Origin of the sequence: Novosphingobium rhizosphaerae (genome assembly GCF_050920675.1) — a bacterium.
Classification (GTDB): domain Bacteria; phylum Pseudomonadota; class Alphaproteobacteria; order Sphingomonadales; family Sphingomonadaceae; genus Novosphingobium; species Novosphingobium rhizosphaerae.
Window position 1 is genome coordinate 4,281,894 of sequence record NZ_CP137861.1, and the last position, 54,291, is coordinate 4,336,184.

Sequence of the window (54,291 nt, forward strand, 5' to 3'; positions counted from 1 at the left end):
GGTGGCGGCAAAGGCGCGCGGGCGCGCAAGCCCCTGACCGAGGAACAGATCCGCTTGGCCGAGGAAATCGTGCTGGAACAGGATCGCGCCGCGATCGTGATCAACAAGCCGCCGGGCCTTGCCACCCAGGGCGGCAGCGGCACGTTCGAGCATGTCGATGGCCTGCTCGATGCCTATGTGGCCGACAACGCGCCGCGCCCGCGCCTGGTTCACCGGCTGGACAAGGATACCTCCGGCGTCCTGCTCGTTGCGCGCACGCCGGGCAGCGCGGCGTTCTTTTCCAAGCGCTTTTCCGGCCGCACCGCGCGCAAGATCTATTGGGCGCTGGTGATGGGCGTGCCCGACATTCATGACGGCATGATCGAACTGCCCCTTGCCAAGCAGCCCGGCACCGGCGGCGAGAAGATGATGGTCGATGAAAGCGAGCACGGCCTGCCCTCGCGCACGCGCTATCGCGTGATCGATCGCGCCGGCAACCGCGCCGCCTGGGTGGAACTGCAGCCCTTCACCGGCCGCACCCACCAGCTGCGCGTGCACATGGCCGCGATCGGCCACCCCATCGTGGGCGATGGCAAGTATGGCGGCCAGGCTGCGTTCCTTTCGGGCAGCATCAGCCGCAAGCTGCACCTCCACGCCCGCCGCCTGCGGATCGAGCATCCCGAGGGCGACTTGCTCGACGTGACCGCGCCGCTGCCGGAACACTTTGCCAAGAGCCTGGAACAACTCGGCTTTACCGAAAGCGAAGGCGACCTGCCGCTCGAAGCGCCGGTGCTGGTCGATCCCAAGACGCAGGAAAAGCGCGTGGCCAAGGCCCATGCCAAGCAATATCGCAAGGAACGCCGCGGCGAACGCCGCAAGCGCGCCGATGGCCCTGACGCCGGCGGCGGGCGCCGTCCCACCGGCCAGCGCGCCAAGGTGCCTGGCAAGCCCGGCGCAAAGCCTGCGGGCAAGCCGGGCGCAAAGGCCGTTGCCAAGCCTGGGGCCAGGCCCGCGACCAAGCCTGCTGGCAAGGCGCCGGCCAAGGCCCCCACCAAGGCCCCTTCACGTCGCCCCGCCCCGAAAGGCCCCGCCGCACGATGACACTGCGCCTGGCCATCTTCGATTGCGATGGCACCCTGGTCGATAGCCAGGCCGATATCGGCGCGGCGATGGACGGGGCCTTTCACGCCATGGGCCTGGTACCACCGCCACGCAGCGAAACCCGCCGCATCGTCGGGCTGTCGCTGGTGGAGGCCATGCGCCGCCTCCATCCGGAGGGCGAGGCGGAGACGCACGACATGCTGGCCCAAGCCTACAAGGATGCGTTCCGCGCCCGGCGCGAGGCGGGCATGGTGGGCGAGCCGCTCTACGATGGCATCGCCGCCCTGGTGGAAGACCTGGTGCATCGCGGCTGGCTTTTGGGCGTGGCCACCGGCAAGAGCGACCGTGGCCTGGCACATTGCCTGGCCACGCACGGTCTTTCCCGCCACTTCGTCACGCTGCAGACCGCCGATCGCCATCCGTCCAAGCCGCACCCCAGCATGATCGAGGCCTGCCTCGATGCCACCGGGGCCGAGGCGGCGCTGACCGTGATGATCGGCGATACCGCCTTCGACATGGCCATGGCGCGCAACGCCGGGGTCCGCGCGATCGGCGTGGACTGGGGCTATCACGAACGGGCAGAGCTGTTTGCCGCCGGGGCCCATGCCGTGGCCGGCACGGTGGCCGAACTGGCCGAACTGCTCCAGGCGGTGGGCTGAAACATGGCCGATCCCGCCCTCGGCCGCTTCGCCCTGCTTCAGGCCGTGCGCCTTTCGGGCACGCTGATCGTGATGATCGGCGCCATGGCCGCTTCGGGCAACGTGCCGTGGCTGGCGGCCGTGCCGCCGTGGGGCGCCATGGCTCTCGCCCTTGTTGGCCTGACCCTGTTCTTTGGCGCGCCGCGCTTGCTGGTGCGGCGCTGGAAACGGCATTCTTGAAGAGATTTCTCCGGCATGAAGCGCTTCTATAAAGACGTCACCGTCTCATCCGAAGACGGCGGCTTTCGTGTCTGCCTGGATGGGCGCGGCATCCGAACGCAAGGTGGCAATCCCCAGATCGTGCCCAGCGCTGCCCTTGCCCAGGCCATGGCTGCCGAATGGGCCGATCAGGGCGAAACGCTCGACACCGCGCGCTTCGCCTTTCGCGACATGGCGGACTATGCGATCGACGTGGTGGCCCCTGCCCCCGATACCGCCCGCGCCGATCTCATGCCTTATGCCGAGACGGACACGCTGTGCTATCGCGCCGAGCCGGACGAGCCGCTCGCCGCGCGGCAGCGCCTGCTGTGGGAACCGCTGGTGACCATGGCCGAAGCACGGCATGGCGTTCCTTTCACCCGCGTTTCGGGCGTGATGCACAAGCCCCAACCCGAAGCGACGCTCTCGGCCCTGCGCGCCGCGCTCGATCCGCTCTCGCCCTTTGCCTTGGCCGCACTGCGCAACACCACCAGCCTGGCAGCCTCGCTGATCATCGGCCTGGCTGCACTCGATCCCGAAGCCGATCTCGTCGCGCTATGGGATGCAGCCTGCGTGGAGGAAGACTGGCAGGCAGAGTTGTGGGGCAAGGACGAACAGGCCCAGGCCCACCGCGCGCGGCGCGGCCAAGCCTTCGCCACCGCCGCCAGGTTTGCCCGCCTTTTGTGAATTAGGTCGTGAACTCATAAATGGCGCCCCACCGATCACCGTGATCGAATCCCTCGCCTTGCGACTCCGCGCCGCAACGCCTATCTTGCCGGCATGGCTATCCGCGAAATCCTTGAAGTTCCCGATCCGCGCCTCAAGCAGGTCTCGGCTCCGGTGGAAAAGTTCGACGACGAACTGCGCACGCTCGTGTCCGACATGTTCGACACGATGTACGATGCCCCCGGCATCGGCCTTGCCGCCATCCAGGTGGGCGTGCCCCTGCGCGTGCTGGTGATCGATCTCCAGCCCGAGGACGAAGACGCCGAGCCGGAACATTGCCACGACCACGGCTGTGGCCATGCCCACCTGCCCGTGCGCCGCGAACCGCGGGTGTTCATCAACCCCGAAATTCTCGATCCTTCCGAAGAACATGCGATCTATCGCGAAGGCTGCCTCTCGGTGCCGGAAATCTACGCCGAAGTGGAACGGCCCGCCAGCATCCGCGCCCGCTGGCAGGATCTGGATGGCCAGACGCACGAGGAAGCAATCGACGGCCTCCTGGCCACCTGCCTCCAGCACGAGATGGACCATCTCGAAGGCATCCTGTTCATCGACCACCTCTCGCGCCTCAAGCGCCAGATGGCGCTCAAGAAGCTGGACAAGCTGCGCAAGGTGGCCTGAGCGGCCCTTGCAATTGAGGATAAAGCGGCCCGGCACATTGCGTTGCCGGGCCGCTTCGTTTACGTTCCCGCTCTGTTCTTGACTGGAGAGTGAACGTGGCGGTGGCTTTCGTGATCGTGGCGCTGGTGATCGGCCTGGCCTTGGGCTGGTTCTTCGGCTCGCGCCCCCTGGCCGAGGCACAGGGCCGCGCCGCCGCGCGCGAGGGCGAAGCGCGCGAGGCGCAGGCGCAGATCAAGGCCATGGCGGTGGATCTGGCCACGATGGCCGAGCGCGCGCGGCAAGTGGAGCAGGTTGCGGCGGAGCGCGATGCCTTGCGGGCCGAGCGCGATGGCCTCTCATCCCGCCTGGCTGCCGCCAGCGAGCGCGCCGCCGAGGCCGATGGCCTGCGCGATGCCCTGCACGAAGCCCGCCAGGCACGCGAGGACCTGCGTGCCGAACTGGCGCGGATGAAGGCGGATGCCGCCAACTTTGCCGAGCAGAAGCGCCTGCTGATCGAAGCACAGGAAGCCTTGCGCCGCGAGTTCGAGAATGCCGGCAACAAGGTGCTGGAACGCGCGCAGGAAGCCTTCATGGCCCGCGCGCAGGAACGCTTTGCCCAGAGCGAGGAAAAGGCCGCGCAATCGCTGCGCGCGCTGCTCGCCCCGGTGGACCAGCGCTTGAAAAGCTACGAAGAACAGGTCGGCAAGCTGGAGCGCGAGCGGGTGGATGCCTTCGGCAATCTCACCGGGCTGATCCAGGCCATGCGCGAAGGGCAGGAGCAGGTCCGCGCCGAGGCCGCGCGGCTGGGCAATTCGCTGCGCAATGCCCCCAAGGCGCGCGGCCGCTGGGGCGAACAGCAATTGCGCAACGTGCTGGAACAGTGCGGCCTGGCCGAACACACCGATTTCGTGACAGAGCATTCGATCGACACCGACGAAGGCCGCTTGCGCCCCGACGCCATCGTGCGCATTCCCGGCAACAAGCTGCTGGTGATCGATGCCAAGGTCTCGCTCAACGCCTATCAGGATGCGTTCGAAGCGGCGGACGACACCGCGCGCGGCGTGGCCCTGGCCGCGCATGTGCAGTCCATGCGCAACCACATCCAGACGCTGGGCGCCAAATCCTATCAAAGCCAGTTCGAGGAAGCGCCCGACTATGTGCTGATGTTCGTGCCGGGCGAACACTTCATCGCCGCCGCGCTCGAACGCGATCCGCAACTGTGGGATTTCGCGTTTGACCGCCGCGTCCTGCTCGCCTCGCCCACCAACCTCGTCGCCATCTGCCGCACGGTGGCCCAGGTCTGGCGCCAGGATGGCCTGGCGCGCGAGGCACGCGAGATCGGGCGCATGGGCGGTGAGCTTTACGATCGCCTGGCCGTGGCCGCCGATCACTTGAAGCGCGTGGGTTCCGGCCTGGAAAGCGCCGTGGTGAACTACAACAAGTTCGTCGGCAGCTTTGAACGCAATGTCCTGTCGGCCGGGCGGCGCCTGCGCGAAAAGCACATCGAGATCGGCAAGCGCGAGGTTGAGGAAGTGGCTCTGGTGGAAACCGCCCCGCGCTATGTCGCGGCAGACACGGTGGCGGAACTGGCCGCGCCTGCTGGCGTTGCGGTAGACGGGGAACCGGCTGCGGGGTAAACGTACAAGCGATGGCGAACGAGCGGAAACCATGGGCGCGCAAGGCAGGCGTGGCGCTGCTCTCTCTCGGCCTGGCGCTCGCCGCGTGTCAACGGCAGCCAACGCCGCAAGAGAGCGATAGCCCCTCTGCCACCCCGAGCGCGCAACCCACACCCGAACCGGCGCCCAGCGTGCCGGAGCCAAGCCCCAGCCCGACGCTGGCGTTCCCGGTCAAGCCTACGCCCGAAGCGCCGATGACACCGGCCGATACGGCAGCAGCCCTGCCCGCGATGGCTCTCCCCCCGCGCGACGATTGCGCCGCACTGCCCGGCTGGAGCGCCTTTGCCGCGCGGCTCGCCGCTGCGGTCAAAGCCCGCGACGCTGCAGCCCTGGCCGCATTGTCCTCGCCCGACGTCACGCTCGATTATGGCGGCGGCCATGGTCCGGCCGAATTGCAAAAGCGCCTGTCCGCGCCCAGCGGCCAGGCCGTCTGGACCGATCTGGCGCGCATCCTGCCCTTGGGCTGCGCCGTGCAAGGCGATCTCGTGGTCCTGCCGTGGTTCTTCTGGAACGTGCCCGATGAAGTCGATCCGGGCATGACCATGTTGGTAACCGGCCAAGGCGTGCCGCTGCGCGCAAAGCCCAGCGACACGGCTGAAGAAGTGGACAAGCTGGACTGGTCGCTCGTCACCATCGCCACAACGCCGGCTTACAACCCGGCGGCGCGCTATACCGCCGTCATCACCGGCAAGCCGCAGCGCAAGGGCTATATCGAAACCGCCCGCCTACGCAGCCTCCTCGCCCGCCGCATCATCGCCGAACGCAAGGGCGAGGACTGGCGGATCAGCGCCTTGGTGGCGGGGGACTGAGGCCTCGCGCCGGGGACATCGACAAGCTCAGCCTGAACGGGGATGGAGCGGTGGTTAGCTGCCGCTTGTGGAGAACGCTGCGCCCATTTGCCAGGCAACTTCCGTCGCCTCTTCGGGCATAGCAGTAAAAGTAGCCAACAATCTCAACGCGGCTGCATGTCCCGCGCTTCGGCGGGCACGCGCACTTCCAGGCCGTCGAGCGCGTCGTCCAGCACGATCTGGCAGGCGAGGCGGCTGGTGCGGGTGACGCCGGCAGCCAGGTCGAGCATGTCTTCCTCGTCTTCTGAGGCATCGGTCAGGCGTTCGAACCACTGCGCCGCCACGATCACGTGGCAGGTGGAACAGGCCATCTGGCCTTCGCAGGTACCTTCTAGCGGCATCCCGGCATTCTGGCCCAGTTCCAGCAGGCGTTGTCCCGCCTCGCCCTGGGCGACGACGCTCTGGCCATCGGCGGTGAGGAAGGTGACGCGAACCATAAGCACTAGACTCCCTGCGCATGCGCTGCCGCATTCAGTACGGCAGCAGCCTCCTCCAGTTCCTCTGCCCTCGTATAACGTCCGAAACCGATGCGGATCGCGGTTTTGGTATCCCTGTCCGAAAGTCCCAGGGCGCGCAAGACATGGCTGGGCCTGCCAGAGCCGCTGGCACAGGCCGATCCTGCAGAAAATGCCACAGTGCGGCATTCCGACAACAGCCGGCCAACGTCTAAACCGGGCCGGCGCAGGTTCAGGTTGCCGTGCCAGCGCTGCGTCGCACTGCCGTTCAACGTCCAGCCTTCGAACAGGCCAAGGGCTTGTTTCCACAGGTCGTCGACATGTTCCCCATCGCTTTTCCACAGGCTGGTGCACAGGGCAGCAGCCACGCCGAAGCCGGCACAAAGCGCTGGGCTGAGCGTGCCCGAGCGCAGGCCGCTTTCCTGCCCGCCACCATGAACCAGGGGCGCCAGATCAAGGCCATCGCGCACCCACAGCGCGCCGATGCCTTTGGGGCCATGCAGCTTGTGGGCCGAAATCGCCACCAGATCGGCGCCTTCGGGCGCCGCGAGCTTGCCCGCCCCCTGCACGGCATCGCACAGGAACAGCGCGCCCATGGCATGCGCGCGCGCGGCAAGATCGGCCACCGGCTGCACCGTGCCGATTTCGTTGTTGACCTGCATCACCGCGACAAGGCCCGTCCCCGGCGGGATCGGCACATCGGGATCGACCAGCCCGTCTGCCCCCACGGGCAGCACGGTGAGCGCAGGATCGTGAAAGCGGGCGGTATCGAGCACGGCGGCATGTTCGATCGCCGAAACCGCCAGGCGTCGTTGCCCCAGGCCGGCAACGGCCAGGTTGAGCGCCTCGGTGGCGCCAGAGGTGAAGATCACGCGCCCACCGGGCGGAAGCAGCGCGGCGACGCGGGCGCGCGCCGCTTCCACCGCCGTTGCCGCCCCACGGCCCGGACGATGCGGGCTATGCGGATTGGCATAGCCGGCGCGCGGGTCTTCCGGCCCGGCGAGCCAGGGCAGCATGGCGGCACGCGCCTCGGGCGCCAGGGGCGTGGTCGCCTGGTAATCGAGATAGATCATGCCAGCCCCGCAATCGTGCGCCAGGCGGCCACGAAGCGGTCGACCGCCTCGGCCGTGGTTTCCCGCCCGAGCGAGACGCGAATCACTTCGTTCGGCTGCGCCACGCCCATGGCATCGAGCACGTGGCTGGTGCGCAGCGAACCAGAGGAGCAGGCGCTCCCCGCCGAAACCGCCATGCCCATGCCGTCAAACCGGATCAGCTGCGCCGTCGCCGATTTGCCCGGCATGCGATAGGCCCCGATCGCAGCCAGGCGCGGAGCATCGGCGGCAATGACGTTTGCGCCGCTTGCCACCAGCGCCGCTTCCAGCCGCGCGCGCAGGGCCTGCACGCCGTCGAGCCAGGCATTGCCCGCTTCCAGGGCCGCGGCCATGGCCAGGGCGCCCGGCAGGTTTTCCGTGCCGGGGCGATAGCCGCGCTCTTGCCCGCCGGTGGGATGCAGCAAGGCCCAATCGCGCACCAGCAGCGCACCAATGCCGATCGGCCCGCCGAACTTGTGTGCGGAAATGGCAATCAGGTCAGCCTCGGGCAGCGCCAGCTTGCCCGCGCCCTGCGCCGCATCGGCCAGCAGCACGCCACCCGCGCCGCGCACGGCCTGGGCTACCTCGGCCAGCGGCTGGATCACCCCGGTTTCGTTGTTCACCTGCTGCACCGCCACCAGGCCGCGCAGCGCGCAGTCTGCCGGATCGACTTGCCCCAGCCCATCTGTCGCCAGGCGCGCGGCGCTGCCGGCAAGGCGCAGCACCGCCTCGTGCTCCACGGCCGAAACCGCCAGCAACGGGGCCTTGGCCCGGCCAATCGCCAGCGCCAGGGCTTCGCTCGCCCCGCTGGTCAGCACCACTTCGCCGCTCCAGCCCAGCGCCGCCTTGATCCGGGCCCGCGCATCCTCCAGCGCAGCGCGCGCAGCACGGCCCGCCCCGTGCGGGCTGGACGGATTGGCCCAGCGCTCCAGCCCCTCCAGCAGCGCCGCGCGGGCCTGGGGCAGCAGCGGCGTGGTGGCCGCATGATCGAAATAAAGCGAGACCGACAACGAGAAATCCCGGAAAAGTTGCGTTTGTAGGGTTCGTTTCTATATAGCGACCAGTTCCATGCCCAGCCCCGACCGCGCACTGCCCTGAAAACAGGGCCTTGCACAGTGGGTCTCGGGCCAGCCAACAGGTTCATCAGGTCAACGATGCCCGCAGTCATCTTCCCCGGTCCCGAAGGCCGCCTCGAAGGCCGCTTTCAACCCGCCACGCGCAGCCGTGCGCCCGTCGCCATGATCCTGCACCCCCACCCGCAGGCGGGGGGCACGATGAACGACCGCGTCACCCAGGCGCTGTACAAGACATTCGTGGCGCGCGGCTTTGCCACGCTGCGCTTCAACTTCCGCGGCGTGGGGCGCAGCCAGGGCAGCTTCGACAACGGCGTGGGCGAACTGTCCGATGCCGCCGCCGCGCTCGATTGGGTGCAGTCGATCCATCCCGAAGCCTCGGCCACGTGGATTGCCGGCTATTCGTTCGGCGCGCTGATCGGCATGCAATTGCTGATGCGCCGGCCCGAGATCCGCGGCTTTATCTCGGTCTCGCCGCCGGCCAACATGTATGACTTCAGCTTCCTGGCGCCCTGCCCGGCCTCGGGCATCATCGTGCAGGGTTCGGCCGATACGGTGGTGACGCCCAACGCCGTGCAGAAGCTGGTCGACAAGCTGCGCACGCAAAAGCACATCACCATCCATCACGACGAAATCCCGCGCGCCAACCACTTCTATGAAAACGAGTTGGACGAGATGATGAAGTCGGTCGACAACTACCTAGACTTCCGCCTTTCGCCGGACTGTCCGATCCGCTGATCGGCACCCGTCAGGGCTAATGTGCAAGAGGCCCCGGCAGCGCGATCTGCCGGGGCCTTTTCGTTGGCCTATTGCGGGTTGTCCGCGCGCGGATCGTGGATCGGTGCCGGGCCGGGGTGTAGATCGCGCCTTGCCCATATGAAAAAGGTGCGGTCGAAGGTGGGCACGCGATCCACCAAGACATAGTCGCGGGCCAGCGCGGCGCGAACCAAAGCCTGCGTTCCGGGTGCAACATGGGGAACTACAGGGCGGCTTGCCGTGACAATGGCGCCGGGCCGCGCGGCAAGGACGCGTTGCTCTTCCACCACGGGATCCACGCCCAGTGCCATCGCCTCGACCGGATTGTTGAGATGATCGGGATAGATATAGCGTGTCGGCGCCTGCGCCTTGGTCAGCAAATAGAGCACAGCCGGTCCGTCGTAGACATACAAGGGATGTCCGACAACATAAGGCTGGATCCTCGCCACCATCCGCGCTGTGGCATGCTGATAATGGCCACGCAGAAAGTAATAGGCTGGCGTTCCAAGCGCTGGCCACAACAGCAGCAGGCAAGCCGCCGCAAACCCGTGCGGTCCGCGTCGAACCGCACCGGCCGAAGCAAGTGCCAGCGGCAAGGCAACAGTGATGAAATAGAAATCGAAGAAATCGCCGAGCAGTGCGAACCCGGCAAAGGCGCTGGCGACCCAGCCGGCCAGCAGCCAGAAATCAGAGCGCGCCGTATCGTGCAGCCGTTTCCGGCCTTGCCATAGGCCCCACAGGCCGGTGGCAATCAGGCCCCCGGCCATGGCGATGATCGTCATCGCCTGATCATGGCGAACTTGCGCCGAGAACGGCAAACGACGAAAAATCGAAACGAAGTTTGCGTAGATGTAGTCGTCGAGATGGCCGTTGGCCACGTAGCAGCCGATCGCGAGTGCAGTAGGCGCCAAAGCGGCCAACACCATGGCCGTTGCCAGCGCGACGACCCGCGTCGGTGCTACGCCCAAGCGCCAAAAGCGCCAAAGGAACCAGCAGCCTAGGAACATCCCTTCGATCACGGGCGTGTATTTGAACTGGATTGCGATGCCCATCGCCAGCATCGCAGCAAGGGCCTGGCGCGCCACCGCCACCGCACGCTCCTCGTCATTCGCGTTGAATGCGCACCACACCGCAAACGCGGTGAGCGCATTATAGATCACCGCGGCTTGGCCACCGGCGCCGTGAAGCACGTTGAGCGTCAGCACATAGGCAATCGCAACGACAACAGCCGCAGTTTCCGAGGCGTGGCGCCGCGCCATGGCGCGGATCAAGCAGGCCGTGATTGCAACGCAAGCTCCGGCGACCAACTGATATTGAACAATGCCATCGCCACCCAGCAGGCGGATGGCAGCATAGAATGCAAACAGGCCAAGTGGCTTGCGGTCCCACATGTCGACGTAAGGCAATTGGCCATGCCACATGCCATCGCCCACCAGCAGATAGAGTTGCTCGTCGAAATCGAGAATCGGGTTACCGATGGTCGGCAGCCGGATCAGCAGCGTGACCAAAGCGATAAGCGCATAGGGCCACCAACGCGGCAGGCGTGATGCCGCCCGTCGCCAAGGCGCCCCCCGATCACTGGCCACACCTGCTTCCATTGCTGCCGTTGCCACGCATTGCCCCGTACGATTGCCCGGGCAGACCATGGCGCACACACGGTAAGAGCATGGTTAACGCGCCGACAAAGAGGGGCCGTCGAAACACAAAACCCCCGGTGTGCCAGGGCACACCGGGGGCAATGCAGGCGCCACGTGGGCAGCGCGAAGGATCAGGCCGAGACGGGCGCTGCCTTGCGGACGCTTTCGTCCACGTGCTCCACGAACTGTTCGAAGTTGTCGATGAACTTCTTGACCAGTTCCTGCGCGGTCTTGTCGTATTCGCCGGCATCGGCCCAGGCGCCGCGCGGATCGAGCAGGCGCGTGTCGACGCCCGGCACTTCCACCGGCACTTCGAAGCCGAAGTTGGGATCTTCGCGGAATTCAGCGCTGTTCAGGCTGCCATCGAGCGCGGCGTTGAGCAGGGCACGGGTGGCCTTGATCGGCATGCGCTTGATGCCTTCCTGCGTGGCCTTGCCGCCCGACCAGCCGGTGTTGACCAGCCAGCACTTCACCCCGCCCTTGGCAATGCGTTCCTTGAGCAGGTTGCCGTAGACCGACGGGTGGCGCGGCATGAACGGCGCGCCAAAGCAGGTGGAGAACGTGGCTTCCGGTTCGGTCACGCCGATTTCGGTGCCTGCCACGCGCGCGGTGTAGCCCGAGAGGAAGTGGTACATCGCCTGGTCGGGCGTCAGACGCGCGATCGGGGGCAACACGCCATAGGCGTCAGCGGTCAGGAAAATGAGGTTCTGCGGCACCGGGCCGAGGTTTTCTTCCGAAGCGTTGGGAATGAAATCGATGGGATAGGAGCCACGGCTGTTTTCAGCCAGGCTGGCATCGTCGAGGTCGATCTCACGCGTGACCGGATCGATCACCACGTTTTCCAGCACCGTGCCGAAACGCTTGGTGGTGGCAAAGATTTCCGGCTCGGCTTCGGCCGAAAGGCGGATCATCTTGGCATAGCAACCGCCTTCGAAGTTGAAGACCGCCGTATCGGACCAGCCGTGTTCGTCATCCCCGATCAGGGTGCGGCTGGCATCGGCCGAAAGCGTGGTCTTGCCGGTGCCCGACAGACCGAAGAACACCGCCGTGTCGCCATTGGGGCCGATGTTGGCCGAGCAATGCATCGGCATCACGCCCTTGGCCGGCAGCAGATAGTTGAGAATGCCAAAGACCGACTTCTTCATTTCGCCGGCATAAGCGGTGCCGCCGATGAGGATCAGCTTTTCGGTGAAGTTCACCGCGATCACGGTTTCGGTGCGGCAGCCATGGCGGGCCGGATCGGCACGGAAGCTGGGCAGATCGATGATGGTGTATTCGGGCACGAAGCCGGCGAGTTCATCGTTGGTCGGGCGCACCAGCAGCGTGCGGATGAACAGGTTGTGCCAGGCAAATTCGTTGATCACGCGCACGTTGACGCGGTTTTCCGCCTGCGAGCCACCGAACAGGTCCGCCACATAGAGCTTGTCCTTGGTGCCCAGCGCGGCAATGAAATCTTCCTTGAGCGCGGCGAAATGGGCCGGGGTCATCCCCACGTTGGTCTTGCCCCACCATACGGTGTTTTCGGTTTCGGCATCACGGACGATGAACTTGTCCTTGGCCGAGCGGCCGGTGTGCTTGCCGGTGGCGACCACGAAGGGGCCATCCTTGGCCAGGACGCCTTCGCCGTTCTTCACCGCATGTTCCACCAAGGGGGCGGTGCCGAGGTTGGCAAACAGCTCGGCAGGTTCAGGAAAACCCTGCGCGGACAAGGAAATGTTCAGGCTGTTGGCGGACATCACAAGCCTCCCATAGGTGGGCCATGCCGCGCCGTCAGGCCCCGTGGGGCGATCGGATGGCGCGCGGGCCGTTGATTGCAAAAGCGCGGTATCAAGCGTTGTCGCGCGTCCGTCTTGCGGCTTTGCATACGAATGCCGAATACGAATGCGCGACTCTATGTTCGGATAGTTGACCGCTTCCCCTACGTCAAACCGGAAGCGCCCAAGATTTTTGCGCAGCAAGTTGCACAATTTTCAACTGCGGGAGGCGGCGGGAGGGCAAGGCCCCATGCGCAGAACCGCGCTTTCTTGCCAGTTGGCGCGCCCGGGCCTAGTCTGCGCAGCCACGCCAGCAGGATCGCCGCCACGCCCATGCAAAACGCTTCTGCCCCGCATTCCGCTGCCCAGCCGGCCGGGCAGCCTGTTGCGCAGGACCAGCCGCGGCGCACGATCGCGCTGGTCGATGACGACCGCAACATCCTTACCACGGTATCGATCGCGCTGCAGACCGAAGGCTTTGCTACGCGCCTCTACACCGACGGCGACAACGCGCTCAAAGCGCTGCTCGACAATCCGCCCGACCTGGCGGTGTGCGACATCAAGATGCCGCGCATGGATGGACTGGAATTGCTGCGCCGCCTGCGCGAACAAAGCGACCTGCCGGTGATCTTCCTCACCAGCAAGGACGACGAGGCGGACGAAGCCCTGGGCCTGGCCATGGGCGCCGACGATTACATCGCCAAACCGTTCAGCCAGCGCCTGCTGCTGGCCCGCATCCGCGCCATCCTGCGACGCAGCGAGATCGTGCGCCGCGATATCGTGGCCGCCGATGCCGAAGCGCCCGAAGCCCTGCCCGATCCGATCCGCCGCGGGCGGCTGGTGATGGACCCTGCCCGCCATGTGGTGACCTGGAACGGCAAGCTGGTCTCGCTGACCGTCACCGAATTCCTGATCCTGGAAGCGCTGGCAGTGCGCCCCGGCGTGGTGCGCACGCGCGACCAGCTGATGAACGCGGCCTATCACGATGACGTGTTCGTCGATGATCGGACCATCGACAGCCACATCAAGCGCCTGCGCCGCAAGTTCCGTGCCGTCGATTCGCAGTTTTCCGCGATCGAGACGCTCTACGGCGCTGGCTACAGCTATAGCGAAGAATGACAGCCCCGCCGGGCCAGCCCGCCGATCGCCCGACGCGCGCGCTTGTGCCCCGCGCGTTGCGGCCGCGCGGCGTTTCGCTCACCACGCGCATTCTCGCCGTCAACGTCATTGCCCTGGCGCTGCTGGCGGGCAGCTTCTTCTATCTCGACAGCTATCGCACGCAGTTGCTGGGGGAGCGCTTCAAGCTGGCGCGGGCCGAAGCGGAAATCGCCGCCGATGCGCTCGATGGCGGCAATGCGGCGCAGCAAAAGGCGCTGCTGGTGCGGATCGGGCGCGAACAGCGGTTACGGCTGCGCCTGTTCGACCGGCATGGCCGCCTGGAGGCAGACAGCTTTGCCCTGGCGCCGCCCAGCTTTGCGCTCGTCGATCCAGCCGGAGAGGCATGGTACCAGCACGCCGCGCGCCTGCTCGACCGCGGCGTGGATTTCATCGTCGGCGCGCCGCCGGTGGAGCGCTATGCCGAACCGCCCACGTCCGACGCGGCCAACTGGCCCGAAGTGGTGCGCGCCCAGGCGGCCGGTTCCACCCAGGTCTACTTGCGCTATGCACCCGATCGCACCCCGGTGCTGACCGCCGCCACGCCGGTGGGGCCACCGGGCGGCCAGATGCTGCTGGCGATGCGCAACGCGGTGGATATCACCCAGGCGGTGCGCGATGCGCGCCAGACGCTGGTGATCATCATTGGCCTGGCCCTGATGCTCTCGGTGCAGCTCTCGCTGTTCCTGGCGCGCACCATCGTGCAGCCGCTGCGCGCGCTGGTGCGGGCAGCGGTGCGCGTGCGGCTGGGGCGCGATCGCGAAGTGGTGGTGCCGCGCCTGCCCGAACGCGGCGACGAGATCGGCATGCTCGCCCGCGCCTTTTCCGACATGACCATGGCGCTGCGCCATCGCATCGACGCAGTGGAAAGCTTTGCCGCCGACGTCGCCCACGAATTGAAGAACCCGCTCGCCAGCCTGGCCAGCGCCATCGAATCGCTCGACCGGGTGGAGGATCCCGCCCTGCGCCGGCAGTTGACCGCCATCGCCACCCATGACGTGCAGCGCATCGACCGGCTGATTACCGAGATTGCCGATGCCAGCCGGATCGACGCGGAATTGAGCCGCGCTACGTTCGTGCGGCTCGATCTGGGCGGTCTGGCCGCGCAAGTGGTGGGCGCGCGCGGCGCGCGCGACACGCGCGGGGGCGCGGTCATCCGGCTGGACCAACCGCTCGATTCGCCCCTGGCGCCGATGGTGGTGGGCGATGCCATGCGGCTGGAACGGGTGCTGGAAAACCTGCTGGACAATGCCGTGTCGTTTTCTCCGCCCGGCGGCACGGTGGACGTGACGGTGTGGACCGAATGGGGCAGCGAGGGCGAGGATTCGCGCGTGCTGCTGAGCGTTACGGACCAGGGCCCCGGCATTCCCGCCAGCGAGCGCGACAAGGTGTTCGAGCGCTTCCATTCGGTGCGCCCGGCCGAAGAGGCTTTTGGCGCGCATAGCGGCCTGGGCCTCGCCATCGCCCGCACCATTGCCGAGGCGCACGATGGCCGCCTGACCATCATCGACCGCCCCGATGGCGCGCCCGGTGCCTGCCTGGTGCTGGCGCTTCCCCATGCCGGGCACGCCCTGGCATGAGCGGCAAAGGCACTGTTCACCAGGCCACCGCAGTGGCGATCGGCGGGCGCGCGGTGATGATCGAGGGCCCGCCGGGCAGCGGCAAATCCAGCCTGGCGCTTGCCCTGATCGACCGCGGCGCCGTGCTGGTGGGCGATGACGGACTGGTCTTGCTGCCCGGCGGGCCAGGCCAAGGGTTGATCGCGCAGCCCCATCCCAACACCGCCGGCTTGCTCGAAGTGCGCAACCTCGGCCTGCTGCCGTTTCACCACGTGAAACAGGCGCCGGTGGCACTGGTGCTGCAGCTCGACACGCAGGCGCCGCGTTTCGTGGAGGCGGCCGAGACCGTGGTGCGCGCCGGCGTTGCCCTGCCCATGCTGCGGCTTTGGCCCGAGACACCGATGCTGGCACTGCGCGCCATGCTGGCACTGGAACGCTATGGCCTGACGCCGGAAAACGGCACCGGTGCGTCTGGTTGCTGAAACCTTTGGGCCAGACCGTCGCGTAACCGCACTTTTCTTTGCCGCCCATTGCGCGCAAAAGGTCCGCCATGGTCGCCCAGGAAATGTCTTCCCCGCCCCTTGTGGATTCGCCGCAGCACATTCCGCCCCAGCGCGTCCTGCTCGTTACCGGCCTGCTGGGCGCGGGCAAAACCACCGCGCTGCGCACGCTGGAAGACTTGGGCTGGGAAGCGATCGATAATTTTCCGATCCGCCTGCTCGATCGCCTCTTGGAAACCGAGCCAGGCCAGGCGCGCGCCGAGAGCGGCGTCGATAACGGCACGCAGCTGGCGATCGGGTTCGACACGCGCACGCGCGGGTTCGATCCGCAGGCGATCATCGAACGGGTCAAGGCCTTGAGCGCACGGCCCAATCTTTCCGTAACGACGCTGTTCCTCGATTGCGGCGGGGCCGAACTGGAGCGGCGCTACAACGAAACGCGCCGTCGCCACCCGATGAGCGAGGACAAGCCTGCCGCCAGCGGCATCGCGGCCGAGCGCGACCTGCTCGCCCCGCTGCGCCGCTGGGCCGACGTGGTCATATCCACCACCGATTTCACCACCAACGATCTGCAGCAGGCTATCCGCCAGCAGTTCGGTGCGATCTCACCGAGTCGCACCACGCTCACGATCAGCAGCTTCGGCTTCTCGCGCGGCACGCCCCCGCTTGCCGACCTGGTGTTCGACATGCGCTTCCTCAACAATCCGCATTGGGACGAAACACTGCGCCCGATGACCGGCAAGGATGCCCCAGTGGGCGACTACATCCGCCAGGATCCCGCCTTTGCCGAGGCTTTCGAGCGGATTCTGGGCCTCCTCCTCCTTCTCCTGCCGCGCTTTGCCGCGCAGGGGAAAGCCTATGTCAACATCGCCTTCGGTTGCACCGGCGGGCGCCACCGCTCGGTGTTCATGGCCGAAGAAATCGCACAAGGCTTGCGCAATGCGGGTTTTTCACCCACATTGTTGCACCGCAACCTTGCCGCGCGGGGGGCCAACCTGTTGGAAGGCGCACAAGCGGTGCAGGTGTGACAGTGATGCCAGTGACTAAGACACCAAAGACAACGACAATGCAGGCGAGCAACGCCCTGCGCCTGAGGGATGGGACCGGTCTGAAAGTCATGCCTTGTGAATGCCAGCATTCTGGCAGCCCGCAGGTGCTCGCCAAGGCTCTGTTAAGCCTGGCCGTGGCATCGTGTAAGGCTGCATTTCGGAGCCCGTTCCCTTCATGATCGGTCTGATTCTCGTCACCCATGGTGCCCTTGCCGACGAATTCATCCACGCGATGGAACATGTCGTGGGCCGACAACAGGACGTCATCGGCGTCTGTATCGGCCCCAACGACGACATGGAGCGACGCCGCAAGGAGATCGCCGATGCCATCCGCCGCGTCGATAGCGGCGAAGGCGTCATCATCCTGACCGACCTGTTCGGGGGCACCCCTTCGAACCTGGCCATCTCGCTGATGCAGGCGGGGCGGGTCGAAGTGATCGCGGGCATCAACCTGCCCATGCTGATCCGGCTTGCCAAGGCGCGCGGATGCATGAATGTTCGCGATGCCACCGCCGCCGCGCGCGACGCTGGCCGCAACTATATAACGATCGCGTCGGAATTCCTGGGCCAGGACGCCTGATTTTTCCAGCCGCGACACACGCCATCAGGGACGGGCAGGGAAGAGGAAACGCCGATGTCGAGCCAAAGCTACGTTGCCCGAGAGACGATCACCATCGTCAACCAGCGCGGCCTGCATGCCCGCGCGAGTGCCAAGTTCGTCAACGCCGTGGCCAAGCTGCCGTCGGGCGTCGACGTCAAGGTGTTCAAGGACGGCACCGAGGCGGCCGGTGGCTCGATCCTGGGCCTGATGATGCTTGGCGCGGCCAAGGGCGACTCGATCGACGTGGAGGTCTCCGGCCCCGAGGAAGAGGCCGAGCAGGTGCTGCTCAAGCTGGCCGGCCTCGTCAAGGACGGGTTCGGGGAAGACTGAACCCTTGCCCATCGCTGCGTGCTGACGCATGGGCAATGCCATGTCCCGCCGCGTCATCACTGGGTTTTCCAACCCCACCGTCAAGTTCGTGCGCAGCCTGCGCGACAAGAAGCACCGCAAGCGCGAGCAGCGCTTTCTGGCCGAAGGCCTGCGCCTGCTGACCGACGCCCGCGCGGGCGGGCGCCTTCCGGAAATCCTGCTGATGGCGCAAGGGCGCGAGGCGCACCCCCTGCTGGCCGATCTGGAACAGGCCGTGGCAGCAGCCGGCGGCGACGTGATCGAACTGCCGGTCGATATCCTCGCCAAGGTGACCGGCAAGGACAATCCCCAGGCCGTGGCCGGCGTCTTTGCCGAATGGGACACCGGGCTTGACCAGATCGATCGCAGCGCCGCGCCGCTGTGGCTGGTGGCACAGGCCATGCGCGATCCGGGCAACCTCGGCACCATGCTGCGCACCGCCGACGCAGTTGGCGCAGGCGGACTGATCCTGCTCGACGATTGCGTCGATCCCTTTTCGGTCGAAGCCGTGCGCGCCAGCATGGGCGCGATTTTCACGCAATCCCTGGCCCAGGCCCGCTGGGACGAATTCCTGCCCTGGCTGCGCGCCGGGTCAGGCCAACTCGTCGCCGCCTCGCTGCGCGAGGCCGTGCCCTATCGCGGGGCGCCTTATGCCGGCCCCTGCTTCATCATGGTGGGCAACGAATCGCGGGGATTGCCCGAAGACTATGAACTGGCCTGCGACTTGCGCGTGACCATGCCGATGAAAGGCCGCGCCGACAGCCTCAACGCCGCCGTGGCAGGGGCCGTGCTGGCCTATGAGGTCTTGGCCGGGCTGGAGGGATAAGTCTGGCGCAGGGGCTTCGACAAGCTCAGCCCGAACGGCATTCACGGAAAAATCCCCCGCCCCCGTTCGCCCTGAGCCTGTCGAAGGGCATGTCCTGAGCCTGTCGAAGGGCCTGGCGCAACGCCCGACAGCCCACCTAAACCGGCCGCCGCGCCCGCAAGGCCTGGGCCAGCGTGCCTTCGTCCATATAATCCAGTTCCCCACCGACCGGCAGGCCATGGGCCAGCTGCGTCACCCGCACCGGCAGGTCTTCCAGTCGCTCGGCGATGTAGTGCGCGGTGGTCTGCCCTTCCAGCGTGGCGTTCATGGCGAGCACCACCTCGTCGATCCCCCCGGCTCGAACACGTTCGAGCAATCGACCGATCGTCAGGTCTTCCGGCCGCACCCCTTCCAGCGCGGAAAGCCGCCCGCCGAGCACATGATAGCGCCCGGTGAACAGCCGCGCGCGGTCGAGCGCCCACAGGTCCGCGACATCCTCCACCACGCACAGTGCGCGCGCATCGCGGCGCGGATCGGCGCAGATGCCGCAAGGATTGCTGGTATCGACATTGCCGCACACACTGCATTCCACCAGCCCTGCCCGCACGTGTTCGAGCGCGACCAGCAGCTGCGGCAGCGCGCTTTCCCGCCGCTTGATCAGCCACAGCACGGCCCGCCGCGCAGAGCGGGGGCCAAGGCCGGGTAGACGGGCCAGTGCGCTCGCCAGCGCCTCGATCTCTTGCGATGCCATGGCGCGACAGATAGGGCCGCGCGCAGGATAGGAAAAGGACCCTTTGCCCGATGCGTGTTGTCTTTATGGGCACACCCGAATTTGCCGTGCCCACGCTCGATGCGCTGGTGGCCGCCGGACACGAGGTGGTGGCGGTCTATAGCCAGCCGCCGCGCCCGGCCGGCCGGGGCAAGAAATTGCAGCCCAGCCCCGTTCACCTGGCGGCGGAACGGCACGGTTTGCCGGTGTTCACGCCGGTGAGCCTCAAGGGCGCCGAGGAACAGGCCGCCTTTGCCGCGCATCATGCCGATGTGGCGGTCGTCGCGGCCTATGGCCTGATCCTGCCCCAGGCGATCCTGTCCGCGCCCGCGCAAGGCTGCCTCAACGTCCACGGCTCGCTGCTGCCGCGCTGGCGCGGCGCCGCGCCGGTGCAGCGCGCGATCCTGGCAGGTGACGTACACACCGGCATCACGATCATGCAGATGGAGCGCGGCCTCGATACCGGGCCGATGCTGGCCACCGTGGCCACGCCTGTAACCGGCAAGACCGCCGGAGACCTCACCGCCGAACTCGCGGCGCTGGGCGCAGACCTGATGGTGCGCGTGCTGGCAGACCTGCCCGCGTTCGAACCGGAAGTGCAGCCCGAGGCCGGCGTGACTTATGCCGCCAAGGTCGACAAGGCAGAAAGCCGCCTCGATTTCACCGCCCCAGCCGATCAGGTGGAACGCCAGGTGCGTGCCTTCGCCCCGGCGCCGGGTGCGTTTTTCGAACTGGAGGGCGAACGCTATCGCGTGCTGGCCGCCCAGGTAGTAGATGGTGAAGGCACGCCCGGCACGGTGCTGGACGATGCCCTGACCATCGCCTGCGGCCAGGCCGCCCTGCGCCCGTTGACTGTACAGCGTGCCGGCCGCCCGGCAATGGACACCGCCGCCCTGCTGCGCGGCCGTGCCATTCCCGCCGGCACGGTGCTAGCCTGATGCCGCGTTACGCTCTCACGCTGGAATTCGATGGCGGCCCGTTCATGGGGCTGCAGCGCCAATCCCACGGGCCTTCGGTGCAGCAATCGGTGGAAGAAGCGGCGGAATCGGTCGTGGGCCATCCGGTCACGCTCCACGCCGCCGGGCGCACCGACACCGGCGTCCATGCGCTGGCCATGCGCGCGCACATCGACGTAGCACGCGCGTTCGATCCGTTCCGCCTGTCCGAAGCGCTCAACGCGCGGTTGAAGCCCGATCCCATCGCCGTGCTCGATTGCCAGGTCGTGCCCGATGACTGGCACGCCCGCTTTTCGTGCCTGGGCCGCGCCTATGAATACCGGATTGCCAACCGCCGCGCGCCGCTGACGCTCGATGCGGGGCGCGCCTGGCGCATTGCCCGCCCGCTCGATGCGACAGCCATGCACGATGCGGCGCAGGAACTGGTGGGCAACCACGATTTCACCACGTTCCGCTCGGTCCATTGCCAGGCGGCAAGTCCCGTCAAGACGCTCGACCGGCTCGATGTGCGGCGCGAGGGCGACATGGTGATCATCGAAGCGGCCGCGCGCAGCTTTCTCCATCACCAGGTGCGTTCGATGGTGGGATGCCTGGGCCTGATCGGCCAGGGCCACTGGACGCGCGCCGATCTGGTGGCAGCGCTCCACGCGCGCGACCGGCAAAGGCTGGGCCACAATGCCCCGCCGGAGGGACTCTATTTCGTGAAAGCGGTCTATCCGGGCGAGGATTGAGCGCGGTCGAAGCGGGCTTCGACGAGCTCAGGGCGAACGGCATAGGCGGTTCCCTCCCCCTCCTCTGAAGAGGAGGGGAGAGGTGACACCTCAATGCTCAAGCCTTGTGCGCGACGCTCTCCGGCAGGTCCTTGGCGAACACGCGCTGATAGTATTCGGCCACCAGCACGCGCTCGGCCTCGTCGCACTTGTTGAGGAACGAGAGGCGGAAGGCAAAACCCACGTCGTTGAAGATCTGGCTGTTCTGCGCCCAACTGATCACCGTGCGCGGGCTCATCACCGTGGAAATGTCGCCGGCCATGAAGCCCTTGCGCGTCAGGTCCGCCACGCGGACCATCTGCGCGATGACCTGCGCGTCAAGGCCCTGGACCTTCTTGGTGACCACGTCGATCTCGGTCTCGGCGGGCAGGTAGTTCAGCGCCACCACCAGGTTCCAGCGGTCCATCTGGCCCTGGTTGATCGCCTGGGTGCCGTGATAGAGGCCCGAGGTATCGCCCAGGCCCACGGTGTTGGCCGTGGCAAACAGGCGGAAGAACGGATTGGGGCGAATCACCCGGTTCTGGTCGAGCAGCGTCAGCTTGCCTTCGGTTTCCAGCACGCGCTGGATCACGAACATCACGTCGGGGCGGCCGGCGTCGTATTCGTCGAACACCAGCGCCGTCGGCGTCTGCAGCGCCCAGGGCAGCAGGCCTTCGCGGAATTCGGTCACCTGCAGGCCATCGCGCAGCACGATCGCGTCGCGGCCGATCAGGTCGATACGGCTGATGTGCGCGTCCAGGTTGATGCGCACGCAGGGCCACTTCAGGCGCGCGGCCACCTGCTCGATATGGGTGGATTTGCCGGTGCCGTGATAGCCCTGCACCATGACGCGGCGGTTGAAGGCAAAGCCGGCCAGGATCGCAAGCGTCGTGTCGGGATCGAAGACATAGTTGTCATCGGTATCGGGCACGCGCTCGTCGGCCACGGAAAAGGCAGGCACCATCATGTCGATATCGATGCCAAACACCTCGCGCACCGAAACCTGGGTATCGGGCGCGGGCAGGACGGTGGTGGCGCCAGGCTGGGCCACGAGATTGGAAGTGTCGCTCATCAATTCCCTGCCTATCCGCGCGCGCGCCGCGCCGCAACATGCTTTGCAGGACTCTTTGGGGCAGGACTCTTTTGAGCATGCCTGGCTGGCCCGGCTTGCTTTTCGCGCACCCTGCCCCGGCCACGGTATGCCCCAACGCCAGCCGTGATAGGATGGCGCACCGAATGCGAACGAATCGCCATTCCCGTTGCGGTGGAGAGAGGTTGCCATGCCCCAGGGCCTGTTCGTGTGGTACGAAGTGATGACCGATGCGCCGGAAGCGGTGCAGGCGTTCTACCAGGGCGTGATCGGCTGGACGATCGACGATCCCGCCCCCGATCACGAAACCGCGCCTATCGATTATCGCCATATCCGGCGCGCCGACGGCGCCAACCAGGGCGGTATGCTGGTGTTGCGCCCGGCGATGATCGAAGCAGGGGCCCGCCCCCGCTGGCTGCCTTATCTGATGGTCGATAGCGTTCCGGCCACCGTGGCGGCGATTACCGCCGATGGCGGCCATGTGCTGATGCCGCCGCAGACGATTGCCGAAGGCACGTTTGCCATGGTGGCCGATCCGTGGGGCGCGGCGTTTTACCTTATCGATCCCACGCCCCCGGCAGGACAGACGACACCCCCGCCCCCCGTCTATGCGATGGACGTGGTCCAGGCGGTCACCTGGAACGAGCTGTTCACGGCAGACCTGGCCGCGGCGCGCGAATTCTACGCCCGCCATTTCGGCTTCACCTATCCCGATGCCATGCCGATGGGGCCGCTGGGCGATTACCAGTTCATCGCCCATCCACTGCAGGGTGCAGTGGGCGCGATGATGAAACGGCCGTCCGACGATGCGCCGATCGGCTGGCGCACCTATTTTCGCGTCGACGATGTGCACGCTGCCGCCCAGGCGGTGACCGCGCTGGGCGGCACGCTGGAGGGCGACGTGCACGAGGTGCCCGGAAACGACCTGATGCTTCAGGCACGCGATCCGGCCGGGGCGTTCCTCGGCCTCGTTTCGCGCAAGCCGGCTGACGGGGAGGCTTGAGCCATGAGCAAGGCGACGCTGTGCCTGTGGTACGACGGGACGGCACTGGACGCAGCGACGTTTTACGCCGCCACGTTTCCCGACAGCGAAGTGGGCACCATCTATCGCGCGCCGGGCAATTTCCCAGGTGGACGCGCCGGCCAGGTCCTCACTGTCGAATTCACCGTGCTGGGCCTGTCCTGCTTCGGCCTCAACGGGGGGCCGCAGTTCAAGCATAGCGAGGCATTCTCCATCCAGGTCCACACGGAAACCCAGGAGGAAACAGATCGCTATTGGCAGGCCATCATCGACAACGGTGGGCAGGCAAGCGCCTGTGGATGGTGCAAGGACCGCTGGGGCCTGTCCTGGCAGATCACGCCGCGCGCGCTGACCGACGGCATGGCCGATCCCGATCCCGCGGTGCGGGAACGCGTGTTTGCCGCGATGATGACCATGGGCAAGATCGACATCGCCGCGATTGAGGCTGCCCGCCGTGGTTGAAGGAGAACCGCCCGTGCATGCGCTTTCGATCAGCCGGCATATTGCCGCGCCGCCTGCCGTGGTCTGGAACGTGATGGCCAACCGCCAGGAGGAATGGTGGTGCCCGCGCCCCTGGCGGGCCGAAGTGGTGGTGCAGGAACGGCGCCCCGGCGGCCGCGCGGCCATCACCATGTACGGCCCCGATGGCGAAGTCATGCCCCATGAAGGTCTGTTCCTGGCCTGGGATGAAGGGACGCGCTTCGTCGTCACCGACGCCGTAACCGAAGGCTTCATCCCCGCAGGCCCCTTCATGATCGGCATCTGGGAAATCGCGCCGGATGGTGCGGGCACGCGCTATACCGCCACGGCGCGCCACTGGACGGCCGAAGCGATGGAGCAGCACGCCGCCATGGGCTTTGAAAGCGGCTGGAATGCCTGCGCCGATCAGCTTCAGGCGCTATGCGAAGCGCCGGCATGAGGGCTGGCGGAATCGGCCAGTGACCGCAACGGACCAGGTACGCGGCTTGCCCCGTCCTGCTCCGCGTGCACCCGCGTTGGCCGCTGCATGGCCGGCTTTCGATCGCTTTACCGCCAGGCCCGATGCAGCCCTTATCCATGCGAAGCGAGGGCCTGCCCGCTTGGCTGCAAGTGCACCAAGGCGAGTATTACAAAGCATTGGGCGAAAAAGATATTTCGTTCCGCACCGCACAATACGGTTTACCCTAAGTAGTATTCCGTATGAGTCCTTGCCGTGCATTTGGTTAATCATGCGTTAGTCACGATCGCGCATGCCCTGCCCAGACGGTGCACTGCGATATCGCGGCGCAACGAAACGGGCAGTCACGCTGCCGGCTTGTGCCGGCGGCAAAGGGGCACTTGGCGCATGAACACCGCAAGGAGGCAGGCCGGACACGGCGGGCGCTACGCCCTGCTCGACGAAATGCGCGGGATTGCCGCACTGGCAGTCTGCCTGTTTCACATCGGCACGCGCGCCGGGGGTGTCCAGCTGTTTCCCAACGGCTATCTGGCGGTCGATTTCTTCTTCATGCTCAGCGGCTTTGTCTTGGCAGAGGCTTATGAGGCGCGGCTGGGCGGCGCCGGCCATGCGGCCGCCGGCGCAATGGACTGGGGTGGCTTTGCCCGGCGGCGGATGGTGCGCATGGCCCCGGTTGCCGTGCTGGGCGCTGGCGTAGGCGGGCTCTACCTGGTGGCCCGCTGCCTGGCGGCGCCCGATCGATCCGATCCGCTGGACCAGGTTCTGCTGGGCAATGCACTGAACCTGCTCGTGCTGCCCAAGCTTTGGCATGGCGTGGCCACAGGGTGGGAGCTGTTCCCCGCCAACGGCCCTTTGTGGTCCCTGTTCTTCGAAATCCTGGCGAACCTGGCCTGGGCCGCGTTCCTGGTGCGGCGCAGCACGGCGATCCTGGCCTTGGGCGTCGCCGTTTCGGGCGCGCTTCTGGTGCTCTGCGCCATGCGCCACGGCACGCTCGATCTGGGCTGGCAGGCATCCTCGCTCGATGGCGGATTGGCGCGCGTGTGCTTTGGCTTTGGCTGCGGGCTGCTGTTGCATCGGCTGCGCGCGTCGCTGCCGTCGATGGTCGCACTCGCCGCGCCGGTTGCCGCACTCGCGCTGGTCTATGCCATGGCGCTGCCGGTGCAGCGCCTGCCCTGGACGCTGTTCCTTGCCATGGTGTTCCTGCCTTGCGTGCTGGTCGTGGCGGTGGCTGCCGGGCGACACCGCGCGGTGCCCGGCGGCGCCTGGCTGGGCCGGGTTTCCTATCCGCTCTACGGCATCCACGTGCCGCTGCTGGCGATCGCGTCCGGCGCAGCCAAGCGGGCGATGCATGGGGCGCCGCTGGGCGCCTCGGGGCTGCTGCTGGTGCCACCGCTGCTGCTGGCGGCCTGGCTGGTGCTGACGCGCCTGGACGAACCCTGCCGTACCGCGCTTGGCCGCTGGTTCGATCGCATGGCCCTGGCCCGTGCCACGCGGCAACCGGCGGCCATGCGCCATGGCTGAAGCAGAGGTGCAGATCATCCAAACTTGCTCCAGTTTGAACCTGTCTTGGCATGGTTACGGCATGAAAGCGCCAATATGAACGGGAAACACAGGCACGCCGCATGGCAATAATGCGTTATGGTTTTGGCAAGGATGGCGTCGAGTCACACCTTGCACATCAAGGTGATTTCCGAATTACCCAATAAGACAAGTCTGGTCGCAACAGTGACTTGCGTGGCCGAGGAACAGGTCTGTTCTTCCCGACCACAAGGTATCCTCGAAAAATACTTGTGGTTCAACTTTCCGTCTGACGACGGGATGAAGGAGAATGAACATGGCAGTTATCACTGGCACCAGCGGCGCCGACACCATCGCCGCGCCAAAGGGCAACAACATCATCAACGCCGGCGGCGGTGACGACGTGGTTACCGGCGGTTCGGGCAAGAACATCATCGACGGCGGCGCCGGCAACGACGTGCTCTATGGCGGCGGCGGCAACGACGCCATCTATGGCGGCGATGGCAACGATATCCTCAAGGGCGGCGGCGGCAAGGATGCGCTGACCGGCGGCACCGGCGCGGACCAGTTCGTGTTCCGCTCGGGCGAAGGATTTTCCGCGCTGGCCTTCACCGGCGGCCATGGCGTTTCGACCGTGTACCAGTGGGTGACGGTGGAAGACCTCAACTTTTCCGATCACGACGTCGTGCGCATCACCGGCTTCGATACGATCTTCAATGCCCTGGGCCTGACGGTGAAGGGCACGGGATCGGCCTTTCTCGATTCGCAGGACGACGTGAATCGCCTGGCTGCGTATCTCAAGGCGAACCCCACGCTGGGCAGCTACTTCGTCAACACCAGCGGCTTTGACGGCACCACCTTCATTCTCAACGATGGCCTGGGCCACCAGCAAGCGCTCACACTCAGCCACATCATCGCCGACGATACCGTCACGATCTGATCGCCCCGCACCTGGGCGCAATGCCCCGGCTGCGACAACCTTGCCCGCCCCGCCGTTAACCACGGCGGGGCGTTTTTTGTGGCACCAGGCAGCCCTCGCGCGCTATCACCGGGCAAGGCGCGCCACACCGGCGCGCCCGCACAAGGGGATCAATGCCATGAGCGTGTTCGACAGCATCCTGGGCCAGGTGAGCAGCGCGGTTGACGTGAAGAACCTGGCGGCCAAGCTGGGCATCGATCCCACCCAGGCCGAAACCGCGATTGCCGCGCTGGCGGCCGGCCACCAGGCCAAGGGCGACACGATCGAGACGGCCGCCGCCAACACTGGCCTCGACGCGGGCCTGCTGCAACAGATCGTGGGCCACATCGGCGGCGAAGGCGCACTGTCGCAATTCGCCTCCATCCTCGGCCAGCATCCCGATGCCCTGGGCCAGGTCAGCCAGTTCCTCGACAAGGATGGCGATGGCAACCCGATCAACGATTTGGCCGGTCTGGCCAAGGGCCTGTTCAGCTAAATCCCATGATGGACACGGTTCTTTCGCTACTGGTGCTGACCACCGTGGCCTTGATCGGCGGCGCGGTGTTTTTCTGGCGCCGGGGCGAGCGCAAGCGCGCCGGACTGATGCTGGTCATGGCCGCCCTGATCGCGGCCGACCTGGCGGTGTGGCTTACCCCCGTCTCGGGCGGCCCATCGATGATCGAAGTGGCGCACCAGGCGCCGGATTGACGCCGAGATCCTCCCCTGGCGGGGGAGGTGGCAGGCCGCCGGCCTGACGGAGGGGGACGCGCCTTGCCCGCCCTATCGAAACGCAGCCGATTGCCGCAGGTGGTCATAGGCGGCGACCACGCGTTGCAGCTTGTCTTCCAGGCTGCGGTCGCCGCCGTTGTGATCGGGGTGATAGCGGCGGACCAGATCGGCATAGCGGCGGCGCAGGGCATGGCGATCGGCGTCGAGCGACAGGTTGAGCGTTTCGAACGCAGCGCGATCTTGCGCATTGAAACCGCGCCGGGCGGCTTCCTGGGCGGCCTGGTGATCGGCCTTGCGGGCACGGGCGCGTTGCGCGATCGCCTCCAGGGGATCGGCGAAATCGGCCCAGCGCGGCGCCTGGTCGATCCCCGCGTCGGGCCGGAACGCACGGCTGTGGGTGTCCCACCCGGCCAGCGGCGATTGCGCGGCCAGGATTTCATCCATGCTCATCCCGGCAAAGAAATCGTAGCCGGCGTTGAACGCGCGAATATGGTCCAAACAGAACCAGCGATAGTCGCCGGGCCCATCGAAACCGGGCGGGCGCACGCCGGGCGCGCGGAATTCCCCCGATGCGTTGCATCCCGGGGCACTGCACAAGCGCCCGGTATCCGTGACGCGGCCATGGAACTTGTCATGCTTCACGCCATTGCACATGGTGCCTCATCGCCCGAAAGGAAAGACATGACCGGCCCGCTCGCCCAGGAAATCGAACGCAAACTTGTGGACGCCCTTGCCCCCACGCATCTGGTGGTCACCAACGATTCGGCCCATCACGCCGGCCATATGGGCGACGACGGCACGGGTGAATCGCATTTCACCGTGGAGATCGAAAGCGCGGCCTTTGCCGGCGTTTCCCGGCTTGGCCGCCAGCGCCTGGTCAACCGCGCCCTGGGCGACCTGCCGGGGCAACGCGTTCATGCGCTTGCCATTCACGCGCGCGCGCCGGGCGAATGAGCGAGAAAGCCAGGCAAGAGGCCGAGGCGATCGCCGAGGCCGGCAAGCCCGCGCCCAAAGCCGAAACCGACGGCGTGCCCGCGCCATCGTCGCTCTTGCGCGATCACAAGGGCGGCCATGCCCCGGTCAGCTATCTCGAGCTGTTTTTCGACCTGGTCTATGTCTTTGCGATAACCCAGCTTTCCCACAACGTGCTGCATCACATGACCCCGGCCGGCCTGGCCGAGGCGCTGGTCCTGTTCCTGGCCGTGTGGTGGGCATGGATGTTCACCACCTGGGCGGCGAACTGGACCAACCCGGAACGCGGACCGGTACGGATCATGCTGCTGTTTGCCATGTTGGCCAGCCTGGGCATGGCCGTGGCCATGCCGCGCGCCTTTGCCGGGGGCAGCACCGGCGACGCGGTGCTGTTTGCCGCATGCTACATCGCGGTGCAGATCGGGCGCAGCGGCTTTGTCGCCTGGGCCATGGCGAAAAGCGGCGGCACCCAAGGGCACAGCGGGGGCTGGCGCAGCAGTGGCGCGCGCAACATGGCGCGGATCACGCTGTGGTTCGTGGCGTCGGCACCGTTGTGGCTGGCCGGGGCGCTGGTCGATGCGCCGATGGCCCGCCTGGGCTGGTGGGCAGCCGCGCTCGCAGTTGATTACGGCGGCCCGTTCATGGGCTTTTTCGTGCCGGGCCTGGGCCGTTCCACACCGGAAGACTGGGATATTTCCGGCAGCCACCTGGCCGAGCGCTGCGCCCTGTTCATCATCATCGCCCTGGGCGAAGGCATCGTGGTGACCGGCACCAGCTTTGCCCAGGAAACCGCCGATCCCGCGCGCTCGCTGGCATTCGTGCTGGCCTTTATCGGATCGGCGCTGATGTGGTGGATCTATTTCGACCTCGGCGCCGAACGCGGTGCCCGCCACATTGCCGAACATGCCCAGCCCGGCCGCCTGGCGCGCAGCGTCTATACTTATCTGCACATGCCGATCGTGGGCGGCATCGTCATCACCGCAGTGGCCGATGCCCTTCTCCTCGAACAGCCGCTGGCACCCGCTTCACTGCCGCTGGTGGCCACCCAGGCCGGCGGCCTGCTGGTCTTCCTGGCCGGCACCGGCCTGTTCAAGCGGCCGTCCAGCCCGCACGGCAATTTCCCGCTGTCGCACTGGGTGGGCGGCGGCGTGCTGATCGCGCTGGCGGGCCTGGCGCTGCTGACCCGCCTGCCCTCACCCGCGTTCGTGGGCAGCACCGTGCTGGCACTCCTGCTCGTGGCGGTGTGGGAATGGATATCCTATCACCGCCGCGGCCCGGCCGCGCTGGAAGCTCAGGGCTGAAGCCACTCGACCCAGGCGCCGTGGGCGTGCGCTGCAGCCAGGCACACCGGCGCGCCCTGGTCGGGCCAGAGGCGTAGCGTCAATTCGTGGCGGAAGGTGGCGCGGTTGGTTTCCAGCGCCAGCCACGCCAGCCGCCGCGACGGGGTGGCGCGCGCGCCAGCGGCCGCGATGGCGGCTGCAATCCGCTCTTGGGTGGCGGGCGGCAGGTACTGCCAGACGATCGAATGATAGATCACCCGCGTGCTGTCTTCGGGCTGTGGCGCGGCCAGCACCTGGTCCACATAATCGGCCGCGTCCATCGCCACCACATCGGGTCGCTGCACCCGCGCCAGGGCGATGGCCGCGTCCAGCCGCGCCAGCCGCTCGGTCACTTCGGCCCAGACATAGCTTTTGAGCCGCAGCGCCTGCTCGGGATCGGTCAGGTCGATCGGGGCGCGGTCGCACCCGGAAATCGCCAGCACATCTACCGCCGCTTCGGGCGGCCGGCCCGCGCCGCGCCATTCCGGGGCCAGGCGCAGCGGCGAATCGGCCGGGCCGGTGCGGGTGCCGCCCAGATCGAACGCAAAGCGATCCATCATCGTGTTGACCCCCGCGCTTGCGCCCAGCTCGTGCAGCACGAAACGCGGCCCCACCCGCGCTGAAAGCCACAACAGCCCAGCCATGATCGAGGCAGACCGCCCCGCCTCGTTGGTCTGCGGCGGGCCGTCAAGCCAGGGCAGCAGCCGGGTTTCGAACCGGCGGGCCAGATCGCCCACAAGGGCATCGATCGCGTCCTGGTCGGTCTCTTCGCCGCGATAGACGGCGGCCAGGCGCGTGTCCGCGCCGGTCAGCACCAGGTTGTGCAACCCGCCGGTCAGCCGCAGGGGCAGTGCATCTTCCAATGGCTTGCCCGGCCAGGCCGCCATGCGCGCGCCCACCGCGCTGCCATCGGTGAGCAGCGGCAGTTGCGCCCGCACCACCCGGCCGGTCGCCGGCGCGCCGTTCTTGGTGGCGTGGTCTGCCTGCCAGGCAATGGCCTGTTCGACCGAAGCGATATCCATGATCGAAGCCATGAGGTTGCCCTTTTCTCGCGCTTGCCATAGGGGCGATGGCGTCATGACCACCACCACCCCGCTCGTTTTCGCCCTGCCCAAGGGCCGCATCCTCGATGAAGCGCTGCCCTTGCTGGAACAGGCAGGCGTGGTGCCCGAGGCTGCGTTCTTCGACAAGTCCTCGCGCGCATTGTCTTTTGCCACCAGCCGGCCCGATGTCACGCTGATCCGCGTGCGCGCGTTCGACGTGGCCACCTTCGTGGCCCATGGCGCGGCCCAGGCCGGCATCGTGGGTTCGGACGTGATCGACGAGTTCGACTATGCCGATCTCTATGCCCCGGTGGACCTGGATATCGGCCATTGCCGCCTTTCCGTGGCTGAGCCGGTCGGCGGCCTGGCCCAGGGCAGTATTGCCCGCGAAAGCCATGCCCGCGTCGCGACCAAGTATCCCAACCTCACCCGCCGCCATTTCGAGCGGATGGGCGTGCAGGCCGAAGTGGTGAAGCTCAACGGCGCGATGGAACTGGCGCCGTCGCTGGGCCTAGCCAGCCGCATCGTCGATCTCGTGTCGTCGGGCCGCACGCTGAAAGAGAACGGCCTGGTCGAAACCAGCCAGATCATGCAGATTTCGGCACGGCTGATCGTCAACCGCGCCGCGCTCAAGACCGACAGCGCCCGCCTGGGCGCGTTGGTCGATGCGTTCCGCACGCAAGTTGCCGCACGAAAGGCCGCCGCCTGATGCTTCGCCTCAAGACGACCGATGCCGATTTCGCCACGCGCTTTGCCCGCCTGGTGAAGGATCGCCGCGAAAGCGACGAAAACGTGGCCCGCGATGTGCAGACCATCATCGAGGACGTGCGCCTGCGCGGGGACGAGGCGCTGGCCGAATATACCCAGCGCTTCGACGGGCACCTGCCGCAGGGCGACGGGTGGACAATCGACGCCGCCACTTGCCGCGAGGCGTTCGATGCGCTGGCCCCCGATCTGCGTGCCGCGCTGGAACTGGCGGCGCAGCGCATTCGCACCTATCACGAAGCGCAATTGCCGCAGGACCGCGACTATACCGACGCGGCCGGTGTGCGCCTGGGCGCGAAGTGGCGCGCGGTGGATGGCGCCGGGCTCTATGTGCCGGGCGGCCGCGCGGCCTATCCCTCTTCGCTGTTGATGAACGCCATTCCCGCCAAGGTGGCAGGGGTGGAGCGCCTGGTGGTGACGACGCCAACGCCCAAGGGGGAAATCAACCCGCTGGTGCTGGCCGCCGCGCACCTCGCCGGCGTTGACGAAGTGTGGCGCGTGGGCGGCGCGCAGGCCGTGGCCGCGCTCGCCTATGGCACCAAGACGATCCGCCCGGTGGACGTGATCACCGGCCCCGGCAACGCCTGGGTGGCCGAAGCCAAGCGCCAGCTTTACGGCGTGGTGGGGATCGACATGGTGGCCGGCCCCTCGGAAATCCTGGTGATTGCCGATGCCAAGAACGACCCGCAGTGGATCGCCGCCGACCTGCTGAGCCAGGCCGAGCACGATCCCGCTGCGCAGGCGATCCTGATCACCGACGATGCCGCCTTTGCCGATCAGGTGGTGGACATGGTGGGCGTGGAAATCGCCATGCTGCCCACTGCGCGCGTGGCCAAGGCCAGCTGGGAAACCCATGGGACGGTGATCGTGGTGCAATCGCTGGACGAAGCCCCGGCCCTCGCCAATGCCCTGGCGGCAGAGCACGTGGAAATCGCCACCGACGATCCCGACGCGCTGTTTGCGCAAATCCGCCATGCCGGCTCGGTCTTCCTGGGCCGCATGACGCCCGAGGCGATCGGCGATTACGTTGCCGGCCCCAACCACGTGCTGCCCACCGGGCGCCGTGCGCGGTTTTCCTCGGGGCTTTCCGTGCTCGACTTCATGAAGCGCACCAGCTTCATTGCAGTGAGCGATGCTTCCATCGGCGCGGTCGGCCCTGCGGCCATCGCGCTGGCCGATGCGGAGGGGCTTTCCGCCCACGCCCGCTCGATCGAACTGAGATTGGGAATATGACGAACATCAAGGGCCAGGCCCGCTCTGCCGCGCGGCTTGCCGCCGTCCAGGCGCTCTACCAGGTTGACATGGAAGGCACCGAGTTGCGCTTCCTGCTCGATGAATTCCACCAGCACCGGCTGGGCGCGGAAATCGAGGACGTGGAATATGCCGCCGCCGACGTCGAATTCTTCGACGACGTGGTCAAGGGCGTGATCGCCCGGCGCGAGGAAATCGACGGGCTGATCCAGGCCCGGCTGGCGCAAGGCTGGTCGCTGTCGCGGCTGGACAAGACGATGCTGCAGATCCTGCGCTGTGGCGCCTACGAACTGGCCGCCCGGACCGACATTGCCGTGGGCACGGTGATCAGCGAATATCTCGATGTGGCCCACGCCTTTTTCGACGCGCGCGAAGCGAAATTCGCCAATGGCGTGCTCGATACCGTGGCCAAGGACGTGCGCAAGGGCTGAAATTCATCTATCCGAACTTTTCGGATAGATGAAAAACAAAGACCCGGCGGTTGCCTGAACCGCCGGGTCTTTGTTTTCATGCGTGCGCGTGCGCCCGATCAGAACGGAATATCGTCGTCCAGGTCGTCGGTGAAGCCGCCGCCGCCACCCTGGTTCCAGGTGCTGCCGCCGCCCGAGGCCGCGCCGCCGCTGCTGCCGCGCGAACCGCCGCCAAAGCCGCCGCCGCCCGACGAGCCGCCTTCGTTCCAGCCGCCGCCCGAACGCTGGCCGCCGCCACCGCCACCAGCGCCGCCGCCCTGCGGGCCATCCAGCATGGTCAGCGCGCCGCCGATGCCGGCCACGACCACTTCGGTGCTGTAGCGGTCATTGCCGCTCTGGTCCTGCCACTTGCGGGTGCGCAGCTGGCCTTCGATATAGACCTTGCTGCCCTTGCGCAGGAAGCGTTCGACCACGCCGATCAGGCCATCGCCGTTGATGACGACGCTGTGCCACTCGGTCCGCTCCTTGCGTTCGCCGGTGTTGCGGTCCTTCCAGTTTTCCGACGTGGCAATGCGCAGGTTCGCAATCTTGCCGCCGTTCTGGAACGACTTGATCTCCGGGTCGGCCCCCAGGTTGCCGATCAGAATGACTTTGTTGACGCTGCCTGCCATCGAATCTCGTCCCTATGGAATTCAGACAAAGGTGTTAGCGCATCGCTTGCCGCCTGCGCGAGTCTGCCTGGCAATAATTGTGGGGAGATCATCCCAAGCCAAATGCCAAGGCCGTCCAATAGGTGATCCCGGCAAAGACATAGGCCAGGGCGAACAGGTAGGCGAGCATGAAGCCCGGCCATTTCCAGCCATTGGTTTCGCGCCGCGTCACCGCAATGGTCGACATGCACTGCGGCGCGAACACGAACCAGGCCAGAAACGCCAGCGCGGTGGCCAGCGTCCAGTGGTGCTTGAGCTGGTCGCCCAGCGCGATGTCCTGGGCCTCTTCATCCTTGGAATCGACCGCGTAGCTGGTGGCAAGCGAACTGACCGCCACTTCGCGCGCGGCCATCGACGGGATCAGCGCCAGGGCAATGTCACGGTTGAAGCCGATCGGCTCGACCACCACGGCCAGGCCATTGGCAATGTGCCCGGCGATCGAGGCATCGACCTGGCTTTGGCCGGGTTCGGCGCGGGGGAAATTGAGCAGCAGCCACAGCACCACGGTGACCGTGAAGATCATCGTACCGGCCCGGCGCAGAAACACCCAGGCGCGCTGCCACAAGCCCAGCGCCAGGTCCTTGATCGTGGGTAGCTGGTATTTGGGCAATTCCATGATGAAGCCCGATGCCGCGCCCTTGGTGACCGAGCGACGCAGGATCAGGGCCACCGCCATGGCCCCGACGATGCCGGCAACATAGAGCGCGAATAGCACCAGCCCCTGCAGGCCCACACCCGGCAGCACGCGGGTGTTGGGAATGAACGCGGCGATGATCACGGCATAGACCGGCAGACGCGCCGAACAGGTCATCAGCGGCGCGATCAGGATCGTGGTCAGGCGGTCCTTGGGATCGGTGATGCTGCGCGTGGCCATGATGCCGGGAATGGCACAGGCAAAGCTGGACAGCAGCGGGATGAAACTGCGGCCGGAAAGCCCCACGCCGGCCATCATGCGGTCCATCAGGAACGCGGCGCGTGCCATGTAGCCGGTCGCTTCCATCACCAGGATGAAGAAGAACAGGATCAGGATCTGCGGCAGGAACACGATGACCGCGCCCACGCCGCCGATGATCCCTTCGGTCAGCAGGTCGCGCAGCAGCGAGGCGGGCAGTTCCGTCCGCGCCAGGTTTTGAAACGCCGTGGCCAGGCCTTCCAGCGCATCCTGGAACGGCGCCGCCCAGGAAAACACCGCCTGGAACACCACGAACAGCAGGGCAAACAGGATCGGCGGCCCTGCCCAGGGATGCAGCAGCAGCTTGTCCATCTGCGCGTGCACGCGATGGCGCGCGGTTTCCGAAAGCGTGGCCCCTTGCGCCATCTGGCGGGCCAGCAGGCGGCGTTCGGGCAAGGTGACGTGCACGCGCGGCGCGGGTGCGTTGTCACGCGCAGCCGTGTCGCGCGCAGTGGCAATGGCGGTGGCAAGCTCGGCCAGCCCCTTGCGCCGCACGGCCACGGTTTCGATCACCGGCACGCCCAGTTCGGCAGCGAGCGCGGCGGCGTCGATCGTCAACCCGTCGCGCGCGGCCAGATCGACCATGTTGAGCGCCACCACCGTGGGGCGGCCCAGTTCCAGCACTTCCTGGGCAAAGACCAGATGCTGTTCCAGGTTCGACGCATCGAGCACGATCACCAGCACATCGGGGCGAACCTGCCCCGCCTGCTCGCCCATGATGACCTTGCGGGTCACTTCCTCGTCGGGACTCGTCGCGGCAAAGCCATAGGAGCCGGGCAGGTCGACCAGCTCCACCGGCTCTCCGCTGGGCAGCAGCAGGCGGCCGGCCTTGCGCTCCACGGTGACGCCGGGATAGTTGGCGATCTTCTGGCGGGCGCCGGTCAGGGCATTGAAGAGCGCGCTCTTGCCGGCGTTGGGATTGCCGACGAGCGCAGCGACGAACGGGCCCCGGCTCATGCCGCCAGATCTTCCACATGCATGGCGCGGGCATGGATGCGGCGCAGGGCCACGGTCATCCGCCCGATCTCGATCGCCAGGGGATCGCGCCCCAGGAACACCCCGCGATAGGCCAGGCGCACTTGCGCGCCTTCGTCAAAGCCCAGGGCGCGCAGGCGCTGCGCCTCTTCGGGCACAAGCGCGGCCCAATCGACCGAAGCGATTCGGGCATCGTGGCCCAGCGGTAGTTCATCGAGCGTCACACCAGCCCCGCTGCCATAGGCCAGCCGCTTATGCAAGTCGTTCGCAAATAGATTGATCGGGGGGAGCGGGCCGGTGCCGCAAAACCCGCGCCAGCGGGTTCAAACTGTCAGCGCGCCGGATAGCGCAGGCGACCGAGCAGGCGCACCGGGCTGAAGCGTTCGCCCTCGCGCTTGAACAGCCCGGCCTTGAGCTTTTCAAAGCGCATCACGCCTTCGATCCGGCGATCCAGGAACGCGCGGGTTTCGGCATGGTCTTCGCTGCGATCCTCGGCAAAGACGGCAAGCGTGGCGGCATAGAGCGCGGCAAGCGTAGCGCGCTTGCTGTAATGGTTGAGATCGGTGGCGGTGTCCCCGGCCAGGCGCCACATGGCATCCGCACTGTGCCAGCCCAGCTTGAGGCTTTGGCCAGAGTTGCGCGGGCGGGCCATCTCGATCAAGGCGCGGCGCAACGCCTCTTCCATCCCGGCCAAGGCATCGAGGCGGAACTGCACCAGGCGGCGAATACGCTCGCGAATCGGCAGCTTGGCCAAGTCCTGCGCCGGCAGGGCGCGCGCCATGTCGGCATCGATCCGCGCGATCCAGGCCGCAATCATGGTCATCGCCGACCCGCTTTCCCCCACGCCATAGGCCAGGCGCGCAACCGCAGGGTCAAGGCCCACGGCCTGGGCCGCGCTGTCCACCGCCGCGCCGGTCCACCCGTCGAACATCGCCGCTTCGGCCACCAGCGGCGCCAGTTCCACGCGCAACTGATCGAGATCGAGGGCTTCAAGCGTGGCAAGATCGGGGGTAGCGATCATAGCGGGTCTCCTGGCGGGATCAGCGTTCAGAACGTGGGGCCATATGTCTGTGCGGCCTTGCCGCTCTGCCGCTTCTTGGCCGCGGACTCAAGCTCGTCGGAAATCGATTGGGAATGATCGAGCGCGGCATAATCGCGCGCCGAACGGCCGGAATTGTCGGGCCGGTCGGGGTTGGCGCCGGCCTTCAGGAGCGCGCGCACCAGGGCCATGTTGTGGCCATGCACGGCGGTGATCAGCGGCGTTTCCCCGGTGTTGTTGGGATCGTCCACCCGCGCACCCACGGAAATCAGGAAATCCACCCCTTCCAGGAAGGCCAGGTTGGTGGCGATCACCAGCGGCGTGGTGCCCTTGTTGTCGCGCGCGTTCACATTGGCGCCCTTGCCCACCAGGAACTGCATCCACAGCAGGTCGCGCCGCTGCGTCACGATGTGCAGCGCGGTTTCACCGGTGGAGACGTCCTTGGTGTTGACGATCTGGCTGGCGGGGTTTTGCAGCGCCTCGTTGACCTTGTCGCCGTCCTTCTTGCGCACGGCATCGAGGAACTTGTAGCTTTCCGAAAATTGGGCCAGCGCCGGGGCGGCGGGCAAGAACGCCACGGCCGGGGCCGCGATGCACGCCGCGATATACGGGGCAAGAGCGATGCGGCGCGAATTGGCCCACTTGAACGTCACGGCTGCTTTCCTCCTCATGGCCTGGCCTCCTTGTGGCCTGGCCACCATGCAGGTGGCCCTTGCAAGCGCGCTGTTAGCAGAGCATGAACCGCCACGCCATGGATCACCCTTCGTTCTTGCCGATTGTTGCCCGCAAGTGCCTGTCACGGCTCGCGCTGGCGCTCGCTCTCACGCTGCCGCTCGGCGCTTGCGGCGGGGGAACGCCCACCAGCGAGGCGCCCCTGGCCGGGGCCCAGCTCGGCGGCGATTTCACGTTGGTCGACCAGGCTGGCAAGACCGTGCGCGCCGCCGATTTCGCGGGCAAGTACACCGTGTTCTATTTCGGGTATACGTATTGCCCCGATGTCTGCCCGCTCGACACGGCCAACCTGATGCAGGGCTATCACGCCTTTGCCAAGGCGCACCCGGACCAGGCCGCCCGGCTGGTGCCGGTGTTCGTCTCGATCGATCCGGCGCGCGATACGCCCCAGGTCCTGGCCCAGTTCACCGGCAATTTCGGCAAGGAACTGGTGGGCCTGACCGGCACGCCCGAACAGATTGCCGCCGTCGCCAAGGAATTTGCGGTCTATTACGAGAAGCGCGCCGCCCCCAAGGGTTCGCCGCCGCAAGCCTATCTGATGGACCACAGCCGCGCCGCCTACCTGATGGGGCCCGATGGCAAGCCGATCGCCCTGCTGCCGGTGGAGCAGAACGGCGCCGCCGTTGCGGCCGAACTTGCGCGCTGGGTGCACTGACCATGGCCGAGACCGAACGCTTCTGGGACAAGCCGATCGAGGCGCTGAGCCGCGACGAATGGGAAGCGCTGTGCGATGGCTGCGGCAAGTGCTGCCTGCACAAGCTGGAAGACGAGGACACTGGCGAAGTCTATCATACCAACGTGGCCTGCCGCCTGCTCGATACCAAGACCGCACGCTGTTCCGATTACCGCCATCGCCGCGCCATGGTGCCCGATTGCCTGCGCCTGACGCCCCGGCTGGTGGCGCAGGTTGCCTGGCTGCCGGCGACGTGCGCCTATCGCCTGCGCGCGGCCGGAGAGCCATTGCCCGCCTGGCACTATCTGGAAAGCGGGGATCGCGATGCGGTGCACCGCGCCGGGGTTTCCGTGGTGGGCAAGGCGATCAGCGAAGTGGTGGCCGGCCCGCTGGAAAACCACATCGTCAGCGATGTGGAATGGGACGATGCAGACCGGGACAGGGGCACCCCGGAAAGCCCACGCGCGCCGATGGGCTTCCGTCTGCCGTGATCGACTGGCTGCGCCGCCTGCCCGAACCGCCCCCCAAACCGGCCTTGCCCCAGCCGCACACGGTGAAGGTTGCCGGGCGCAACCTGCCGGTGGAAATCCGCCGTCTGCCCCAGGCCCGGCGGATGACCTTGCGCCTTGCCCACGATGGCAGCGCCGCGCGCATTTCCATTCCCACCTGGGCGCGCACCGCCGATGCCGTGGCCTTTGTGCGCGACCGGGCCGATTGGCTCGCCGCACAACTCGAACGCCTGCCGCCGCCGGCACAGCTGGCGCCGGGCACCGCCCTGCCCTTTCGCGGCGACGTGCTGACCGTGGCGTGGGACGCGCGCCACCCGCGACGGCCGGTGGTGGATGACGGGCAATTGCTGGTGGGCGGCCCGGCCGAACAACTGGCTGGGCGCGTGGAGCGCTGGCTCGCCGCCGAAGCGCTGCGGCTCTGCGCGGCAGACCTGGCGCACTATTGCGCCCGTGCCGGCCTGCCGGTGCCGCGCCTGGCCTTGTCCAACGCCAAGCGCCGCTGGGGCAGTTGCGCATCGGATGGCTCGATCCGCATCAACTGGCGCCTGATCATGGCGCCAGACGCCGTGCGCCGTTCGGTGGTCGCGCACGAAGTGGCGCACCTTGTGCATTTCGATCACAGCCCCGCGTTCCATGCCCTGCTGGGCCAATTGTTCGAAGGCAGCGTGGCGGCGGCCAATCGCTGGCTCAAGGCCGAAGGGCGCGGGCTCTACCGGCTGTTCGCGTGAAAGACGCGGCGGTCCCCTCCCCGCCTTTGGCAGGGAGGATCGAACAAGTCCTCCCCATGCAATGGGGAGGGGGACCAGCCACAGGCTGGTGGAGGGGCATTTCCCGCCACGCCAAGAGACTCATTTGCGTTCCGCCCGCACCATCCCTATCTGAGGCGCGATGAAAGCCTTCTTCCGCAACGTCTCGCCGCGCCGCGCGGTGCTCGATTTCTGGAACGTGCTTGGCGCGCCCAGCGAATATCGCACGCGCGCGCTGATCATGGCCGGGCTGGTCACGGGCGGGATCTTTTACCTGATGACGCAGCAGGAAGGGCGCGGCCTGCCCAAGCCGCCCACGATCATCTATTTCGAATCCTGGCGCGCCGACCGCAGCGATGCGGAAATTCTTAAGGGCAACATCGAAGCCCAGAAGAAGGCCGATGCCGAGGCTGCCGCCGAAGATCAGCGCGCCGAAGACATCCGCAAGATGTACAAGGCCGTGGGTGCGGCCACCGGCATCGACACCCAAAAGATGTACGACGACGGCACCAAGGAGCGTGCTGCCGAAAAGAAGGCAGAGGCGGAAAAGAACGCCTCGCTCTATCGCCAGATCACCGGCAAGGCCGTACCCGCCGCGCCCACGCCCACCGCCGATGACGGCAAGCCCTGACGCAGACCGGCGCTGGCTGGCTGCGGCCGCCGCGCTGTCTGCGCGTGGCCGGCCGCTCAGCGCGCCCAATCCGGCTGTCGGTTGCGTGATCGTGCGCCAGGGCCGCGTGATCGCGCGCGGCTGGACCCAGCCCGGCGGGCGGCCCCATGCCGAAGCCATGGCCCTGGCGGGCGTGTCGGGTGATCTTGCCGGTGCCACCGTCTACGTCAGCCTCGAACCTTGCGCCCATGCCTCGGTCCGGGGGCCATCTTGCGCCGATCTGCTGGTCGCTGCCCGCCCGGCGCGCGTGGTCGTGGGGCATGGCGATCCCGATCCGCGCACGGCCGGCGCGGGCCTGGCGCGGCTGCGCGCGGCGGGCATTGCCACCGATCTGCTCCCCTCCCCCGCGTGCGCCGCGGCCCTGGCCGGTTTCCTGCTGCGCACCACGGCCGCACGGCCTCATGTCACGCTCAAGCTGGCACTTACGCTTGATGGCGCGATTGCGCTGGCCAATGGGCAAAGCCGCTGGATCACCGGGCCAGAGGCGCGCGCCCATTGCCATGCAGAGCGGGCACGGGCCGATGCCATCCTGGTGGGTGGCGGCACGCTGCGCGCCGATGCCCCCCGGCTCGATGTGCGCCTGCCCGGCCTGGAACCGCGCAGCCCGCAGCGCTGGGTGTTGACGCGGGGGTCCGCGCCCGATGGCTGGCACGCCGTGGCCGATGTAACCGCACCCCGCGCGTTTGGCGATGTCCAATGGCTGTTCGTGGAAGGCGGCGCGGGCGCTGCGGCCACGTTCCTGCGGGCCGACTTGGTCGATCGCCTGCTGCTTTATCGCGCCCCGATTCTCGTCGGACCGGGGCTTGGCGCGGTTGGTGACCTGGGGCTGGAAACGCTCGCCAGCGCCCATGGCCGATGGGGCATCGCCAGCCAGTGCCAGCTTGGCAGCGACACCCTCACCGTCTACGACCGCTGCCGCTGAACGCACAAGGAAAGCAAGCACCATGTTTACCGGGATCGTCACCGAAGTGGGCAACGTGATTGCCATTGCCGACAAGGGCGACAAGCGCGTGACCATCTCCTGCGCCATGGACCCGGCGCGCATCGCCATCGGCGCCTCGATCGCGTGCTCGGGCGTGTGCCTGACGGTGGTGGAAAAGGGCGGCGTGGCTGGTGAAGCCTGGTTTGCCGTGGACGTCTCGGGCGAGACCATCAGCCGCACCGCCCCGGCGCAGTGGCAGGCCGGCGCTCCGGTGAACCTGGAGCCTGCCCTGCGCCTGGGCGATGAACTGGGCGGCCATATCGTGACCGGCCATGTCGATGCACTGGGCGAAGTGGTGGGCATCTGCCCCGAAGGGGGCAGCTTGCGCGTCGGCATTGCGGCACCGCCCGAACTGGCACCCTATATCGCGGCCAAAGGTTCGATCACCGTGGATGGCGTTTCGCTGACCGTGAACGAAGTGGCCGACCAGGCCGATGGTTCGTGCCAGTTCGCGCTCAACATCATTCCCCACACCGCGCAGATCACCACGCTCGGCCAGTTGGCTCCGGGCCGCCGGGTAAACCTGGAGATCGACGTGCTCGCCCGCTACCTGCAACGCATGCAGAGCCTGTCGCGTCAGGCTTGAGCGAGTTCGCGCGCCAGCTGCTCCACCAGCGCAGCAGCGGGCATCGCGCGGGCCCGCGCCGCGCCGGCGCCGGCCCATTGCGCGCCAAAGCCATCCTCGCCCTGCGCCAGGGCCGCGGCATCGAGTGCCTTGCCGGCCGCATAGGCGCGCGGATAATCCGGTATGGCTGGCAGATTTTGCAGCCTGGTGAAGCGATTGACCAGGCAGCGGGCGGGCCGACCGGAAATGGCGCTGGTCATCGCGGTCTCACGGCCCTGTAGCAAGGCAGCGCGATAGCCAACGCGTGCCGCGCTTTCCGGGCAGGCGACAAAGGCGGTGCCCAATTGCGCGGCCACGGCCCCGGCGCCCAGCGCGGCGCGTATGTCATGCCCGGTCATGATACCGCCCGCCGCAACCACCGGCAGCGCGGTTTCCCTACATAGCGCCCGCACCAGATCCAGCATGGGCAGGCGCTCGTCGTGCGCGGCGGGATCGAACATGCCGCGATGGCCGCCCGCTTCCCACCCTTGCGCCACGATGAGGTCCAGCCCTGCCGCCGCAATCGCGCGCGCTTCGGCCAGGTTCGTGGCCGTGGCCGCCAGCACGCAGCCGGCCGCGCGCAGGGCGGCCAGCACGCCGGCATCGGGCAGGCCGAAATGAAAGCTGACCATGGGCGGCGCCAGTTCGACCAGCAGCGCCTGCATCGCCGCGTCATCGGCAAAGCTGCGATAGATGGTGGCGAGCGCTTCGGGCGGCTGCACGCCAAAGGCGGCGAATTGCTGCGCCAGCGCAGCAAGCCATGCCGCTTCACGCGGCGGATCGACACGCGGGGTGGCATGCACGAAGACGTTGACGTTGAATGCGTGGGGCGTGGCGGCGCGCACAGCGGCAATCATCGCGCGTGCGCCTGCCACATCGGTCGCGCCCACCGCAATCGAACCCAGGCCGCCGGCATTCGATACCGCCGCTGCCATGGCCGGGGTGGAAACCCCCGCCATCGGCGCCTGGATCAACGGCAGGCGCAGGCCGAGACGCTGCATCAGGGAAGCGGCAGCGTCTCGGCCCGGGATCATGGCATCAGGCCGTGGCGATATCGCGCAGGGCTTCGATGAACTGGTCGATATTGCCGTTGGTAAGGCCGGCAATGTTGATGCGGCCGGTGCCAGCCATATAGACCCCGTGGCGCTCGCGGATGGCCAGGATCTGCTCGCTCGACAGCGGCAGCATCGAGAACAGCCCGTTTTGCGTACCCAGCGGTGCCATGGCGATGGGGCCGACCTGCTGCGCCTGCGCCAGGCGGTCACGCACCCAGCGCATGCGATCGCGCATTTCGTCCAGTTCGGCCAGCCACAGCGCGGTCAGTTCCGCATCGGCCAGCACCAGGCGCACGGCCGCCGCGCCGTGATCGGGCGGCATCGACCACGAAGCGCGGGCGATGGTGGCGCCGTTGGACATCGCCTTGGCCAGCGCTTCCTTGTCCGCCGTCACGGCATAGAACGCACCGACGCGATCGCGATAGAGGCCGAAGTTCTTGTCGCACGAATAGGCAACCAGCGCCTCGGGCACCGCGGCAAGCACCTTGCGCAGGCCATAGGCATCGGCGTCCATGCCTTCACCCAGGCCCTGGTAGGCCAGGTCGATCAGCGGCAGCACGCCCTTGGCGGCGAGCAGCGGGGCGATCTCGTCCCACTGCGCCGGGGTATAATCGACACCGGTGGGGTTGTGGCAGCAGCCGTGCAGAAGCACCAGATCGGTGGGTTCGGCGTCTTCAAGCGCGGCCTTGAGCGCGGGCAGATCTGCCGTGCCATCAGCGGCGGTGTGCTTGAACGTCCTGAGTTCCAGGCCCGAAGCGGCGACGATCTGGGCATGGTTGGGCCAAGAAGGGGTGCCCATCCACACGCGCTTGATGCCAGCGCGCTTGGCCACTTCGATCGCCAGGCGCACGGCGCCGGTGCCGCCCGGCGCCTGCATGCCATCCACCTTGGCAGTGTCGAAATCGGCCCCGAACACATAGGGAATCAGCGCGTTGACAAAGCCCATGTCGCCTTCGGGGCCAAGGTAGGCCTTGGAATCCTGATCGGCGAGCAGCTTGGCTTCGGCGGCCTTGATCGCCTTGAACACCGGGGTTGCGCCATCGGCGGTGCGATAGACGCCCACGCCAAGGTCGATCTTGGTATCGCGCGGATCAGCATTGTGCAGCTTGATCAGCGCCAGCAAGGCATCGGCCGGTTGCGGAGCCAGGTTTTCGAGCATGGGGACTTTCTTTCACGGCTGACTGAAAAGAACGCCGCCCCCATGCCGGTGCCGGCGCGCGCGCGCAAGAGGGTTTGCACCCCGTGGCGCGCGCGCCGCCTCGTCAGAACGGCAACCAAGTCTGCTTGTGGCTGAACTTCATGTAGCCCGCGTTGATGCCCAGCCGCAGGCCCGCGCCCATGCGCACGGGAATCAGCACCACGTCGCCACGGCGCAGATAGCTGACGTTGAAGCCGCCGATCAGATAGGCCTGCCCCTCGCCCGCGCCAAAGCGATGATACATGTCGTTGGTGTCATAGAGATTGTAGACCAGCACGAACGTGTTGCCGGCATTGGCCCCCGCATCGAAACCCACCGAAGGCCCGGTCCAATAGACCGGCATGTCGCCCTCCACCTTGTGGTGCAGCGTGCCCGAGCCATAGCGCACGCCCACCACCAGCGCGCCGCCCGCCTCGCGCCCGGTGATATAGCCGATCGGCTCACCCTGCTTCTTGAGGATGTCGCGGATCATCATGGCCAGGCCCTTGGCGCCCTTGCCAAACACGCCCTCGGCCGCACCGATCAGATCGTCTTCATGCCACGACTGGCCGTTGGCACCGGCTGGCTGCGCCCCTGCCGGCGGCGGGGTGGCAGCCGACGGGGCGGCAGGCGGCAGGGGAGCGGTTGCCGGGGCGGGACTGGCATAAGGCGCACCGCTGGGCGGTGGCGTGGTGGGCGCCGGCTGCACCGGCGTGGCGCGCGGCGCGGCCGGGGTGGTGCCGGGCTGCGGCGCCAGGTCGCTGTCGATCGCGGAATTGGGATCGATCGTCTGCACCTGGGCCTGGGCCTGCGTTGGGACCAAGGGCGCTGCAACCAGGCCAAGGCCGGCAAGGCCCATGGCCATGCGATAATGGATGGCACGCTTCATTGTGTTTCCCGTCCCCTTCATGCGACCTGCCGGACATGGCGCCAGCCACGCCGCGCGGCAATCCGATTGTTTCCTTCCGCCACAGGTTTCGCCCTTCACAATGAACGGGCGATGAGCCGAGTCGAAATTGCGCCCAAACGGATTCGAACCGCGCCGGCCAGGCGCCAGGAGCGGCCAAGGCCACTGTCCACAGGGCGATCCGCAGGCCTGGGGAAAAATCACAACAGACCGCTTGCCCCGCCCCACAACCCCCGTTATAGGCCGCCCTCGCCGCTGCGATCCGGAGACGTGGGTGAGTGGCTGAAACCAACGGTTTGCTAAACCGTCGTACTGGTAAATCCGGTACCGAGGGTTCGAATCCCTCCGTCTCCGCCAAGCGGCTCGGCCATTGAAATAGCCAAGCGCTTACGGCAGCGGATGCCCAAGAAATGGCGCCCACCCGCGATTACGGACATTGATGAGCTGCGCTGCATGCTGGGCGGCGTGGCTCGGGACACCCCGATCACATTGCCAGATGAGCAGGGCCGCGGCGAGCGCGAGGGCGGGGAAAAGGACAGTTGGACCGCGTCTGTCACGCAACATCAAAATGTCCCGGACAGGGTAGAACGATGCCAAGGTTGCTCGTTGCCAGGTTCGCGCCGCCAGTACGAAGCGGTTGCGCTCAAGGCGGAGCGAGCGCGGAAGCATCATTGCGGATCATCTGCGTGATCCGCAAACGCGCGCGCATTGCTCCCAAATCGGAGGACATGGAGATTTCCCGGGGCAACGGCGTGCCTGAGGCGAAAGCCTCCTCGATTGCTTCCAGGGCGGCCTTGTCCTGCGCGACGACAGCCTTGTTTTGCGCGGCAAGGGCGCTGCTCAGAATTTCATCATCGAGGCGGAAATCTCGCGTGAGCATGATCCAGTAATGCGTGGTCGTTTCGGTTTCGGGAGTGAGGCAATGGATGAAGTTCACCTGGCCCAGTAGAGCCGAATCGGCAGAGGGACCGGAACGCGTGAAACTGCCGGCGTTGATCAGCGATATGCCAATCAAATCGGTGCCAATTCCAACGGTCACGCGCTCGGCAATGTCGGGAAAAAGGAACCGTTGAAAATCGTCGGGCGGCGTGTCGCATTCGGTTCGCGAAACGATGAGGCGCCCCTCGCGCTCCTCCACATCGGGTTTGATCAAGGCGATGCCGCCCTCGCCCACGATGCTGGCATGGATAAATCCGAGATGGCTCAGATCAAACAGATTGTCGATCAACAGCATGTAGCGAGATTTGAGCAGCGTGTAGTCGACACACTGGGTCAAACAGCCCTCGCTGCCGATCAGGCACGCCTGTTGTGGCGGCAAGGGCGTGCGTTCGCCAAGCGCCGCATCCCCCATCCAGATCCACACCAGAGGGGCGGCCTCGCGGACAAGGAATGCGTCCAGTGCGCAATTGGGAACCGAAACCGCAGTCGGCGCCGCAACGCACTTCCCCTGCAGGTCGAAGGCAAGCCCATGGTAGCCACACACGATCTTGCCGTCCTTGAGCGTACCCAGTTCCATCGGCATCATGCGGTGCGGGCAAAGACCTGCCAGGGCGTGGACCTCGCCCTGATCGTCGCGAAACACCACGACACGACGCCCGAGGTAAAAGCGCGCCATTGGCGTTTCGCTTATCTCGGAAGAAAATCCGGCGACATACCATTGGTTTACCGGCCAAGGGGCGCCCGCGTTGAGTGGATACACAAACCTCTCCTGTCTTTTGCGCGCTTCAGAATGCCGGTGCAGTCCTGGCATGAATAGTGACAATTCGGCGTTATTTCGATACAGATCGTCCACATGGATGCACTTGCCTTCGCGCTTGCCAGGATCAGGCTGACCTCGCCCCTCATTGCACGCATGCAACTTGGTCGAGATGTAGTGGTTGAAATGGGAGCCGACAGCCGCATGGATGGCGCCTGCCCGTTCCACTATCTCGTCAGCGGCACCGCGCGATTGGTTTGCGAGGACAGGGTCGAGGTATTGACCTCCGGCGACCTGATATTCCTGCCGCGATGGCCCAATTATCGGATCGAAACGGGGCTGGCCGTGCAACGGTACGGCATTCTCGATCTGGCCATGCGCGACCATGCCGAGCAATGGTCGCCAGATGACGGGCTGGACCAGTCGTTGATAATCGAAGCTGGCGAAGAACCTCTCGCGGCAACACTACTCGGCGGAATCTGTCTTTTCGAGCAGCCTCATCTGGGATCTTTGTTGCAGGATCTGCCCGCCGTGATCGTGACCAACGAATTGGGCAAAGGGACAGAAGGGCTGCTTCAGGCAGTCCTCGGGTTTGTCGACGAGGAACGCAACAGCCGCCCGGGTTATGCGGCGACCGCGGCGCGCCTGCTGGAAGCGTTGCTGATCGAGACACTGAGATCATGGACGTTGGATCATGAACATGGTCCCGGCCGGCTGCGCGGCATGACCGATCCCAAATTGGCGCGCTTGCTCCACCACATCCATGCCAAGCCAGGCATGAACTGGAATTTGGCCAGGATGGCATCTCTTGCAGGGCAGTCTCGATCCAAGTTCGCCGCTCACTTCAAGCATGCCATCGGTTCAAGCCCAGCGGACTACGTCAGACAGGTGCGCTTCGAAACAGCGCAGCAACAGCTGCTCCAGGGCGAGTCCGTGGCGAAAATCGCGCATGACTTGAACTATAGCAGCAGCTTCGCCTTCAGCCGGGCTTTTCAGCAGCACACCGGCATGAGTCCAGCGCAGCTCCGCCGCTCCGGGCGCATGACGTTTCCAGACCCCACCTGAGCGTCATTGCCGGGCCGACGCTGAACTGGCGGTTTTTACCTCCAGCCGTGGCGCTGTGGAATCTGTCCAAGCCGTCCAAGATCTGTCCTATTTGCGGCGACGATAGGTGCATTCGGCCAGAAGGCTTTGACACGTTGAAGATCTTTCCCGCAAACTCTGGATAACAAAAGATTGGGGGTAGGGAGTAGACGTCCATGGATAAGGACGAGAAACGCCGAATTGTCGTGACAGGCGCCGGCGGTTTCATAGGCAGTCGATTAGTCCATGCGTTGCTCGCCTCTCCCGATTATTCGGATTGCAATTTCGCATTGATCGACGTTACAGCACCGTCTACTTTCGAAACCGACCGCATCGAAATGATTACCGGCGACCTGACTGACGCCGGTGTTCTGGATCGGGCATTCAGCACGCCCGCCAACATCGTGTTCCATCTGGGCAGCATCCTCGGCGGCGCTGCGGAAGCGGACCCAGTGCGCGCGCGAAAAACCAATGTCGACGCGACACTGGACATGCTCGAACGCCTGCGGATTGCACAAAACCGCCCCCGCGTGGTGTTTGCAAGCTCGGTTGCTGTGTTCGGACCGGATCAGACTGATCCTGTCGACGACGAGACGACGCCTCGTCCGGCCATGGTCTACGGCTGCCACAAGCGCATGATCGAAATCGCGATTGAACACATGAGCGGGCGGGGTTGGATTGATGGCTTGGCCCTTCGCTTGCCGGGCATCGTCGCCCGCCGAGACACTGACCAGCGCCTGCGGTCCGCATTTATGAATACCTTGTTTTTTGATTATGAGGCCGGCCGTGCCCAGAGTCTTCCCGTGTCAGCAGATGGCGCCGCGTGGTGGCTCTCCGTTTCCGCCTGCGTGGCCTGCCTGGTCCACGCCGGCAGCATAGCGCCGGAAAGGCTTGGCACCCGCCGCGCCTTTACCCTGCCGGCCCAGAAAATCAGCTTTCGCGCGTTGATAGACGGCCTGGCGCAACGTTTTCCCGATAGCGGAGCCACTGTGGCGTTTCACCCGGACCCGGATGTGGAACGGCAGTTCGGGCGACAACCAGATCTGAAAACGCCTTTGGCCGACAGTCTCGGCTTCCGGCACGATGGGAGTGTAGACGCACTTATCCGGCGCATTTTCGAATGATAATTCAATAAGTTTGCTTGGGAGGATAGTATGAAAATTGCGACGATCCGCAACGGCGATCCTGACGGTCAACTGGTCGTGGTGTCTCGTGATGGCACCCGTTTTGTGGCCGCCACAGGGATTGCCCGCACGCTGCAGGAGGCGATGGAAAATTGGTCAATCGCGGAACCGGCCCTGCGCCAGCTCGCCGGAACGCTCGAGGCCGATGTTGCCACCGGCGAACCGATCCGGTCCGCCGATCTGGCGGCACCATTGCCGCGCGCCTGGCAATGGCTCGACGGGTCGACCTATCTCAGTCACGCCGTGCTCATGTCGCGCGTGTTCAGGATGGATTTGCCGCCCACCGATCGGCCGCTGATGTACCAGGGAGCATCCGATCATTTCTATGGCCCCTATGACGATCTCATCGTGCCGACCGAAGCCGACGGGATCGACTTCGAAGGCGAATTCGGCGTTGTAACCGATGAAGTGCCCATGGGCACCGATGCACGGCAGGCGGCTGAACACATAAGACTGATCGTCCAGATCAACGACTGGTCTTTGCGGGCACTGGCGCCGATCGAGATGAAAACCGGATTTGGCTGGATCCAGGCCAAGCCACACTGTTCCATGGCGCCGTTTGCGGTCACCCCGGACGAGCTCGGCGAAGCCTGGCGCGACGGTCGCGTTGCGCTGCCACTGGAAGTGAAATGGAACGCAGAGCCCTTCGGCGTGGTGGATGGCTATCCGATGGCCTTCTCGTTTGCCGAACTGGTTGCCCATGCCGCAAGGACGCGCAAACTGGTCGCCGGCACCGTGATAGGCTCGGGAACGATATCGAACGAAAACTATCGGGAGGTTGGCTCGGCCTGCATCGCCGAACGGCGCGGCATCGAACTGGCCGATTCCGGGGAAGCCCGTACGCCGTTCATGTCGTTTGGCGACACCGTAGAAATGGAAGCGCGCGGGCTTGCGGGTGAAACGCTGTTTGGACGCATCGTCCAAAAGGTCGCACAAGGATGACAACCCGGGCTCGATGAACCCTGTTCAATCGAGCCCGGAATTCATGCGCACTTTTTCAAGGCTGCACAGGCTCGGCGATACAGGTCAGTCGCTGGGTTCCCAAACCGGTGATCGTTCCCTCCACAACGTCGCCCGGCCGGAGGAAGCGCTGGTAATGCGTGCCGTTTCCAGCAGGCGAGCCGGTGCAGATTATATCTCCAGGCAAGAGCCGGACGAGGGAGGAGATGTATTCGATCTGCCGCGCAACATCGAAAATCATGTCAGCGGTGGATTCATCCTGCATTGTCTGCCCGTTGAGCTTGAGCTCGATGCGCAAATCCTGCGGATCGACGACAAACCGGGCAGGCGCGATAAACGGCCCGAGCGGCAAGAACGATTCCTGGCATTTGGACGCCAACCAATCCGTGCCGATCACTTTCATGTCAGCACGGTAAATGCGGTCACGGCTCGAAATGTCGTTGGCGACGACATAGCCGGCGACCGCGGAGAGCGCGTTCTCCCGGGAAATGCGCCGCACGGGGCGGCCGATCACCACGCCCAGTTCCAGCTCCCAGTCCGGCTCTTCGACACCCGCCGGAAGAACGATATGGTCGTATGGCCCCGTCACGGCTGAAGGCAGCTTCACGAAGGCATAGGGCACGCCATTGCGGGCGCGTTCGTCCATCATCGCGTAGGCAGCTGCCACGCGTTCGTCGCTCGACATGCCTGCCGTGACAGGGTCAGTCTGCTTGGCGGTGAGTTCGGCCACATGCCTGCGGTAATTCGCGCCGGTGCAGAAAATCTGCCGCGGCCGCAGCGGTGCCTCGAGCCGCACATCTGCCAATGGAATGGCGCAATCTGGGGGCGGATCCTGCATCACGGCCGCAATTTGCCCATCGGCGTAATCCCACGCTTCGAACACAGCCAAGGTGTCACGAAATGCCGCCAGTCCTGGCAAGCGGGCGATTTCCCAGACATGCTCGCCACGGATAACACAGGCAAACACGCGTTGTCCGTGTGTCGCCGTTCCTATCGCGTATCGTTGCGACACAGCGTTTCTCCCATTTCTGTTGTGCTTCAGTCGCCTTGGCGAACTGCGTGGAAACTGACCGTGCGCCAAGCGCCATCGCGCAGCGCCCACACCTGCGTGACGAAAGCCTGCACCTCGATCGTCTCGTCCACGTCGCGCCGGCCGACGACGTTGGTCATCGGTCCGGTGACGACCACGACATCGTCGGCCAGAACGCGCACGTTCAATTCGCCGCGCCGGACTTCGAAAAAGCGCAGGATGCGCCCGGCATGATCAAGCAGTTGGGCCTTGGTATGCACGCTGCCGGTGGTGTGCACGTGCACGAGATCATCGGCCATCAGATCAGCAAGCGCATCGATGTCGTCTGCAGCCAATGCCGCACAACGACGCGCTTCCGCCGCTCTGACCTGGGCTTTGATCGCAAGGAGAGCGTTGGGTGTCATCGCGGTCATTTTTCAACTTCCGTCCGTAATCAGAGTGCCCCCGTCCACAACAAGGTTGTGACCCGTGACGAAGCCCCCGGCAGGGCTGGCGAGAAATACAGCAGCGCCCGCCACTTCGGCCGGCGTCCCCGGCCGGCGCAGCGGGGTCAATGCCATGCGCCGATCGCGCACTGCGTGGTTGTCCAGCAAGGAACGCGACAGTTCGGTTGCGATGACGCCTGGCGACAGGGCATTGGCGCGCACGCCTTTCGGTCCGAGCTGGACCGCCAGATTGCGCGCCAACTGGGCCAACGCCGCCTTCGCCAGAGCATAGGCATTGATTCCGCCATTGCCGCGCAGGCCAGACAGGCTGGCGGTGAAGATCACGTTGCCTTGCCGCTCGATCAAATGGGGCAAGGCCAACTTGGTCAGCAGCACCTGCGACGTCAGGTTGATGCCGATAACGCGTTCATACTCCTCGATATCCATATCAGCAAAGTACCCGAATTGCTCGGGAACGCCGGCATTGCACACAAGGATGTCGAGGCTGCCGTGCTCGGCCACCGTGCGGTCGACCAGCGTCGCAAGCTGCGCCGGGTCGGAAACGTCGCAGACCACGCCAAGCTGGCCCAATTCCGAAGCGACGTTTTCCGTGTCAGCCGCATTTTCGCTGGAAATCACCACGCGCGCACCGGCCGCGATCATCGCTTGTGCAATCGCCCGACCGATCCCGCGGGTAGAGCCGGTGACCAAGGCCACTTTGCCGGTCAGATCAAACATCGTCATGGCTATTCCGCCTTGTTTTCAGGCAGCGGTTGGCCATTGTGGACATAGGCCGGCGCTTCGATCAGCACGAACGCAATGCGGCAAACCGCGTCGGTCGTATTCCGCCACAAGTGGTTGGTGCCGCGCTGAATGATGATCCCGCCAGCCTCGATTGTCTTCGTGACGCCATCGTCCAGTTCGAGCTCGATGGCACCGCTGAGCACAATACCGTAATCGATACTGTTGGTGCGGTGCATCGGGCTTTCAGAGCCGGGGTGCATGTCGACAATCCGGATCACCGAGCCAGCGTTGAGGGTCAATCCGGCATCGCGCTCGCGGCCATCGGTCTCGTCGTTGTTGTCCGCCGGCACAGTAGCCGTCGTCCACATCAGCAAAAAGTCTGCCGGTGCAGACGCGATCGGCTGTGGTTGCGCAAAATCCTCTGATACGAATATTGCTCGCCCCGCCGCATCATGGCCGGTGACGACCCGTTGTACGGGGGGCATCTTCTGCAGTTCCACCATGTTCTTTACCCCGAAATGCCGGTAAGCGGTGAGATCAGTGGCCTGCGCGCTCTTTTCTTTTCGGCGTCGTGCCTTCGACATAGCGCACTTCCCATGGGCTCTCGTCGAAAATCCAGGGTTGCAGATTATGCATGAAACTCATCGTGCCGAAGCCGGCATTCCAGTGGCGCGGCACCCAGCTGTCGTCGTGCATGTCGCTATCGCAGCCATATTCCGCGTCGCCGCCCGCTGGACAGGGCAGATACAGGAACACCGCGCTGGCAATGCGATGGCGGCCCAGCCCCCAGATCGATTTCTTCCAGCCACGCCGCTCCATATAGTTGCCACCGACCATGACTTCGTCGATGTCTTCGACGCCGAAATTGGCATGGTTGAAGCGAACCTGGCCGTCGCAACCCGGGAAGGGCAGATCCGCCCTGAGCCAGTAGATCGAATGATGATCGAGCGTGCCCGGCGCGCGGGCAAAGACACCGAAACCTTCCTGCACGTCCGACAGGCGGAAATCGAGGTTGTCCCGGTACCATTCCCAACTCGCCTGCGGGTCTGGCGTCTGATAAACGACATGCTGGATGGTCTTGGGATTGGCCTTTAGCCGCCATTTGCGGTGCTGGTTCAGCCGATTGATCGTCCCCAGGCTATTGACCGGGTCCGGCGCGCCAAACACCCTTTGCTTGGCGAACACGCGAATACCCGAAGCGATGCCGTCGCAATCGAAGAAATGAGCGGTCCCCTCGGCGTCGATCGAGACTTCGGTCACGGCGCTCAGCCGCTTGACCGCCCGATCGAGATGTTTTTGATTGGGCACACCCCAGATGACCTTCTGGACGCCGTACCCGACCAGGCCCTGCCCCTCGGTCCGCGCGACATCGAGCGGGCGAATGATGACGGAAGATCCCTCCTCCATCTCGAACAACGCTTCGCTCTCGCTCGACTCTATCAGCGGCAAGCCGAAGTCGGTGAAATAGCGCGTGCAGATGCCGACGTCTTCGACGCCGTACACAATCGTCTCGATGCCATTGATTCCAGACACGGCGTGCCTCCACGATTTGATGAATTGGGTTCAGTATTCTGCCGCCAGCGCCTTGAGCGGCGCAGCCATCAGCGGGCCAAGCTTCTCCATCGGCCCCCGTTCGAGCTGGTGCCGGCCGATCGCCAGGCTGCTTTCCACTACAACGCGGCAGCGTTCGTACCGGCGGGCGGTGAATGCATCGAGCGCTGCCATGACATCGTCGCCATGGCGCTCCAGCTCCTCGGCCAGCACCAAGGCGTCCTCCACGGCAGCGCCGGCACCGGATGCGAGATGCGGAGTCGTGGCGTGCACCGCGTCCCCAATCAGCACGACGCGCCCGGCGTTCCACGGCGCTGGCTGGAGCGCGGCTTCCAACGGACGATAGACGATGGAACTGGCTTGCGAGACAGCATCGCGGATATCGGCGACCGCACCGCCGAAATCGGCCAGCAAGGCGCGAACCAGCGCCGGCTGTTCGGCGGGGGCGACGCGCCGGCCGTGCGGATCGGGATTGAGAATAAAGAGGTAGACGGAGTCATCGGAAACCGGGGTAATGCCGACGAGGTTTTCGTGGCCGACGTAGAAATGCCCGTGCATCATGTCTGCAGGGCGCTTGGCCACGATGCGCCAGCTGCCTTGCCCATTGGGCACGGGTAGTACCGCGCCGGGGAACAACATGCTGCGCGTGTTGGAGTAGATGCCGTCGGCCCCAACGACGAGATCGAACGATTGCTGCTCCCCGCTGGAGAACGTCACCGCGACGCGGTCGGCACGATTCTCGATCTCCTGCGCGGTGACGCCAAGAACCACCTCGACCCCCAACGCCCGCA

62 protein-coding genes and 1 tRNA gene (2 of these 63 running past the window's edge) are annotated in these 54,291 nt (G+C 66.0%); 39 read left to right on the forward strand and 24 right to left on the reverse strand.

Features of this window, described 5'->3' with window-relative positions; genetic code table 11:
• From R9J51_RS19480 to R9J51_RS19510, 7 genes are all read left to right on the forward strand, one after another.
• A protein-coding gene (locus R9J51_RS19480; protein WP_179505441.1) for an RluA family pseudouridine synthase crosses the window boundary here: on the forward strand, positions 1-1,080 show its 3' portion. Its footprint begins 264 nt before the window's first position; only the last 1,080 of its 1,344 coding nucleotides appear in the window; the start codon falls outside the window, past its left edge; it ends in the stop codon at positions 1,078-1,080.
• Positions 1,077-1,739 carry an HAD-IA family hydrolase gene (locus R9J51_RS19485; RefSeq protein ID WP_179505442.1) on the forward strand — a complete coding sequence of 221 codons (663 nt, stop codon included), beginning with the start codon at positions 1,077-1,079 and terminating at the stop codon, positions 1,737-1,739. Before R9J51_RS19480 ends, R9J51_RS19485 begins: the two co-directional genes overlap by 4 nt.
• Positions 1,740-1,742: 3 nt before the next feature.
• A complete protein-coding gene (locus R9J51_RS19490; RefSeq protein WP_179505443.1) occupies positions 1,743-1,958 on the forward strand; it encodes a hypothetical protein in 216 nt (71 codons plus the stop codon).
• Positions 1,959-1,973: 15 nt separating this feature from the next.
• Positions 1,974-2,663, forward strand: a complete 690-nt coding sequence (locus tag R9J51_RS19495; RefSeq protein WP_179505444.1) for an ATP12 family protein — start codon at positions 1,974-1,976, stop codon at positions 2,661-2,663.
• A gap of 93 nt (positions 2,664-2,756) precedes the next feature.
• The gene (def, locus tag R9J51_RS19500) at positions 2,757-3,323 is read left to right on the forward strand and encodes a peptide deformylase (RefSeq protein WP_169475903.1); all 567 of its coding nucleotides are present in this window, start codon (positions 2,757-2,759) and stop codon (positions 3,321-3,323) included.
• 89 nt (positions 3,324-3,412) lie between these two features.
• Entirely contained in the window at positions 3,413-4,939 is a 1,527-nt protein-coding gene (gene rmuC, locus R9J51_RS19505) for a DNA recombination protein RmuC (RefSeq protein ID WP_179505445.1), read from the forward strand.
• Positions 4,940-4,950: 11 nt separating this feature from the next.
• Positions 4,951-5,787 carry a hypothetical protein gene (locus tag R9J51_RS19510; RefSeq protein WP_218847442.1) on the forward strand — a complete coding sequence of 279 codons (837 nt, stop codon included), beginning with the start codon at positions 4,951-4,953 and terminating at the stop codon, positions 5,785-5,787.
• Positions 5,788-5,930: 143 nt separating this feature from the next.
• Here R9J51_RS19510 and R9J51_RS19515 read toward each other — a convergent pair whose 3' ends face one another.
• Genes R9J51_RS19515 through R9J51_RS19525 form a run of 3 tightly spaced genes read right to left on the reverse strand, consistent with a single transcriptional unit; the run spans position 5,931 to position 8,382 of the window.
• Positions 5,931-6,263: a 2Fe-2S iron-sulfur cluster-binding protein gene (locus R9J51_RS19515; protein WP_168556634.1), complete on the reverse strand. Its 333-nt coding sequence runs from the start codon at positions 6,261-6,263 to the stop codon at positions 5,931-5,933.
• Between the two features lie 5 nt (positions 6,264-6,268).
• Positions 6,269-7,354: a cysteine desulfurase family protein gene (locus R9J51_RS19520; RefSeq protein WP_179505447.1), complete on the reverse strand. Its 1,086-nt coding sequence runs from the start codon at positions 7,352-7,354 to the stop codon at positions 6,269-6,271.
• Positions 7,351-8,382: an aminotransferase class V-fold PLP-dependent enzyme gene (locus R9J51_RS19525; RefSeq protein ID WP_179505448.1), complete on the reverse strand. Its 1,032-nt coding sequence runs from the start codon at positions 8,380-8,382 to the stop codon at positions 7,351-7,353. The genes R9J51_RS19520 and R9J51_RS19525 overlap by 4 nt, the downstream gene beginning before the upstream one ends.
• A 144-nt stretch (positions 8,383-8,526) precedes the next feature.
• On the opposite strand from R9J51_RS19525, the gene R9J51_RS19530 reads away from it, so the two are divergent.
• Complete coding sequence (locus R9J51_RS19530) at positions 8,527-9,183, forward strand: alpha/beta hydrolase (protein ID WP_022677177.1); 657 nt, start codon at positions 8,527-8,529, stop codon at positions 9,181-9,183.
• A gap of 68 nt (positions 9,184-9,251) precedes the next feature.
• On the opposite strand, the gene R9J51_RS19535 is transcribed toward R9J51_RS19530, so the two are convergent.
• Together R9J51_RS19535 and R9J51_RS19540 are read right to left on the reverse strand one after the other, a co-directional pair.
• Positions 9,252-10,787, reverse strand: a complete 1,536-nt coding sequence (locus R9J51_RS19535; protein WP_432787685.1) for a hypothetical protein — start codon at positions 10,785-10,787, stop codon at positions 9,252-9,254.
• 182 nt (positions 10,788-10,969) lie between these two features.
• Positions 10,970-12,574, reverse strand: a complete 1,605-nt coding sequence (locus R9J51_RS19540) for a phosphoenolpyruvate carboxykinase (protein ID WP_168556631.1) — start codon at positions 12,572-12,574, stop codon at positions 10,970-10,972.
• A gap of 351 nt (positions 12,575-12,925) precedes the next feature.
• On the opposite strand from R9J51_RS19540, the gene R9J51_RS19545 reads away from it, so the two are divergent.
• The 7 genes from R9J51_RS19545 (at position 12,926) to R9J51_RS19575 (ending at position 18,630) form a co-directional block, all read left to right on the forward strand.
• Positions 12,926-13,711 (forward strand): response regulator transcription factor, encoded by a 786-nt coding sequence (locus R9J51_RS19545; RefSeq protein WP_179505449.1) that lies wholly within the window; start codon positions 12,926-12,928, stop codon positions 13,709-13,711.
• Positions 13,708-15,327, forward strand: a complete 1,620-nt coding sequence (locus R9J51_RS19550) for an ATP-binding protein (RefSeq protein ID WP_179505450.1) — start codon at positions 13,708-13,710, stop codon at positions 15,325-15,327. The genes R9J51_RS19545 and R9J51_RS19550 overlap by 4 nt, the downstream gene beginning before the upstream one ends.
• Positions 15,324-15,788, forward strand: coding sequence for an HPr kinase/phosphatase C-terminal domain-containing protein (locus R9J51_RS19555; protein WP_179505451.1), 465 nt, complete (start codon positions 15,324-15,326; stop codon positions 15,786-15,788). Before R9J51_RS19550 ends, R9J51_RS19555 begins: the two co-directional genes overlap by 4 nt.
• An 83-nt stretch (positions 15,789-15,871) precedes the next feature.
• Entirely contained in the window at positions 15,872-16,834 is a 963-nt protein-coding gene (gene rapZ, locus R9J51_RS19560; protein WP_168556987.1) for an RNase adapter RapZ, read from the forward strand.
• 196 nt (positions 16,835-17,030) lie between these two features.
• Positions 17,031-17,435: a PTS sugar transporter subunit IIA gene (locus R9J51_RS19565; protein WP_022677184.1), complete on the forward strand. Its 405-nt coding sequence runs from the start codon at positions 17,031-17,033 to the stop codon at positions 17,433-17,435.
• A 54-nt stretch (positions 17,436-17,489) separates the two neighbouring features.
• A complete protein-coding gene (locus tag R9J51_RS19570; RefSeq protein ID WP_168556627.1) occupies positions 17,490-17,786 on the forward strand; it encodes an HPr family phosphocarrier protein in 297 nt (98 codons plus the stop codon).
• A 40-nt stretch (positions 17,787-17,826) separates the two neighbouring features.
• Positions 17,827-18,630, forward strand: coding sequence for a TrmH family RNA methyltransferase (locus R9J51_RS19575; RefSeq protein ID WP_179505452.1), 804 nt, complete (start codon positions 17,827-17,829; stop codon positions 18,628-18,630).
• 136 nt (positions 18,631-18,766) lie between these two features.
• Here the strand turns inward: R9J51_RS19575 and recR are convergent, their stop codons facing one another.
• Positions 18,767-19,360, reverse strand: coding sequence for a recombination mediator RecR (recR, locus tag R9J51_RS19580; protein ID WP_168556625.1), 594 nt, complete (start codon positions 19,358-19,360; stop codon positions 18,767-18,769).
• A 50-nt stretch (positions 19,361-19,410) separates the two neighbouring features.
• Here recR and fmt point away from each other — a divergent pair, with 50 nt between their 5' ends.
• Together fmt and truA are read left to right on the forward strand one after the other, a co-directional pair.
• On the forward strand, positions 19,411-20,316 hold the full coding sequence (gene fmt / locus R9J51_RS19585; protein ID WP_179505453.1) for a methionyl-tRNA formyltransferase: 906 nt from the start codon (positions 19,411-19,413) through the stop codon (positions 20,314-20,316).
• Positions 20,316-21,065, forward strand: a complete 750-nt coding sequence (gene truA / locus R9J51_RS19590) for a tRNA pseudouridine(38-40) synthase TruA (RefSeq protein WP_179505454.1) — start codon at positions 20,316-20,318, stop codon at positions 21,063-21,065. The genes fmt and truA overlap by 1 nt, the downstream gene beginning before the upstream one ends.
• A gap of 97 nt (positions 21,066-21,162) precedes the next feature.
• Here the strand turns inward: truA and cobS are convergent, their stop codons facing one another.
• The gene (gene cobS, locus R9J51_RS19595; RefSeq protein ID WP_168556622.1) at positions 21,163-22,155 is read right to left on the reverse strand and encodes a cobaltochelatase subunit CobS; all 993 of its coding nucleotides are present in this window, start codon (positions 22,153-22,155) and stop codon (positions 21,163-21,165) included.
• 208 nt (positions 22,156-22,363) lie between these two features.
• Between cobS and R9J51_RS19600 the strand changes: the two genes are divergently transcribed.
• The 7 genes from R9J51_RS19600 to R9J51_RS19630 all read left to right on the forward strand — a co-directional run bounded on the left by R9J51_RS19600 (position 22,364) and on the right by R9J51_RS19630 (position 27,315).
• Positions 22,364-23,176 carry a VOC family protein gene (locus tag R9J51_RS19600; protein WP_179505455.1) on the forward strand — a complete coding sequence of 271 codons (813 nt, stop codon included), beginning with the start codon at positions 22,364-22,366 and terminating at the stop codon, positions 23,174-23,176.
• Between the two features lie 3 nt (positions 23,177-23,179).
• Complete coding sequence (locus tag R9J51_RS19605; RefSeq protein WP_168556620.1) at positions 23,180-23,656, forward strand: VOC family protein; 477 nt, start codon at positions 23,180-23,182, stop codon at positions 23,654-23,656.
• Between the two features lie 13 nt (positions 23,657-23,669).
• Positions 23,670-24,113 carry an SRPBCC domain-containing protein gene (locus R9J51_RS19610; protein ID WP_168556619.1) on the forward strand — a complete coding sequence of 148 codons (444 nt, stop codon included), beginning with the start codon at positions 23,670-23,672 and terminating at the stop codon, positions 24,111-24,113.
• Positions 24,114-24,518: 405 nt separating this feature from the next.
• A complete protein-coding gene (locus R9J51_RS19615) occupies positions 24,519-25,652 on the forward strand; it encodes an acyltransferase family protein (protein ID WP_179505456.1) in 1,134 nt (377 codons plus the stop codon).
• Between the two features lie 313 nt (positions 25,653-25,965).
• A complete protein-coding gene (locus tag R9J51_RS19620) occupies positions 25,966-26,589 on the forward strand; it encodes a hypothetical protein (RefSeq protein WP_218843512.1) in 624 nt (207 codons plus the stop codon).
• A gap of 157 nt (positions 26,590-26,746) precedes the next feature.
• A complete protein-coding gene (locus R9J51_RS19625) occupies positions 26,747-27,103 on the forward strand; it encodes a hypothetical protein (RefSeq protein WP_168556616.1) in 357 nt (118 codons plus the stop codon).
• 5 nt (positions 27,104-27,108) lie between these two features.
• Positions 27,109-27,315, forward strand: a complete 207-nt coding sequence (locus R9J51_RS19630) for a hypothetical protein (RefSeq protein ID WP_246866165.1) — start codon at positions 27,109-27,111, stop codon at positions 27,313-27,315.
• Between the two features lie 72 nt (positions 27,316-27,387).
• On the opposite strand, the gene R9J51_RS19635 is transcribed toward R9J51_RS19630, so the two are convergent.
• Positions 27,388-27,978: a J domain-containing protein gene (locus R9J51_RS19635; protein WP_179505458.1), complete on the reverse strand. Its 591-nt coding sequence runs from the start codon at positions 27,976-27,978 to the stop codon at positions 27,388-27,390.
• A gap of 39 nt (positions 27,979-28,017) precedes the next feature.
• On the opposite strand from R9J51_RS19635, the gene R9J51_RS19640 reads away from it, so the two are divergent.
• Both R9J51_RS19640 and R9J51_RS19645 read left to right on the forward strand, forming a co-directional pair.
• A complete protein-coding gene (locus tag R9J51_RS19640) occupies positions 28,018-28,290 on the forward strand; it encodes a BolA family protein (RefSeq protein WP_168556614.1) in 273 nt (90 codons plus the stop codon).
• Entirely contained in the window at positions 28,287-29,609 is a 1,323-nt protein-coding gene (locus R9J51_RS19645; protein ID WP_179505459.1) for a low temperature requirement protein A, read from the forward strand. The genes R9J51_RS19640 and R9J51_RS19645 overlap by 4 nt, the downstream gene beginning before the upstream one ends.
• Here R9J51_RS19645 and R9J51_RS19650 read toward each other — a convergent pair.
• Positions 29,600-30,661 (reverse strand): DUF2332 domain-containing protein, encoded by a 1,062-nt coding sequence (locus R9J51_RS19650; protein ID WP_179505460.1) that lies wholly within the window; start codon positions 30,659-30,661, stop codon positions 29,600-29,602. The genes R9J51_RS19645 and R9J51_RS19650 overlap by 10 nt on opposite strands.
• A 43-nt stretch (positions 30,662-30,704) precedes the next feature.
• On the opposite strand from R9J51_RS19650, the gene hisG reads away from it, so the two are divergent.
• Genes hisG through nusB form a run of 3 tightly spaced genes read left to right on the forward strand, consistent with a single transcriptional unit; the run spans position 30,705 to position 33,117 of the window.
• A complete protein-coding gene (hisG, locus tag R9J51_RS19655; RefSeq protein WP_179505461.1) occupies positions 30,705-31,379 on the forward strand; it encodes an ATP phosphoribosyltransferase in 675 nt (224 codons plus the stop codon).
• Entirely contained in the window at positions 31,379-32,668 is a 1,290-nt protein-coding gene (gene hisD, locus R9J51_RS19660; RefSeq protein ID WP_168556610.1) for a histidinol dehydrogenase, read from the forward strand. Before hisG ends, hisD begins: the two co-directional genes overlap by 1 nt.
• Complete coding sequence (nusB, locus tag R9J51_RS19665; RefSeq protein WP_179505462.1) at positions 32,665-33,117, forward strand: transcription antitermination factor NusB; 453 nt, start codon at positions 32,665-32,667, stop codon at positions 33,115-33,117. The genes hisD and nusB overlap by 4 nt, the downstream gene beginning before the upstream one ends.
• A 98-nt stretch (positions 33,118-33,215) precedes the next feature.
• Here the strand turns inward: nusB and ssb are convergent, their stop codons facing one another.
• From ssb to R9J51_RS19690, 5 genes are all read right to left on the reverse strand, one after another.
• Entirely contained in the window at positions 33,216-33,767 is a 552-nt protein-coding gene (gene ssb, locus R9J51_RS19670) for a single-stranded DNA-binding protein (RefSeq protein ID WP_168556608.1), read from the reverse strand.
• Positions 33,768-33,855: 88 nt separating this feature from the next.
• Positions 33,856-35,715 (reverse strand): ferrous iron transporter B, encoded by a 1,860-nt coding sequence (gene feoB, locus R9J51_RS19675; RefSeq protein WP_179505463.1) that lies wholly within the window; start codon positions 35,713-35,715, stop codon positions 33,856-33,858.
• Positions 35,712-35,957 (reverse strand): FeoA domain-containing protein, encoded by a 246-nt coding sequence (locus tag R9J51_RS19680; RefSeq protein WP_110762799.1) that lies wholly within the window; start codon positions 35,955-35,957, stop codon positions 35,712-35,714. Before R9J51_RS19680 ends, feoB begins: the two co-directional genes overlap by 4 nt.
• A 107-nt stretch (positions 35,958-36,064) precedes the next feature.
• A complete protein-coding gene (locus tag R9J51_RS19685; protein WP_179505464.1) occupies positions 36,065-36,754 on the reverse strand; it encodes a COQ9 family protein in 690 nt (229 codons plus the stop codon).
• A gap of 26 nt (positions 36,755-36,780) precedes the next feature.
• Complete coding sequence (locus R9J51_RS19690) at positions 36,781-37,443, reverse strand: ankyrin repeat domain-containing protein (RefSeq protein WP_169475880.1); 663 nt, start codon at positions 37,441-37,443, stop codon at positions 36,781-36,783.
• A gap of 80 nt (positions 37,444-37,523) precedes the next feature.
• Here R9J51_RS19690 and R9J51_RS19695 point away from each other — a divergent pair, with 80 nt between their 5' ends.
• The 6 genes from R9J51_RS19695 (at position 37,524) to R9J51_RS19720 (ending at position 41,670) form a co-directional block, all read left to right on the forward strand.
• Positions 37,524-38,159 (forward strand): SCO family protein, encoded by a 636-nt coding sequence (locus tag R9J51_RS19695; protein WP_432788010.1) that lies wholly within the window; start codon positions 37,524-37,526, stop codon positions 38,157-38,159.
• A gap of 2 nt (positions 38,160-38,161) precedes the next feature.
• Positions 38,162-38,668 carry a YcgN family cysteine cluster protein gene (locus R9J51_RS19700; RefSeq protein WP_179505466.1) on the forward strand — a complete coding sequence of 169 codons (507 nt, stop codon included), beginning with the start codon at positions 38,162-38,164 and terminating at the stop codon, positions 38,666-38,668.
• Entirely contained in the window at positions 38,665-39,414 is a 750-nt protein-coding gene (locus R9J51_RS19705) for a M48 family metallopeptidase (RefSeq protein WP_432787686.1), read from the forward strand. Before R9J51_RS19700 ends, R9J51_RS19705 begins: the two co-directional genes overlap by 4 nt.
• 160 nt (positions 39,415-39,574) lie before the next feature.
• Positions 39,575-40,063: a hypothetical protein gene (locus R9J51_RS19710; RefSeq protein WP_179505468.1), complete on the forward strand. Its 489-nt coding sequence runs from the start codon at positions 39,575-39,577 to the stop codon at positions 40,061-40,063.
• Entirely contained in the window at positions 40,047-41,024 is a 978-nt protein-coding gene (ribD, locus tag R9J51_RS19715; protein WP_179505469.1) for a bifunctional diaminohydroxyphosphoribosylaminopyrimidine deaminase/5-amino-6-(5-phosphoribosylamino)uracil reductase RibD, read from the forward strand. The genes R9J51_RS19710 and ribD overlap by 17 nt, the downstream gene beginning before the upstream one ends.
• A gap of 22 nt (positions 41,025-41,046) precedes the next feature.
• On the forward strand, positions 41,047-41,670 hold the full coding sequence (locus R9J51_RS19720) for a riboflavin synthase (protein ID WP_179505470.1): 624 nt from the start codon (positions 41,047-41,049) through the stop codon (positions 41,668-41,670).
• Here the strand turns inward: R9J51_RS19720 and R9J51_RS19725 are convergent.
• The 3 genes from R9J51_RS19725 to R9J51_RS19735 form a co-directional block, all read right to left on the reverse strand.
• Positions 41,661-42,722, reverse strand: a complete 1,062-nt coding sequence (locus tag R9J51_RS19725) for a nitronate monooxygenase (protein WP_179505471.1) — start codon at positions 42,720-42,722, stop codon at positions 41,661-41,663. The genes R9J51_RS19720 and R9J51_RS19725 overlap by 10 nt on opposite strands.
• Positions 42,723-42,726: 4 nt before the next feature.
• Positions 42,727-43,902 (reverse strand): amino acid aminotransferase, encoded by a 1,176-nt coding sequence (locus R9J51_RS19730; RefSeq protein ID WP_179505472.1) that lies wholly within the window; start codon positions 43,900-43,902, stop codon positions 42,727-42,729.
• A gap of 103 nt (positions 43,903-44,005) precedes the next feature.
• Positions 44,006-44,809 carry a DUF1134 domain-containing protein gene (locus tag R9J51_RS19735; protein ID WP_168556597.1) on the reverse strand — a complete coding sequence of 268 codons (804 nt, stop codon included), beginning with the start codon at positions 44,807-44,809 and terminating at the stop codon, positions 44,006-44,008.
• A gap of 282 nt (positions 44,810-45,091) precedes the next feature.
• On the opposite strand from R9J51_RS19735, the gene R9J51_RS19740 reads away from it, so the two are divergent.
• Positions 45,092-45,184 (forward strand) — tRNA-Ser (locus R9J51_RS19740).
• Positions 45,185-45,470: 286 nt separating this feature from the next.
• Here R9J51_RS19740 and R9J51_RS19745 read toward each other — a convergent pair.
• Positions 45,471-46,619: a Rieske 2Fe-2S domain-containing protein gene (locus R9J51_RS19745; protein WP_179505473.1), complete on the reverse strand. Its 1,149-nt coding sequence runs from the start codon at positions 46,617-46,619 to the stop codon at positions 45,471-45,473.
• On the opposite strand from R9J51_RS19745, the gene R9J51_RS19750 reads away from it, so the two are divergent.
• The 3 genes from R9J51_RS19750 to R9J51_RS19760 all read left to right on the forward strand — a co-directional run bounded on the left by R9J51_RS19750 (position 46,620) and on the right by R9J51_RS19760 (position 49,732).
• Entirely contained in the window at positions 46,620-47,588 is a 969-nt protein-coding gene (locus R9J51_RS19750; protein WP_179505474.1) for an AraC family transcriptional regulator, read from the forward strand.
• Between the two features lie 194 nt (positions 47,589-47,782).
• Complete coding sequence (locus R9J51_RS19755; protein ID WP_179505475.1) at positions 47,783-48,730, forward strand: NAD-dependent epimerase/dehydratase family protein; 948 nt, start codon at positions 47,783-47,785, stop codon at positions 48,728-48,730.
• 30 nt (positions 48,731-48,760) lie between these two features.
• Entirely contained in the window at positions 48,761-49,732 is a 972-nt protein-coding gene (locus tag R9J51_RS19760) for a fumarylacetoacetate hydrolase family protein (protein ID WP_179505476.1), read from the forward strand.
• 55 nt (positions 49,733-49,787) lie between these two features.
• On the opposite strand, the gene R9J51_RS19765 is transcribed toward R9J51_RS19760, so the two are convergent.
• The 6 genes from R9J51_RS19765 to R9J51_RS19790 all read right to left on the reverse strand — a co-directional run.
• A complete protein-coding gene (locus tag R9J51_RS19765) occupies positions 49,788-50,717 on the reverse strand; it encodes a fumarylacetoacetate hydrolase family protein (protein ID WP_432787687.1) in 930 nt (309 codons plus the stop codon).
• A gap of 71 nt (positions 50,718-50,788) precedes the next feature.
• Positions 50,789-51,193: a nuclear transport factor 2 family protein gene (locus R9J51_RS19770; protein WP_168557855.1), complete on the reverse strand. Its 405-nt coding sequence runs from the start codon at positions 51,191-51,193 to the stop codon at positions 50,789-50,791.
• Positions 51,194-51,196: 3 nt separating this feature from the next.
• Positions 51,197-51,949 (reverse strand): SDR family oxidoreductase, encoded by a 753-nt coding sequence (locus R9J51_RS19775; RefSeq protein ID WP_179505477.1) that lies wholly within the window; start codon positions 51,947-51,949, stop codon positions 51,197-51,199.
• A gap of 2 nt (positions 51,950-51,951) precedes the next feature.
• Positions 51,952-52,533: a cupin domain-containing protein gene (locus R9J51_RS19780; protein ID WP_432787688.1), complete on the reverse strand. Its 582-nt coding sequence runs from the start codon at positions 52,531-52,533 to the stop codon at positions 51,952-51,954.
• Positions 52,487-53,482: a VOC family protein gene (locus R9J51_RS19785; protein ID WP_210425803.1), complete on the reverse strand. Its 996-nt coding sequence runs from the start codon at positions 53,480-53,482 to the stop codon at positions 52,487-52,489. The genes R9J51_RS19780 and R9J51_RS19785 overlap by 47 nt, the downstream gene beginning before the upstream one ends.
• Positions 53,483-53,512: 30 nt before the next feature.
• On the reverse strand, positions 53,513-54,291 hold the 3' portion of the coding sequence (locus tag R9J51_RS19790) for an FAD-dependent monooxygenase (RefSeq protein WP_179562312.1). The gene runs 355 nt beyond the window's last position; 779 of the gene's 1,134 nt are visible here — the last part of the coding sequence; its start codon lies off the right edge, out of view; its stop codon occupies positions 53,513-53,515.

Bases quoted from the DNA above. Each gene is read 5' to 3' on its own strand.
- def (WP_169475903.1), top strand. From the start codon at position 2,757: ATGGCTATCCGCGAAATCCTTGAAGTTCCCGATCCGCGCCTCAAGCAG.
- R9J51_RS19640 (WP_168556614.1), top strand. From the start codon at position 28,018: ATGACCGGCCCGCTCGCCCAGGAAATCGAACGCAAACTTGTGGACGCC.
- R9J51_RS19770 (WP_168557855.1), bottom strand. From the start codon at position 51,193: ATGACCGCGATGACACCCAACGCTCTCCTTGCGATCAAAGCCCAGGTC.
- R9J51_RS19555 (WP_179505451.1), top strand. From the start codon at position 15,324: ATGAGCGGCAAAGGCACTGTTCACCAGGCCACCGCAGTGGCGATCGGC.
- R9J51_RS19630 (WP_246866165.1), top strand. From the start codon at position 27,109: ATGATGGACACGGTTCTTTCGCTACTGGTGCTGACCACCGTGGCCTTG.
- cobS (WP_168556622.1), bottom strand. From the start codon at position 22,155: ATGAGCGACACTTCCAATCTCGTGGCCCAGCCTGGCGCCACCACCGTC.
- fmt (WP_179505453.1), top strand. From the start codon at position 19,411: ATGCGTGTTGTCTTTATGGGCACACCCGAATTTGCCGTGCCCACGCTC.
- R9J51_RS19550 (WP_179505450.1), top strand. From the start codon at position 13,708: ATGACAGCCCCGCCGGGCCAGCCCGCCGATCGCCCGACGCGCGCGCTT.
- R9J51_RS19490 (WP_179505443.1), top strand. From the start codon at position 1,743: ATGGCCGATCCCGCCCTCGGCCGCTTCGCCCTGCTTCAGGCCGTGCGC.
- nusB (WP_179505462.1), top strand. From the start codon at position 32,665: ATGACGAACATCAAGGGCCAGGCCCGCTCTGCCGCGCGGCTTGCCGCC.
- ssb (WP_168556608.1), bottom strand. From the start codon at position 33,767: ATGGCAGGCAGCGTCAACAAAGTCATTCTGATCGGCAACCTGGGGGCC.
- recR (WP_168556625.1), bottom strand. From the start codon at position 19,360: ATGGCATCGCAAGAGATCGAGGCGCTGGCGAGCGCACTGGCCCGTCTA.
- R9J51_RS19755 (WP_179505475.1), top strand. From the start codon at position 47,783: ATGGATAAGGACGAGAAACGCCGAATTGTCGTGACAGGCGCCGGCGGT.
- R9J51_RS19730 (WP_179505472.1), bottom strand. From the start codon at position 43,902: ATGCTCGAAAACCTGGCTCCGCAACCGGCCGATGCCTTGCTGGCGCTG.
- R9J51_RS19600 (WP_179505455.1), top strand. From the start codon at position 22,364: ATGCCCCAGGGCCTGTTCGTGTGGTACGAAGTGATGACCGATGCGCCG.
- R9J51_RS19485 (WP_179505442.1), top strand. From the start codon at position 1,077: ATGACACTGCGCCTGGCCATCTTCGATTGCGATGGCACCCTGGTCGAT.
- R9J51_RS19725 (WP_179505471.1), bottom strand. From the start codon at position 42,722: ATGATCCCGGGCCGAGACGCTGCCGCTTCCCTGATGCAGCGTCTCGGC.
- R9J51_RS19520 (WP_179505447.1), bottom strand. From the start codon at position 7,354: ATGATCTATCTCGATTACCAGGCGACCACGCCCCTGGCGCCCGAGGCG.
- R9J51_RS19565 (WP_022677184.1), top strand. From the start codon at position 17,031: ATGATCGGTCTGATTCTCGTCACCCATGGTGCCCTTGCCGACGAATTC.
- R9J51_RS19685 (WP_179505464.1), bottom strand. From the start codon at position 36,754: ATGATCGCTACCCCCGATCTTGCCACGCTTGAAGCCCTCGATCTCGAT.
- R9J51_RS19750 (WP_179505474.1), top strand. From the start codon at position 46,620: ATGGATGCACTTGCCTTCGCGCTTGCCAGGATCAGGCTGACCTCGCCC.
- R9J51_RS19510 (WP_218847442.1), top strand. From the start codon at position 4,951: ATGGCGAACGAGCGGAAACCATGGGCGCGCAAGGCAGGCGTGGCGCTG.
- hisD (WP_168556610.1), top strand. From the start codon at position 31,379: ATGCTTCGCCTCAAGACGACCGATGCCGATTTCGCCACGCGCTTTGCC.
- R9J51_RS19615 (WP_179505456.1), top strand. From the start codon at position 24,519: ATGAACACCGCAAGGAGGCAGGCCGGACACGGCGGGCGCTACGCCCTG.
- R9J51_RS19620 (WP_218843512.1), top strand. From the start codon at position 25,966: ATGGCAGTTATCACTGGCACCAGCGGCGCCGACACCATCGCCGCGCCA.
- R9J51_RS19650 (WP_179505460.1), bottom strand. From the start codon at position 30,661: ATGGCTTCGATCATGGATATCGCTTCGGTCGAACAGGCCATTGCCTGG.
- R9J51_RS19570 (WP_168556627.1), top strand. From the start codon at position 17,490: ATGTCGAGCCAAAGCTACGTTGCCCGAGAGACGATCACCATCGTCAAC.
- R9J51_RS19700 (WP_179505466.1), top strand. From the start codon at position 38,162: ATGGCCGAGACCGAACGCTTCTGGGACAAGCCGATCGAGGCGCTGAGC.
- R9J51_RS19695 (WP_432788010.1), top strand. From the start codon at position 37,524: ATGGATCACCCTTCGTTCTTGCCGATTGTTGCCCGCAAGTGCCTGTCA.
- R9J51_RS19605 (WP_168556620.1), top strand. From the start codon at position 23,180: ATGAGCAAGGCGACGCTGTGCCTGTGGTACGACGGGACGGCACTGGAC.
- R9J51_RS19735 (WP_168556597.1), bottom strand. From the start codon at position 44,809: ATGAAGCGTGCCATCCATTATCGCATGGCCATGGGCCTTGCCGGCCTT.
- R9J51_RS19575 (WP_179505452.1), top strand. From the start codon at position 17,827: ATGTCCCGCCGCGTCATCACTGGGTTTTCCAACCCCACCGTCAAGTTC.
- R9J51_RS19495 (WP_179505444.1), top strand. From the start codon at position 1,974: ATGAAGCGCTTCTATAAAGACGTCACCGTCTCATCCGAAGACGGCGGC.
- rapZ (WP_168556987.1), top strand. From the start codon at position 15,872: ATGTCTTCCCCGCCCCTTGTGGATTCGCCGCAGCACATTCCGCCCCAG.
- truA (WP_179505454.1), top strand. From the start codon at position 20,316: ATGCCGCGTTACGCTCTCACGCTGGAATTCGATGGCGGCCCGTTCATG.
- R9J51_RS19780 (WP_432787688.1), bottom strand. From the start codon at position 52,533: ATGTCGAAGGCACGACGCCGAAAAGAAAAGAGCGCGCAGGCCACTGAT.
- hisG (WP_179505461.1), top strand. From the start codon at position 30,705: ATGACCACCACCACCCCGCTCGTTTTCGCCCTGCCCAAGGGCCGCATC.
- R9J51_RS19720 (WP_179505470.1), top strand. From the start codon at position 41,047: ATGTTTACCGGGATCGTCACCGAAGTGGGCAACGTGATTGCCATTGCC.
- feoB (WP_179505463.1), bottom strand. From the start codon at position 35,715: ATGAGCCGGGGCCCGTTCGTCGCTGCGCTCGTCGGCAATCCCAACGCC.
- R9J51_RS19760 (WP_179505476.1), top strand. From the start codon at position 48,761: ATGAAAATTGCGACGATCCGCAACGGCGATCCTGACGGTCAACTGGTC.
- R9J51_RS19545 (WP_179505449.1), top strand. From the start codon at position 12,926: ATGCAAAACGCTTCTGCCCCGCATTCCGCTGCCCAGCCGGCCGGGCAG.
- ribD (WP_179505469.1), top strand. From the start codon at position 40,047: ATGACGGCAAGCCCTGACGCAGACCGGCGCTGGCTGGCTGCGGCCGCC.
- R9J51_RS19690 (WP_169475880.1), bottom strand. From the start codon at position 37,443: ATGAGGAGGAAAGCAGCCGTGACGTTCAAGTGGGCCAATTCGCGCCGC.
- R9J51_RS19625 (WP_168556616.1), top strand. From the start codon at position 26,747: ATGAGCGTGTTCGACAGCATCCTGGGCCAGGTGAGCAGCGCGGTTGAC.
- R9J51_RS19540 (WP_168556631.1), bottom strand. From the start codon at position 12,574: ATGTCCGCCAACAGCCTGAACATTTCCTTGTCCGCGCAGGGTTTTCCT.
- R9J51_RS19710 (WP_179505468.1), top strand. From the start codon at position 39,575: ATGAAAGCCTTCTTCCGCAACGTCTCGCCGCGCCGCGCGGTGCTCGAT.
- R9J51_RS19775 (WP_179505477.1), bottom strand. From the start codon at position 51,949: ATGACGATGTTTGATCTGACCGGCAAAGTGGCCTTGGTCACCGGCTCT.
- R9J51_RS19515 (WP_168556634.1), bottom strand. From the start codon at position 6,263: ATGGTTCGCGTCACCTTCCTCACCGCCGATGGCCAGAGCGTCGTCGCC.
- R9J51_RS19645 (WP_179505459.1), top strand. From the start codon at position 28,287: ATGAGCGAGAAAGCCAGGCAAGAGGCCGAGGCGATCGCCGAGGCCGGC.
- R9J51_RS19530 (WP_022677177.1), top strand. From the start codon at position 8,527: ATGCCCGCAGTCATCTTCCCCGGTCCCGAAGGCCGCCTCGAAGGCCGC.